The organism is Pseudomonas sp. FH4, assembly GCF_000510915.2.
GTDB classification, from domain to species: domain Bacteria; phylum Pseudomonadota; class Gammaproteobacteria; order Pseudomonadales; family Pseudomonadaceae; genus Aquipseudomonas; species Aquipseudomonas brenneri.
In genome coordinates, this window is sequence record NZ_AOHN01000013.1 from 338436 (window position 1) to 390331 (window position 51896).

Sequence of the window (51896 nt, forward strand, 5' to 3'; positions counted from 1 at the left end):
TCCGTTTTGGCCAGGTGGCGGCGGCCCTGTCGGTCACCCGTGCCGGGGCGCAACCGTCGATTCCTACATTGCATGACGTTCAAGGCTTTGTTCACCCATGAAAAAGACCCCATTGCTCAATATTGCCCTGTCGCGCGTGATCGCCTCCCTTGGTCATGGTGACATCCTGGTGATCGGTGATGCCGGCCTGCCGGTACCGCCGGGTGTGGAATTGATTGATCTGGCACTGACCCAGGGCATTCCCGATTTCATCAGTACCCTGCGCATCGTGCTTACAGAGATGCAGGTTGAAAGCCACGTATTGGCCGAGGAAATCCTGCACAAACAACCGCCGGCGCTGGCGGACCTCAACGCGCTGGCCCCGGGTGACCTGGGTGAGCGCCGCCTGCTCAGTCATGAGGAGTTCAAGCGGCTTACTCACAAGGCCCGCGCGGTGGTGCGTACTGGCGAGTGCCAGCCTTACTGTAATATCGCGCTGGTGTCTGGCGTGACTTTCTAGCATTTCCCACAATGACAAGGAGTGCGTCATGCAACGTAGAACCCCAACCCTGCGACACCTGTTTCGGAGTGTGCTGCTTTTGTCCGTGCTAACTGCTGCAAGCGCCCAGGCGGCGGAAAAAATCGACCTGATCATTGATACCGATCCGGGCGCCGACGACGTGGTCGCGTTGCTGTTTGCGATGGCCTCGCCGCAGGAGCTGAACATCCGTGCGTTGACTACCGTGGCCGGCAACGTGCGGCTGGACAAGACCTCGCGCAATGCGCGATTGGCGCGCGAGTGGGCAGGGCGTGAAGAGATTCCGGTGTATGCCGGTGCGCCGCAGCCGCTGCTGCGCACGCCGATCTATGCCGAGAATATCCATGGCAAGGAAGGCATTTCCGGTGTCACTGTGCATGAGCCGAAAAAAGGCCTGGCCGAAGGCAATGCGGTCGACTACCTGATCAAGACCCTGAGTACCGCCAAGCCCCATAGCATCACCATCGCCATGCTCGGCCCGCAGACCAACCTGGCGCTGGCGCTGACCCAGGCGCCGGAAATCACCCAGGGCATCAAGGAAGTGGTGGTCATGGGCGGCGCGCACTTCAATGGCGGCAACATTACGCCGGTGGCCGAGTTCAACCTGTTTGCCGACCCGGTGGCGGCTGAAATCGTGCTTAAAAGTGGCGTCAAACTGACCTACCTGCCGCTGGATGTAACGCACAAGATACTCACCAGCGAAGCGCGCCTGAAGAAGATCGCCGACCTGAACAACAACGCCAGCAAGGTGGTGGGCAATATTCTCAACGAATACGTCAAAGGCGATATGGAGCACTACGGCATGACGGGTGGACCGGTGCACGACGCCACCGTGATCGGCTATCTGCTCAAGCCCGAGCTGTTCACCGGGCGCCAGGCGAATATGGTGGTAGATAGCCGCGAAGGCCCGACGTTTGGCCAGACCATCGTCGATTGGTACGATGGCCTCAAGCACGACAAGAACGTGTTCTGGGTGGAAAATGGCAATGCCCAGGGCTTCTTTGACCTGCTCACCGAGCGCCTTGCACGCCTGAAGTAAGCTGCCTGCCGGTCGGCGCTCGCCGGCCGGTGACTATTCGCGCAGAGGGTCTTCGACTCCCATATGGTCGGCCGGGTATTTCTCGAATACCTGGCCGATAAAGGCTTGCGCGGCCTGGGTGCCCAACTCCTTGACCAGCAGGTCTATGCCGATGATTGCCAATTCTTCCGGGCTGCCTGGGCTGTAGGAACTTTGCCCTTGAGGCCACTTGGCTTTGATATCGGCATTGATGGTAACGATGGTCATCGGGTTCTCGCGGCTCGCTCGGGCAGGAATGGCCTGTTGAGTTAACCATTTTACGCGGTGTTTGGCACTGCTACTTAGGCATGAGGGTAGGGCTGTGCGACACTGGTGCCCTGTTTAATTGCCAGGACAAACCGTGTGCACATCGATTTGACCAACCCCAAGAGCCTCACAATGGCAGCCGTTCGCCAAATGATTGCCAGTGCCAGTGACGATCAGCACACGCAATTGCGGGTGACCAAGGCCGGTATTGCCTATATCTCTTCTTGCGTGGTGGGAGGGATGGAGGTCAACGGTCTGTTGTTCCGCCTGGAAACCTGGGCAGCAGGGTCTGGCTATGTCGGCAACGTGGCGGCCAGTGATGAGGTGTGGGTGACGCAGATTTATAACGCGCTGAAGCAGAACTGGCCGAATCCGCCGTTTGACTACATCGATATCTACTGACGCTCATTCATATCTGGTGACGATTGATTCATCAGGCCGTGCTGCTGAGTCAGGCAGACTCGCCTACGGCCAATTGTGACAACTCTGAAACCAATCGGCCAAATCACGGTCGCACGATCTCTGTCCATTTTTTATCAAAGGAGGCTTCATGCCTTGGAAGCTCGCATCATTCGGTACCTTGTTGGCGGCAGTCGTCCTGGCGGGTTGCAGCACTTCGGGTACCTCTGAGCCGGCCAAAGACACGGCCGTGGCTGAGCCTGCTCATACTCGTTGTGAGGCGAAGGCTGCGCAGTTCACCATCGGCCAGAAAGCCTCGCCGCAACTGCTGGAGCAGGCCCGTACCCGTGCGGGTGCGCAGAATGCACGCATTCTCAAGCCTAACGATATGATCACCCTTGAGTACCGTTCCGATCGGCTGAACCTCAATACCGATGACAACCTGGTGATTACGCGCGTCAACTGCGGCTGATAGCACCGCACTTTTGCATCGCCCATAAAAAACCCCGTCACATGGACGGGGTTTTTTTGATTGGCGTAGAGATTACTCTGCGCGAACCTGTGCAGCTTGCATACCCTTTTGGCCTTTCTCAGCCACGAAGGAAACGGTTTGGCCTTCTTTCAGGCTTTTGAAACCGTCGCTTTCGATAGCTTTGAAGTGTACGAACAGGTCGTCACCGCCACCTTGAGGAGTGATGAAGCCGAAGCCTTTTTCATCGTTGAACCATTTAACGGTGCCGGTTTGGCGATTAGACATGGTGTATCTCCAAGAAACATATATTTTCAGTAGTGCTGTGCTGCTCAGGCCAACTGGGCACACCGGGCTATCATAGTCGAAATGTTCGGCTTGGGAGCCCCCCCAAGGCACTGTTTGCTAATCAAACGCGTTTTCTTCAGTGCCTTGATTGGCTGAAAGCCACGGTTCACGGGGCTTTGCTGCGAAATATCAGCTGGTAAAAAAAGCCATAAAAGCTATGTAAATTGTGAGAAATAGCAGTTTTCAGCGAGTTTTCAGGCCGTTTTGGCGGTCTGATTTCTTGCTGGGCTTACTTTTTCTTCACGACCTTGCAGGACGAAATAGCCGCGACTGCCTTGTTTTTCAGCTCCGCACTGGCGTTCTGATTGGTCATCAATTCCTTGATTTCCGCCGTGCTCAATTCAGCGTTGATTTTGTCCGCGCCACATTCGCAATGGGCTTTGGCGGTTTTGGCATCAACGTTCTGGCTGGCAGCTGCGCTGCAGTCTGTTACGAAGCTGTCCCGCGCACCCGCGGGCCAGTTGGAGGGCGCGGCGGCGTGTGCGCCAATGGAGAACAGGGCCAGGGAAGCGGCAAGGGCGAAGATCGAGGTGCTGCGCATGGTGAGATGCTCCTTGGGTCGATAGGACGGACAGCGATTTTCAGTGTGTTTGAGGCCTGGCGTACAGCCCAAGTTCACTTTTGGCTGTAAAAGCCTGGAGTTTTTCGTTAGCCGACTGTAGGGCCACGCCATGACCGTTCATCTGTGCTAGCATCCACGACCTGGCTTTTTTCTTGCCAGGTTCCTTTATGTTTAACTCCAGTCACTCTGGTTCGATTATCGGTTGGCCGCAAGGCTCCTGCCGCTGTAAGGCAGGCGTTCATTACTGAACGGCCTGGTGTTGGATCTTGTACTGGCTCATCCCAACCCACGTGACCTTTGGTAGGGGTCACCACTAGGAGAGGAGGCGCCATGCCAACTATTACTCTTCCCGACGGCAGTCAACGTTCATTCGATCATCCGGTTTCCGTAGCCGAGGTCGCCGCATCCATTGGTGCAGGCCTGGCCAAGGCCACCGTGGCCGGCAAGGTCGACGGCAAGCTGGTTGACGCCAGCGACCTGATCATCTCCGATGCCAGCCTGCAAATCATCACGCCCAAGGATCAAGAGGGGCTGGAGATCATTCGCCACTCTTGCGCGCACCTGATTGGCCATGCGGTCAAGCAGCTGTACCCAACCGCGAAGATGGTGATCGGCCCGGTCATCGACGAAGGCTTCTATTACGATATCGCCTACGAGCGTCCTTTTACGCCGGACGACCTGGCGGCCATCGAACAGCGCATGCACGCACTGATCGAGAAAGATTACGACGTCATCAAGAAAGTCACCCCGCGTGCCGAAGTGATCGACGTGTTCACCGCCCGTGGCGAGGACTACAAGCTGCGTCTGGTGGAAGATATGCCGGACGAACAGGCCATGGGCCTGTATTACCACGAAGAATATGTCGACATGTGCCGTGGCCCGCACGTGCCGAACACGCGCTTCCTCAAGTCGTTCAAGCTGACCAAGCTGTCCGGTGCCTACTGGCGCGGCGACGCGAAGAACGAGCAACTGCAGCGGATCTACGGCACTGCCTGGGCTGACAAGAAGCAGCTGGCGGCCTACATCCAGCGCATTGAAGAAGCCGAAAAGCGTGATCACCGCAAGATCGGCAAGCGCCTGAACCTGTTCCACCTCCAGGAAGAAGCGCCGGGCATGGTGTTCTGGCACCCGAACGGCTGGACCCTGTACCAGGTGCTTGAGCAGTACATGCGCAAGGTTCAGCGCGACAACGGTTACCTGGAGATCAAGACTCCCCAGGTTGTTGACCGCAGCCTGTGGGAGAAATCCGGGCACTGGGCCAACTACGCCGACAACATGTTCACCACCCAGTCGGAAAACCGCGACTACGCCATCAAGCCAATGAACTGCCCGTGCCACGTACAGGTGTTCAACCAGGGCCTGAAGAGCTACCGCGAGCTGCCGATGCGCCTGGCCGAGTTCGGTGCCTGCCACCGTAACGAGCCATCGGGTGCGCTGCACGGCATCATGCGCGTGCGCGGCTTCACTCAGGACGACGCCCACATCTTCTGCACCGAAGAGCAGATGCAGGCCGAATCCGCCGCGTTCATCAAGCTGACCATGGACGTTTATCGCGATTTCGGCTTTACCGACGTCGAAATGAAACTGTCCACTCGTCCGGAAAAACGCGTTGGCTCCGATGAACTGTGGGATCGCGCCGAATCTGCACTGGCCGCAGCGCTGGACAGTGCGGGCCTTGCGTACGATCTGCAGCCAGGCGAGGGGGCTTTCTACGGTCCGAAGATCGAGTTCTCGCTGAAAGATTGCCTTGGCCGCGTCTGGCAGTGTGGTACCCTGCAGCTCGATTTTAACCTGCCGATCCGTCTGGGAGCCGAATACGTCTCCGAAGACAACAGCCGTAAACACCCGGTTATGCTGCACCGGGCGATCCTCGGCTCGTTCGAACGGTTCGTCGGGATCCTGATCGAGCACTACGAGGGCGCGTTCCCTGCGTGGTTGGCTCCGACCCAGGCAGTGATCATGAATATCACTGATAAACAGGCAGATTTCGCCGCTGAAGTTGAAAAAACACTCAACGAAAGCGGATTTCGTGCCAAGTCCGACTTGAGAAATGAAAAGATCGGCTTTAAAATCCGCGAGCATACTTTGCTCAAGGTTCCCTATCTTTTGGTTATCGGAGATCGGGAAGTCGAGATGCAGACTGTCGCTGTGCGTACTCGTGAAGGTGCTGACCTGGGCTCGATGCCCGTCGCCCAGTTCGCTGAGTTCCTCGCGCAAGCGGTTTCCCGGCGTGGTCGCCCAGATTCGGAGTAATTATTATTAAGCGTGAAATGAGACAAGATAAACGAGCTGCACCGAAAGCCCCGATCAACGAGAATATCTCGGCACGCGAGGTTCGGTTAATTGGGGCTGAGGGTGAGCAGCTTGGGATTGTGTCAATTGAAGACGCGCTTCTTAAGGCTGAAGAAGCCAAGCTCGATTTGGTGGAGATTTCCGCCGATGCTGTACCTCCTGTCTGCAAGCTGATGGACTACGGCAAATCGATCTTCGAAAAGAAGAAGCAGATTGCTGCAGCCAAGAAAAACCAGAAGCAGATCCAGGTTAAAGAAATCAAGTTTCGTCCAGGGACGGAGGAAGGGGATTACCAGGTAAAACTGCGCAACCTGGTACGTTTCCTGAGTGATGGGGACAGGGCCAAGGTATCCTTGCGATTCCGCGGCCGTGAGATGGCCCACCAGGAGCTGGGTATGGAACTTCTCAAGCGGGTTGAAGCTGACCTGCTGGAGTACGGTTCCGTCGAACAGCATCCTAAGATGGAAGGACGCCAGCTGATCATGGTCATCGCCCCGAAAAAGAAGAAGTAATCAATAGGGCACGGCAGGCCTTCTGATTATGTTTATCAACTGAATGCGGAGTATCCGAACATGCCAAAGATGAAGACTAAAAGTGGTGCTGCTAAGCGGTTTCTGAAAACTGCTAACGGTATCAAGCACAAGCACGCTTTCAAGAGCCACATCCTGACCAAAATGTCGACCAAGCGTAAGCGTCAATTGCGCGGTAGCAGCTTGCTGCATCCGTCTGACGTGGCAAAAGTCGAGCGCATGCTGCGCCTTCGTTAATTTTGGATCAAGAATAGAGGAAGTAACTCATGGCTCGTGTAAAGCGTGGCGTCATTGCCCGTAAGCGTCACAAAAAAATTCTGAAACTCGCTAAAGGCTACTACGGCGCGCGTTCACGCGTATTCCGTGTTGCCAAGCAAGCGGTAATCAAGGCAGGCCAATACGCCTACCGTGACCGTCGTCAGAAAAAACGTCAGTTCCGCGCTCTGTGGATCGCTCGTATCAACGCTGGTGCACGTGTTAACGGTCTGTCCTACAGCCGTTTCATCGCTGGCCTGAAAAAAGCGTCCATCGAAATCGACCGTAAGGTTCTGGCTGAACTGGCCGTGAACGAAAAAGCGGTGTTTGCTGCGATTGTCGAGAAAGCTAAAGCCACCTTGGCTTAAGTACCCCCGACAGTCACCCTGGGTTACTCCTGTAGCCCAAGGTGGTAAACGTCATAAATAGGGGAAGAGCCTTCAAGCTCTTCCCCTATTTTGTATCTGGAGTCTGTACATGGAAAACCTGGACGCGCTGGTCGCTCAAGCTCTTGAGGCTGTGCAAAGCGCTGAAGATATCAATGCCCTGGAGCAAATCCGGGTTCACTACCTTGGCAAGAAAGGTGAATTGACTCAGGTGATGAAGACCCTGGGCAATCTGCCGGCAGAAGAGCGCCCGCAAGTCGGCGCGCTGATCAACGTTGCCAAGGAGCGTGTCACAGAGGTTCTCAATGCGCGCAAGGCGTTGTTCGAGGAGGCCGATCTTGCGGCCAAGCTCGCCGCCGAGTCCATTGACGTGACCCTGCCTGGCCGCGGCCAGACCTCAGGCGGTCTGCATCCGGTTACCCGGACTCTGGAACGTATCGAGCAGTTCTTCACTCACATCGGCTACGGCATTGCCGAAGGCCCTGAGGTCGAAGACGACTATCACAACTTCGAGGCGCTCAACATCCCAGGCCATCACCCGGCCCGGTCGATGCACGACACCTTCTATTTCAATGCGAACATGCTGTTGCGCACCCATACCTCGCCGGTACAGGTCCGCACCATGGAATCGCAGCAGCCGCCGATCCGCATCGTCTGCCCAGGCCGTGTGTACCGTAGCGACTCCGATATCACCCACTCGCCGATGTTCCACCAGGTCGAAGGCCTGCTGGTTGATCGCGACATCAATTTCGCCGACCTCAAAGGCACTATCGAAGAGTTCCTGCGGGTGTTCTTCGAAAAAGAGCTGGCGGTACGTTTCCGCCCATCGTACTTCCCGTTCACCGAGCCTTCCGCTGAAGTCGACATGGAATGCGTGATGTGCAGCGGTAAAGGCTGCCGTGTCTGCAAGCAGACCGGCTGGCTGGAAGTCATGGGCTGCGGCATGGTTCACCCCAACGTGCTGCGCATGTCCGGGATCGACCCGGAAGAATTCTCGGGCTTTGCCTTCGGCATGGGCGTCGAGCGTCTGGCCATGCTGCGTTACGGCGTGAACGACTTGCGCCTGTTCTTCGACAACGACTTGCGGTTCCTCGCGCAATTTCGCTAGTCGTAACGAACCTTTAGGAGAGCAGGATGAAATTCAGTGAACAATGGCTGCGTGGCTGGGTAAGCCCGCAGGTAAATCGCGATGAGCTGGTTGCTCGTCTGTCGATGGCCGGTCTTGAGGTCGATAGCGTTACGCCGGCCGCCGGTGTTTTCAGTGGTGTGGTCGTGGGCGAGGTGCTGAGCACCGAGCAGCACCCGGACGCCGACAAGCTGCGTGTGTGCCAGGTCAGTAATGGCGCGCAAACCTTCCAGGTCGTATGCGGAGCGCCAAATGTGCGCCCGGGCCTGAAGATTCCGTTCGCGATGATCGGTGCCGAACTGCCCGGTGATTTCAAGATCAAGAAAGCCAAGCTGCGCGGTGTCGAGTCCAACGGCATGCTGTGCTCCCAGGCGGAGTTGCAGGTTGGTGAAGGCAATGATGGCTTGATGGAACTGCCGGCCGACGCTCCAGTGGGCCAGGACATTCGTGTCTACTTGGATCTGGAAGACGCCAGCATCGAAGTCGACCTGACCCCGAACCGTGGCGACTGCCTGTCCCTGGCAGGCCTGGCCCGTGAAGTGGGTGCGTTGTACAACGCCCCGGTCACGCGTCCAGTGGTTGCCGCTGTGCTTGCGGTGCACGATGAAGTGCGCTCCATCGAAGTGCTGGCGCCAAGCGCGTGCCCGCGCTACCTGGGGCGTGTGATCCGTAATGTCGACCTGTCCAAGCCGACCCCTCTGTGGATGGTCGAGCGCCTGCGTCGCGCCGACGTACGCAGCATCGATGCCGCCGTCGACATCACCAACTATGTGATGCTGGAGTTGGGTCAGCCGCTGCACGCCTTCGACCTTGCCGAGATCAACGGTGGGATTCGCGTGCGTATGGCCGAGGAAGGCGAAAAGCTGGTCTTGCTTGATGGCCAGGAAGTCACCCTGCGCAGCGATACCCTGGTGATCGCTGACCACTCCCGCGCCCTGGCCATTGCCGGTGTGATGGGCGGTGAGCACAGTGGCGTATCCGCGACGACCCGTGACGTATTCCTGGAAAGCGCTTTCTTCGACCAGATCGCCGTGGCAGGCAAGGCTCGTTCTTACGGCCTACACACCGATGCCTCGCACCGCTACGAGCGTGGCGTGGACTGGCAACTGGCCCGTGAAGCCATGGAGCGCGCCACTGGCCTGCTGCTGGAAATTACTGGCGGTGAAGCCGGCCCGATCACCGAGACCGTCAGCGAGCAGCACTTGCCGTCGATTGCACCGGTGACGCTGCGCGCCCAGCGCGTTGAGCAAATGCTAGGCCTGGTGATTGAAGAAGCGGAAATTGTTCGCCTGTTGACCGGGCTTGGCCTGGGCATCAGCGCTGATGGGGCAGGGCAGTGGCGTGTAGAAGTGCCAAGCCATCGCTTCGATATCAGCCTTGAAGTCGACCTGATCGAAGAGCTGGCACGCCTGTATGGCTACAACCGCCTGCCGGTTCGTTATCCGCAAGCGCGCCTGGCCCCTCAGCCAAAGACCGAGGCCCGTGCGCATCTGCCGGAGCTGCGTCGCCTGCTGGTCGCTCGTGGTTATCAGGAAGCGGTGACCTACAGCTTCATCGATCCCAAACAGTTCGAATTGTTCAACCCGGGCGTCGAGCCGTTGCTGTTGGCCAACCCGATCTCCAATGACATGGCGGCCATGCGTTCGTCCCTGTGGCCAGGTCTGGTGAAAGCGCTTTCCCACAACCTCAATCGCCAGCAGGACCGCGTACGCATGTTCGAAAGCGGCCTGCGCTTTGTTGGCCAACTGGACGGCCTGAAGCAAGAGCCGATGCTGGCCGGTGTGGTCTGCGGCAGCCGTCTGCCGGAAGGCTGGGCACAGGGCCGCGATCCAGTGGACTTCTTTGACGTCAAGGCCGACGTGGAAGCGGTGCTGGGCTTTGCCGGCGCGCTGGATGCCTTCGCGTTTGTTCCGGGTAGCCATCCGGCGCTGCATCCAGGCCAGACTGCGCGCATCGAGCGTGAAGGTCGCCTGGTCGGTTTTGTGGGTGCTATCCACCCTGAACTGTCGAAAACCCTCGGCCTTGATCGTCCGGTCTTCGTCTTTGAACTGGTATTGGCTGAAGTCGCTGCGGGCAAGATGCCTAAATTCAGCGAACTGTCGCGCTTTCCGGAAGTGCGTCGTGACCTGGCCCTGGTGGCGGATCGTGATGTAGCGGCCAGCGCTGTGCTGGAAGTAATCCGTGAAAATGCGGGCGAATGGCTGACAGACCTCAGGCTATTTGACGTTTATCAGGGTAAAGGCATTGATCCGCATAGAAAAAGCCTTGCAGTTGGCTTGACCTGGCAGCATCCATCGCGCACTCTTAATGACGATGAGGTGAATACCACGACGCAAAATATCCTCACCTCGCTCGAACAAAGGTTGAACGCCACGTTAAGGAAGTGACGTATGGGGGCTTTGACGAAAGCTGAGATGGCGGAACGTCTGTACGAAGAGTTGGGTCTGAACAAGCGCGAGGCCAAGGAATTGGTCGAGTTGTTTTTTGAAGAAATCAGGCACGCTCTGGAAGACAACGAACAGGTCAAATTGTCCGGTTTCGGCAATTTTGACCTGCGGGACAAACGCCAGCGGCCTGGCCGCAATCCGAAAACGGGAGAAGAAATCCCGATCACGGCTCGCCGTGTGGTCACCTTTCGTCCAGGGCAGAAGTTGAAGGCCCGAGTTGAGGCTTATGCTGGAACCAAGTCATAACGACGAGCTACCCGTCATCCCAGGCAAACGCTACTTCACCATTGGTGAAGTCAGCGAGCTGTGTGCGGTAAAACCGCACGTACTGCGCTATTGGGAGCAGGAGTTTCCTCAACTCAACCCCGTCAAACGCACCGGGAACCGTCGGTATTATCAGCGCCAGGATGTGCTGATGATCCGACAGATCCGCGCGTTGCTGTACGACCAGGGGTTCACCATCAGCGGCGCACGCCAGCGTATGTCCGGTGATGAAGCCAAAGACGACACCACCCAATACAAGCAACTGATCCGCCAGATGATCTGTGAACTGGAAGATGTACTGGTGGTTTTGAAGAAGTGAAACAAGCCTTTAAAATACTTCCACATTTCAAATGCTTGCGGTATATTCCTGATCGCTTCGTTACGAAGCGAACCCAGTTTCACGCCTAGTCGGGGCGTAGCGCAGTCCGGTAGCGCACTAGCATGGGGTGCTAGGGGTCGAGTGTTCGAATCACTCCGTCCCGACCATATTTTTCAATGACTTAGCCCAACTTTAGCGAGTTGGGCTTTTTCATGCGTAGGGACTTTTGCGGGGGTTCATCCCGTTTTCCTCCTCAAGATTGTCAGTGCCGGTCCGCGCGAATCAGTCGCTGACACTTTGTTTGCCTCCGTGATCAACTGCTCAAGCTCTGCGGTAGAATAGTGGCTGGTAACGCTTCCATTCTTGTGCCCCAAGAGCGCCTTCCGATCTTCCAGTGTCACCCCTGCTGCACGTAGCCTTCTCCCAAAGGTGTGCTTGAGGTCGTGAACCCGGATTGACCTGAACCCAGGGTGTGCCGGCGACTTATGCTCCAGCTCCCATTTCGCCGCGGCTCTCACCCTGGCCTTCTTCCATGCTGTGTCATTCATCCGATGCATCGGGGTAGGACCACGCTCGTCCGGCTGCCCATAGGGGAAGACGTACTTTGAGTTAAGGCCGCGCTGCCCATCAATGACCGACATCGCCACCTTGTTCAGCACCACCAGTCTCTCGTCGCCGTTCTTCACGCCTGACTTTTCATTTCTCCCGCCAAAATCAGCAGGGATCAGGAATACGCTCGCTCCCAATTCCGGAACCCTAATCTCCCAATCCCACTGAAGCTTGCAGACTTCCTGTTCCCTGCACCCGGTGTTCACCTTGTAGAGTGACATCCTCAACAGGTGATCCGGAATCTCCGAGAACAGCATCGACTGCTCCGCCCAGGACATCGGGTAGGGCTTCCTGCTCGACTTCGACTCCTCCAGCATTGAGATCATCGGCACGCTATCCAGCCACGGCCGCTTCTCTGCGTCTCGCCACTTCCTGTGGCACAGGTTCAAGATCCGAACAATACGCTGTAACGCGATGTTGACAGTCCGGTTCGATACTCCTGGCTTTACCTTCCCTGTTTCGCTTGTCGTCGACTTCTGCCGGTCTCGCTTGAATGCGGCCAGGGTTCCGTCATCTATGTGGGTGATTGGTAGATCCCCAATGTACGGGTCCAACTGCTCAATGTGCGAGGCGGACAGACCGATTGATGCCTGATCCTTGAACTCAACCAGGAACCTGGTGGCCGCCTCACGCCAGGTTCTCACCTGCCGCACTCCGTAAACCTTTTCCTGCCTGAGCTTTTCCAGTCTATGAATCAGGTACTGCTCGGCTTCTTCCCTCTCGCTTGCTCCAGTGCTTTCTTGAAGTCGGCAACCTCTGACGACTTTGTCGATGTGCCAAATCCCGTTCCTCTCGTAGAGGCCCGACATTGTTTTTCGCGCCATTGTTTTGCTCCTTGGCGCCCACTGCGGGGCGGATTGTTGTCCTGATCGGTCTGTTTTTCAATCGCCATGGCATCGACGTAGGCGTCTGCCCACTGGTCCAGTTCGTGACGGTCGAAGGCTACGCCCTGTTTCCCGATGGGGAATTCGCGGACATGAGGACGGACGGTGTTCTTAAATACCTCTCGGCACATGCCGAGATATGCGGGCGCTGCCGATGCGCGGATGAAGCGCGGTGCGGTCTCTAGGACCGGCGCCAGCTTTGTGTTGGCCATAGGAAATCCTCGCCACGCCGTTGCCGGGTGGATTGATTGAAGGGGGAGGGGTTACTTGGTGTTGAGGCGGGTTACTTCGTCGAGGCAGGCGTTCCACTCAATATCCAGATCGCTCAGATATGGATAGTTCGGACCAATCTCGCGGCGCTCAGGCAGCTCCACCTCAATGGCTGCGCGGGATGCCTGCCACGACATCCAGCCTGCAGAGATAACGCCGACCAAGTATTTCCTGGAAGTTTCGGCGCTGTATCCGGTCAAGCTGTAGGTGTCGCCCTCGCGCATTACTTTGATGAACTCTTGAGCTACCTTTCCCTGGAGCAGGACTGACGACGCCCAGGCCTCGTACGTATCGCGCATTTTCTCAGTGCTCATCATTCATCCTCCCCAGCTTTGGCGCGGGACTGGGCGCAGGCGATCCAGCCGCCCCATGCCGCCTGGTGATATGGCTGGCGATAACACCCGCCAGAGTCCCGATACAGATCTGGCTCTCCGAATCCAGCCTCTTCCGAATCTGTAATCATTGAGTCTTCAAACAGTTGACGCTCATTTGCCTCGTCGAAGATGGGCTGCGGCGCGGTGTTGGCGCGGGAGGCCTTCCAAGTAATCTCGAGCAATGACTTGAAGCTGGCCCAAACACTTGCAGCGGTCGACTCTCTGTGCTCAAAAAGGTAGGCCACTTGCTCGGAATGCCAAGCCTCAAACTCTTCTTTCGCCTTATCGCTCATCTCGCCACCTCCACAGCCTTGAATTGACCCGGCATCCAAAGCCGGCTTGGCTCGCCACGGTAGAAGCTGACGTAGCTCCCTGACTTGGCGGTTGACTTCGACACGCGGTGCCATCGGCCGGCGTTGTCTTTGATTCGGTGGGTGGTCATGGCTCCTCCCGGTTGATCATCGCCCACAGATCGCGGTCAAGGTCATGAACCGGCACCCAGTCATGGCCGATATTCATGTTCACGGCCACCACATCGTTGCTTGGTTGGTCGCACTTCTTGCGCAGCCAGGTGTACAGAACGTGCGTATCAGTTAGGGTTTTCACGTTCTCCTCGAGCATTCCATTTCGCCGAGAAAACTTATCGTTGGCTTCACGCAACGCCTCGTTCTCTGCGATCAACTCAAGAACTACATCCGGCGCCAAACTCATGTCAGAGAACCCCGACGCATGCTGCGCCATGAGCTTCAACTCTGCGTAATCCGTCATGCCTTCCTCCCAGCTTCACGCTGTGCTTTGTTCCAGCCGGCTGCCCAGCGATGCTTAGAGACGGGTGATTTATCCCCGTCGAATGGGTTGTCTTTGGGGCCTAAGCCTTTGATGAAGGCCAGGAAGCCCTGCTCGAATGGGTTGATCTTCTGGCCGTGCAGCTCAGCAATGGCCATGGCGTACTACCTCGATCACCTGGCGCATTCCCTTGGCGTAATCAACGGGCCGAACCTGAGATGCCACCTCAAGGTTGCGCACCATCGTCTCAACCGGCCCGCAACCATCAAACATGCACTTGGGTAGGTGGGATGCCTGCTCAATCATCTGCGCGGCGAACCGTTGTCCTTCCCATATTTCGATCTGAGACATAGGGGGTGTCCTTGCCGCGCTGGGCGGCAGAAGGTGGGGGAGAGTTATGCGATCGGCACGTAAGCTTCGCCGCGGCGTTCAGCCGAAGCCTTCCGGTAAGTCTCGTTGGTGTATGGAGCATCAGGCTCGCGACGGATAAAGGTCATCTGGTAGTGGGAGCCTTTGGCGCGATGCGTTCCGGCGCAGTACTTCTCAATCAGGTACTGGGCGTCGTGCTTGTCGCCTTTCTCCGCGCGGCTGCCGGTACCGATGGTCCCGCCTTTCCACGACCCCTTTTCTGGGCCTGTCTCGCCATCAAAGGCGATATCCAGCTCAACGAAAGTTCGCGTAGGGCGCAGCGCACCGAAGTACTTTTTCACCCAGCCGGTACCGATGCGGTACACGCGCTTCTCCATATGGCAATAGGCTCGTATTTCCTGGCCGTCATAGTCCTTAAGCAAAAACACATAGCGGGGCATTGTGTCTTTGATGGCCTGAGCTTCCTTGTAGCCAAGGCGAACACCTTTGCTCTTCTCGATATGCTCAACGCCGTTTGCGTCACACAGCGCATTCAGGACCAGATCGAATTCGCGCCAAGGGAATGAGAAGTACCGAGACTTTTCGGATTGCGAGTCCATTGTGCTAGGCCCGAAATTCGTGTGGATTCCTCGTGTTTGCAGGCGGAACCCGTACTTGCGAGCGTGATACTCGAAGTAGTCGAGATGCCCGAACTGTTCAAGTCGTCGCGCTGTAGCTTCCGGGCTCAATGTAGTGAATGTTTGCTTCTGCGCCCAAGGCTTGATGATGTTGGGAATTTTGATCCAGGCTGAATACTTCCAGACATGGATGATCAGCTTGTTTCCTGGGTAGTCGCCGTTGTCGCCGGAGTCGATGGCGATTCCGAATATGCTGTCACGCTGGCCCTTGTAGTAGAGGTCGATGAAATTGAGGATCACGAACTTGTCTTGCCATGGATTGGCCCTGAAAACATTGCGGGAAAACCAGGCTTTGATTATTTCGAACATGCAGGAATACCTCGCCCGCCGCTCACCGGCAGGCATGTAGGGGGATTGGGGTTACAGCGCCATTTCTGCCTGGGTTTCTCGCTGCCAGATCGGGGAACTGTTGTGCGACTCGATGCGGTCGGCGATGACGTTGGCGCGTTGGCCGGCAGTTGGTGGGGCATACATGCCGAACCGGCTGATACTCCCGCCGTTCACCGCGGCGTTGGTGCTGTCGGCTGAAGCGAAGGGCAGACTTTGAAATATTGCAGGGTCTAGCATCCGAAGGCCGTGGAGGCGGCATGCTGGTCGGCCTTGGTCGTCGCAGATTGCATCCATCGCTGAACCCATCCGCTTCCACCAGGCCGCTGTCCCCGGATGTGCCCATTGTCCAGAACTGCCGATAGCCACTGTCGGCCAACCGGCGGCGAGGCGCTGCAGCCTCTCCAGCGACTCGTGCAGGTGCCAGACCGGCACTCCGCGTAACTCTCTGGGCCAGGCCTCCAGAAGCGCGTCGTTGGCCGCCTCGTCGCCATCAATGACATCCGGAATCAGTGCCCAGTCGAAGCCAGGATGCCTGTGCCATTGCTGAACCCAGGCGGTGTAGCCATCAACATCCAGATTGCCGCCTTTCTTCCAGACCGAAAACGCGCCGTTGTCGAACACGAACGACTGGCAGACATCGGCAACAATGCCCATGTCGTCCTGGCGCGGGAACGGCACCAAAGCATGCCGGCCGGCAAGGAACCGGGCGCCATCCTGGCGAGTGCCACCGACTGGTGTGCCGTGGTAAGCAATCATCCGCTCAGCCTCACTGTTTCGATTTCAACACCCTGGTGCGTGGCGATGATGGTTTGATCGCCGCCCAAAGATTCCGCCAGGCTGTCGGCAATCTGTTCATGCCAGCCTTTGGTGATCAGCGCTGTCGTCGCCTTGATGTGCTCGACGCGAATCATGGCGCATGAGCGCAATTCCAGCCGGTAGAGGATCGTTTCGCCGTCGGAAGGGCAGACGGCTGCGAAGGTGTGTCTATAGGTATTCATTGCTAGGGCCCCTTAGTAGATGAAGACGTAGGCGAACCAGAGGGGGGCGATCATGGCGTCACCTCTTGCTTTCCGTCTTCCGCCCGCATGAATGCCGCCATGTCGCCCATCTGCTCGACAATGGCGCGCTCTTCAGTCGCGGCCGATTCAATGATTTGCGCTTTCACGGCTTGGCAGCGGCGGCAATCCACCTTCTCCCACATTTCAGAAAGCCCTGAGCTCTCACCTAGCCAAGTACCGCACGGCGCCCGCTCGATATCGTCTCCCCCGGGCCCTGCAAAGAAGTGTGTTTTCATGGATTCAAATTTCCATCAGTTGTGCCAGTGCCAGCAGGCACCAGCAGTAGGCGGGGAGTTGGGTCATTGATTGGCCTCAAGCTTCTCGGGGTCGTAACGCCGTCGAAGAGCAGCGGCTATAGCCGGATTCGTTTGTGCTGATGCAAGCTCCTCTGCAAGCCTGCACTTGTATTCCCAGTAGGCTTTGTGAGCGCTTTCAAGGCTATCGAACATGCCCAAGTGGACTGAGCCACGGCCAAGGCTCTTGCAGCGCGCCTGGTATCTGTCTGAGTTTTTGTATCGCCTCACGCCTATTGGCCGCTCGCTCTTATGGGATTGGCGCTCAGTCATAAACATGTTCACTTGCCGACTGACAAAGACACATGTTGCCGGGCTGTACAATTTATTCCCCAGTAAGATCAGGTCTTTGTCGAGCTGTCGACCCTCCCATTCCTGAGCTTCCATCCATGCCTTGAAGGTTGATAGCCTCAACCATTCCTCGCAGACCGATGCATCCCTATACGTGGGGTAATCCGACTTCAGGCTCTCGCTGTAGCAGCGCCTAAGCATGTCGCACCAAGCTGCGTAGAAAGGGCACATCCAAACAGTCTTTTGCTTTTGCTTCCCATCAACGTAGCCAACTGTTTGCTTAACGCGAACCGTATAGTCGGCATCATTGATGGCCACGCCGAACAGGAGCTTTCTCACTCTGGCTTCTCCTGTGCTGGCTTGAGTGCGGCGCGCATTCGGGCGCGTAACCTCAGAACAGCGTCTAAGTCCAGCGGCTCACGCCCTACAGCATCCAGCACCTCGCCGACCAACCCCTCCAGCACATCTGCCCGCTCATCCGCTGCGGTCAGGCGCCGTTGCAGGGCTTGCTCGCGGGCGAGCGAGTTGTTCAGCTGCAACTGAAGGTCAGCCACTTGCTCGGCAGTCATGCTGCCGCAGAGCTTTAGGTAATCATGATTCTCTCTGGCGTATCGCTGCTGCAGGGTTTCGTCTTGATGGGTAGGCATGGGGAGTCCTTGCCGGGCCATGCCCGGGCGGTGGAGTGGGGGATTTCAAAACAGCGAGACCACACCACGGTCTTGAATGCGTGCCGCACGATGGATCCCTACTTGCCAAAAGCTGGGGTTCCACATGAAACAACTCATTGCAGACCTGATGTACCAAGTCCTGATCGAACTGATTTTTCGCTGCCTCAGCTGGTTGGCCTATTGGGTCTCGGCCATTCCGCTGGGGTGAATTACGCTGCTCGGGCTTGACGGTCTTCGGCGCGCCAAGGATCGTTGGCCCGTGCCAGCGCTGCCATCGGCGGTGGGCTTACGCTGTTACCGCACATGTGCACCTGCTGGGTTTTGGTGAACGGCTTGCCGTCGGCGCCGTGGCTGATGATGTAGTCGGCGGGGAAGCCCTGGGCCTTGTACAGCTCGGCCGGCTTCAGCATCCGCAGGCAGATGTCGACGATCACATAGGGCGTGCCTTTTACCATCACGGTGACCATGGCGAGACGGTCCTTGGTGGTTATCGTCGGCGCCGGCGAGTCGCATGCGCTGATGTTCTCGGTACCGTAGTAGCTGATCAGGAATGCGGCAACCCGTAGGGCGCCCGCTTCATGCTCTGGCGATAGGGTGAGCGACACCAACGAGCTCTTACCACCGCCACCGGCGGTGATGGTCGGCGCCGGCTCTTCCAGGCCCTGGCCCACGCTGCCACCGAATGCCCGCTCCATGAATGCGCTGGCCAGCCCGTGGTGCTGGCCGCCAGCGCTGATGGTGTGAAGTGGGTCGTTCACGTCGCGCGCATCGCAGTTGCCCCGCAGGTGCACCAGGTTCGCCGCCACCAGCTGTTGCTGGCTGCCGGTGTTGGTCACCGTGGTCATTGGGTCTTCGATGCTCTTGGCGTCGGTGGTATTGAAGCCGCCATTCATCTGGGCCATAAACACCGTTGAAATGCCAATGGCGTGAGCTGCGCCGGCCGGGCGTTGGTAGTTGCCGCCGCTGGTGATTGTCGGCAGTGGCTCGTCCAGCGCCTTGCCTGCGTCGTTGAATCGAAACTTCACCAGGTGTGCTGATGCGATCGAGTGCCCTCCGCTTGCTGTGACGGTGCCCAACGGGTCAGCAGAGGATTTACAACCGTCTCCCCAGCGCTGAACACCCCCCGGCTTCCCTTCGCCATGGGCAGCGGTAACCATCACAGGGCTGATCAGTTCTTCGCGGTTCGCGCAGGTCACCGTCGGCAGCGGGTCGAGCGGGTCATTGATTCGGTCGCTGCCCTGGTGGGTAGCTGGGGCAATCACAGGGCTGACCACCGAAAAGGCGCCGCCCTTTGGATAGGCGGTGACGGTGCGCAGGGGCTCGTCGGCAGACTGCACCGTTTCGCCTGACCAATTGGCGATCGGCACAATGAATGGCGTCGCGCTGTCGATGACAAACTTTTTCATACCCTTGGCAACGCGCCGCAGGGTGGCCGGGGCCAGATCCTTCTTGCGACCGAAAATGCTTTTGCCCAGGTCGCTGAAGTCGATGCAGTCAGCGGCGGTTTTCCACTTCTGCTGGCCTTTGGATGGGTTCTTGGCGTGGGTCGGCTCCGGCCAGACGATCGGCTGCCCATCGCACCGGGCAATCATGAACAGGCGTTCCCGGCTGGTGGGCGCGCCGAAGTCGCAGGCCCTGATCACCTTCCACTCAACTACGTAGCCCATGCCTTCCAGCAGGGCTACGAAACGGCGCCAGGTGCGTCCGCGCTGCTTCGGGTCAGGAATCAGGAACTGCTGGCCCACCGGCACAACTTCACCAGGTGCAGCAACGTCGCCGCCGAGTTTCACCACGCGGCCGGTTGCCTTGTCGCGCTTGGCGATCAGTCGACCCCATTGCAGGATCTGCTTAACGTTCTCCAGGCTAATTACTCGTGGCCGCTTCATGCCCGCCCACTTGAGGCCGATCCACGACAGGTTGCGGATCTCGCGCTTGCGCGGCTGGCCGCCGGCTGCCTGGGAGTGGTGCGTGCAGTCGGGCGACATATGGAACCAGCCCACCGCCTTGCCGCCGCACTCAGTATCGGGATCACCCTCGAACACGTCGGTGGTGAAATGCTGGGCGCCGGGGTGATTCATGGTGTGCATGCTGATCGCTTGCGGGCTGTGGTTCTTCGCCACGTTCACCGTACGGCCTAGGCCCATTTCCAGGCCAGTCCCGGCACCGCCGCCACCGCAGAAGAAGTCGACAACGATCTCATCGTCCTGAGGGTTGAAGCCGAGTCCGTATTGGGTTTTGAAATCGAAGGGGTGTTTCTTCTGTTGTGCGGACATGGGAAATCCTCGCGGTGGGCGATATTCGATAAAAAGGGATGTGGTTATTTCTTCTGGTAGGTCTTGGTCAGCGCCGCGTTGACGCTGTTGCCGCGCTTCAGCACGACGCGGGCGAGTGCGACTCTTTCCAGGTGATGCCCTTGATCACCGCCCAAACAGTTCGTTGCGATACGCCAAGCTCTTTCGCGATGGCGCAACTGCTGTTGATTCGGCAGTAAGGCTTGTAGCGATTTCTAATCAACGAAACCTGCGCCTCTGTAAGCTTTGCCAGCGAATGCATTTCGCCTGACGGCCGATTGCAACGCTTCCTGTCCGACATCTCCTTCATGTTCTCCGCGTGGGTTCCTGGAGATAAGTGGGATGGTTCAATGCAGGACGGCGTATCGCAGGAGTGGAGCAGTTCAAGGCCTTCAGGTATCGGGCCGACATTCATCTCGTACGAAACTCGATGAGTCGCCCGATTTTTCCCTTCGTGCCATACGTAGCCATAGCCGCCAGGGTTCAGACCTCCGCGCCAGATCAGGCATTCACCAACACGCTCGGATCTGGCTTTCAGCGATTCACGTGTCGCCATGGATTTATGCCTCGATCAGAACGCTGCGGACGGGGCGGACACGGAGCTCGAGGACCTTGACGTGGTAGCCCTGACGGCCATCAACGAAGCCCATGAGGAATGCGACGTAGGCTGAGCGCTGCGAGGATGACCAGTACCAGGTGTCACGGAACGCTTCAGTGCTGCCTTCCTGGAACGCGGCGTGGATGGTCTGCACCGGGTCTTCTTCGCTGTACAGCAGGCCTACAGGCTCGCTGTTTGGGTTGTCGCCATTGCGCGAGCCCGCCCAGTTCTCTTCGGTGGTCGGCTTGAAGTGGCGGTACTGCAGCTCCTGCACATCGCGCGCCGGGATCGCCCAATCGTTGTAACCGCCAATACCCAGGGCCAGCACCTCCGCTGCAAGCTCGCTGCCCGCCGCCGCCATGGCCTGGGTGTTGGCCAGGCTGTCGGTTAAGCTGTCGGCACCTTCGATCTTAACGCCGTACTCGCCCCACTTGCCGACCAGTTCATGTTCGGCGCCGGCGGTGATGTGAAGAGAGCGCTTGCCGGTGGCCGGGTCGCGGGTAACGCCGGTGACGAAGCCGCCGCCGTAGGCCTGGCCGATTGCCGGGATGGTTACTGCTGGTGCTGCTTTCTCAACTGCGGACATGGTGCTTCCTCTTTTCGAAGGCAACAAAAAAGGCGCTGTGCGCCCTGGTGTGCCGGATCAAGAACGAATGGATGAAGGATTAAATAAAGAATCTGCGGACGGGGCGGACACGGAGCTCGCCGTCCTTGACGTCGTAGCCCTGATCGCCACCATCGAAGTCCATGTCGAATGCGTTGTAGGCTGAGCGCTGCGAACTCGACCAGTAGGCACCCTTGGCGATCAAGTCGTGTGCCCAAGCCTGATGCAGCTGGGTGGCTGCTGGCAGGTCGAAGTCAGAATGACCGTCAGCGCTGTGCGCCCGCGCCGCTTCGGCCGCTGGGTGACCACCTGCAGTGATCAGCGCGTCAGTGTTGGTCTTGCCGTCCCACTTGCTGGTGGCTGCCGATTCTTCTTGATAGCGACCCCACTTGAATTCGCCGAGGTCTTTGTCGCCGAAGATCAGGTAGTGGGCAGGAATATCGCCACGGGCAGCGACGTAGCCGGCGTTGATGCCGCCTTGGCCGGGCCAGTACTCGCCGACAGCAGGTGCCACGGTCGATACGAGAGGCTGAACATTCGCCGCCGGCGGCAGCACCTGAGCGAAAACGCTGGCCATGGCCAGTTTTGCCAGAGAGGAAGCGGGCATCTTGATAGACGCGTCACCGTGCTTCAGGGTGATCATTTCGGTTTTCATGCGGTTACCTCAGATAAGCGCCGCCCTCCGGATGCCGGATGCAGCGAGTAGGGTGGGTTATGCGGCGTATCGTTCGCCGCCTGGCTTTGACATTGGGTAGTCAATCGCGTGATTTTTGAGAACTCGGGCCAGGGTCTTCGTGTTGATCCCAAGCTTCCCGCAGACCCTGCGGCGGCTGATACCTATTTCCATGAACGCCTTGATTCGATCTGCCAGTTTGGCGTCTCGATCCGCAAGGGCTTTCATGTGTTCAGGATTGCCATGCCTGCCGCGAGGTGACGTTTTGAACTTGAACTTGAATTCGAGCGACATATTCAGAAGCGCTCGGCGACCTATCCCGGTCATCTTGGATACTTCGCCCTGGGTGTGGTGAGTGGCCAACTCCATCACCTTTGCCACGCGTTGTTTGCGTGCCTCGATCTTTTCTTCAAGCTTGGTATTGGTGGGCTCCGTCATCGATACAGGCTCAACCCGGCGCCGAACAAACGGCTTGGGCGCCGGCGGCATCTGGTTGCTGTAGGTGATCGGCTTGGGGATGTAGCCGCTGGCCGGGCCTTCCTCAATCCGCCCGCCGGCCGCCACAAACTCAGCGACCTGGGCGGCAAGTTCTTCCTGGGCAGGGCGCAGGCGCTCTACTTCGTTATGGAGGATGCTGATCATGCTGCTATCCCCAAGACCCGATTCATCCGGTCGTCCAAGAGTTCGTAGAATGTGCTGACACGCTCCGACAGCTTGCGGATCAGCGCCTCATCCCGGTAGGCGCGCTTGATGAACAGCGGCATGCCTGGCCAGTAGCAAACGAAGTCGATCCATTCGCGCTCTGACAGCCACAGGCCGCCCTGGCATTGGGCAAAGTGTTCCTTGGGGATATCGCCGGACAGGATCACTTCGACCTGGAATTTAGGGAGCTTGGTTTTGATCTCGGTCAGACCATTGGGGCCCACCAGTGAGTCAGGCGAGTAGCCGGCGCCGTGGTTGAGGATGATCGCGACCTGCTTGGTTTCGACTTCCTCACGCTGCTCGTACAGCTTGCGGGCCACGCCTTCCAGCTCATGCCCGCGCTCGGTGTGGCGGTTGCCCTGGAATGGGTCGGCAGCTTCACCGGTAATTCGCTCGCCGATCAGGGTGTTCATGTACGTGAATGCCCCGGCGCCGAAACCTGACTCGCCTTTGCCGTTGACCAGCAGACAGTCAAGCTCGGAACAGGTGACGATGCCCAGGCGAAGGGCCAGCCACTCAGGTGAGCCCTGTTCAACCTCAGTGATTATCTGCATCAGTATTCTCCTGAGAGGCGGCATGCTGTGACGCCGACTTGGTGAGCATGCCCAGCACCTGATCAAACACTGCTTTCTCCACGGATGCTGGGGCGCAATGGATCTTCTTGAATGCCTCCTTGGCCTTGTCGCTGCACTTTTCAAGTAGTGTCGCCAGCTGTGTAGCCTGAGCCGAAGTAACTCGAGGTGTGATCTGCGCCGCCGGTCCGTTGCCGTCATCATCCTCGCCAGTGGTGGTGATGTTCAGCAGCAGTCCGGCGGTGTAGCGCTTGCCGTAGCTGACACTAGATGCCACGGCCTGCACGCCGTTTTTGCTGCCAGTGGCATCTACAGGCAGGACTATTGAGGTCACTTCACGGTGACCGGCGCGGTGACTGAGAACACCCTCAACCTCGATGCCTCGCTCGTTGCGCGGCGTGCGAAAGGTGATGGCGAACCCGTGTTTCGCCATCACCGGCTTGATCATCTCGTTTACGTCCTCCCAGAGTGCATAGGTGCTCTGGATGCGTCCGTTTTTATCCTTGATCCCGCCTCGCTCGCCGATTACGGGCATTTCTTCCTGCATCTGTGCCAATGCTTCGTCGTACAGCTGCTTTGCACTGTGCGCCTGCATGCGCTCATGCATTTCCATAAGGCGTTCAAGCTTGTTGATGTCGCAGGTCGGATCGGCGGCAGCACGGCTGATGACGGCCATGATGCTGTTGTCCGTGGATATCGGTGCCACAGCCTGGCGCCGCTGTTCGGGAACGATGATTTGGCCGCTCATGCTGGCTACCTCAGAAGTGGATGGTGATGTTGGGGACTTCGCGGCGTGCGATCTTCAGGACAATGGCCTTGGACAGTTCCTCGGTGATGTTCATCGACATCAGCGCCTCTTTGGCGGCGCCCATGATCTTCACCTTGTGAGCCTGGTCTGCTTCGCGGGCCTTCTGCTGGCGCTGCGCTTCTTCAGCCTCCGCCGCTTGCCGGGCAATCTCCGCCAGTCGTGCCTGTTCTACAGCTTCTTCCTGGCGGCGCACCGCGGCGATGCGTTCTTGTTCGGTGCGCTGCTCAGCGGCGATTCGGTTGGTTTCGGCTTGTGCCGCTGCTGCGCGGGACTGTTCGGCCTGCAGCTCGAGTTGTAGGCGCTGGCGTTCGGCGGCTGCTTCTGCGTCCAGTGCTGCTTGTGCAGCGGCCCGCTGATTGGCGGCGGCCTGGTCCAGCAGTTCCTGTTCGCGCCGTGCGGCAGCTTCGCGCTCGGCCTGGGCCTGCTGCTCTGCCTGAAGTCGGGCTTGTTCGGTGGCTACCCGTGCAATCTCTGCATCGCGGTCGCGCTGGGCCTGAGCCTCTGCCTCTGCACGCAGGCGCACCAGTTCAGCTTGCTCGACTTCATACTGGGTGCGCTCGGCAAGCAGGGCGCGCAGCCTAACCAGCGCCTGATCCTTTACCTGGGCAGCTTCGGCCAGAAACTCTTCCCAGCTATCATCGATTGCAATGGCTTCAAGGTCAGTAATCACGCGGGCAACCACGGACGCAGGCGGCACCTCGCCGAACAGAGCCATATCTTTGATCTGCTGGATGCCATCATTGTGCTTGGCTACTCGCGCATCTTCAGCAGCCTGCCAGTCGTCCAGGGGCTTTCGAACTTCCTTCTGCCACAACTCCAGCGTGTCCCATACGCGCTTCCGCTCGGCGTCGATCAGCTTGGGGATTTCCTTTTGCTTGGCTGAAATCTCTTTTCCTACTGCCTCAAGCGCGGTTTTCGATTTAGCGATCTGGTGCGCCATCGAGGCATAAGCCTCACGACCCTTGCGGGTTGTCAGGTCTGGCAGCACCTTGTTGAATTCATCGACCTTTGCCCGGACCTGCTGAAGCCATGGGTCAAGTCCATTGGCGGTGCTGAATACGGTCAGCGCGGTTTCTTTCGGAGGTACTACTGCCAAATCGGTTTCTGCGGACATGGGGATTCCTTGCCGCGATGCTCGCAGCGATTGAAGGTTTGGGGGTTATTCGGTTATCAGGCCGCCGATAGCGGGGCCCAGGAACAGGACGGCGTAGAAGATCAGGCCGGTGATGAAGAAGGCACAGCGGATGGCTCGGCGCCTGTGCTGCTGGCGGGTAGTCATGCTAGAACTCCAAATCAACGAGGAATTCATGCTTGCAAAGAGGGCATGCTGCTTCGTACCCGCGAGCGCGATCCAACGGGTTTATTCCGCTCTCTCTGAAATCATCAGACTCTACGAGGTCAAAGTTTGTTTTGCGGTTTGGGCACTCAACGTCGAGGCTGATTGACCAGAAGGCCACGTTAACCTGATCGGTCATGGCGCCACCTTGCAAGTCCAGCGGCCCGCACACTTGCAAGGCTGCTCGATCCATTTCACGTCTACTAGAAACAAGAAACCCTGATTTCTCAGGGCCTCGGCGATACCTTTGAATGACCCGGCGATGATGGTCATAGTGCGCGCCCATATTGGAGTTCGTAGTCTGCAAGCCGCTTGGCCGCGCTCTGTTGCTGTAGTTCCCGGCGCCGAGCTGATACGGCGTTGACCAGAAGCTGCATCAGCTCCACCGATTCCTCGGTACTGATGTGGCCTTGTCCGACATTCGCCTGGATCATGCCTTCGCAGAAGTCTTCATCGGGTCGGCATGACTTGCAGATCTGCGTGATCTGCTGCTGGATCATTTCAATGGCGCGCTGGTGATAGCTTTTCATGCTGCCAACCTCCCTTTCCTGAGCCTGCGGGCGTCAATCTCGAACCACAGCTCCTTCTCGATCATCGGGACGTACTCCTTGCTCTCGGCAATCACGGCCAATTCCATCTGGCATACGTCCATCGGAATGCGGTCGGCGTCGTACATGGTCCCTGACAACACGTTGAACGTCAGTTCCCGGCTGCCATTCCGGTACTCGGACGGCAGAGCTTCCTCGCAAGACGTCACCTCCACCTGGAGGACGTACCCTTCAACTATTACTTCGTAAGTCATGGTCGCCTCCAGGCGGCGTTATTCGGTGGGCGGCGCGGGGAGTGGCTGCCAGTGCGAGACTTGTTTCGGGATTTCAAATCGTCCGTTGTAGAACGACGACTCGGTCATGTAGTGCAGGTTCGGGAAGCTGATTGATGGCTGGTGGTAATACACCAAGCAGTCCTGATGCTCGTCCGGTAGCCTGTCTTCGACCTTGATCCAATCGCTCATGGCGACCTCCAGTGTTTGGGGTTAGGCGGCTTTCGGATATCGAGCGCCGCGATATTCGGGCTTCGACTGGTAGTCAGGCTTGCGGATCACTGCGGCGATAAGCTGCTTCCAAGTTGCGGCATTGTTCGGAAGGCAGTCGCCAAATTCTTTGGTGTCGTACTCGACCTCGCGCGCCAAGCGCTGGACCAGTGCTAGCGGGACGGCGATGTTTGAGCAGCCACTGTTGTAGTAGCCAAGATGCTCAAGCACTTGCGGCTCTTCGTATCGACCCGCTCTGTCGAGGGTCCAGCAGTAGCCCTTGTCATCTGGCCTCCAAAGGGTGATTGCTTTGTGCCGCCGATGGGTGTGCTTGAGGCTGATCACGACGTACTGCTCACTCATGACTCTCTCCATTCGTTGGTTCACCCGGTTAGGCGGGCGTAAAAAAGCCCGAACATTGCCCGGGCTTTCGGTGCGACACATAGACCTCCCTACGTGGCGCGGGGTATCTACTTCACTGAGCTATTTCATGGCTGTATCCCCCGTTGTTCGCTCACTGGGAAGGCAGTGGCCACCTATTGAATTAATCCGCATGTGCGGGCTGCTGCTACCTTTCGGCTCCCTCCCGGCGGGATGTGCAGTTGGCCCCGGGGTTGATGCAGAGGCCGGAGCTGATCCCGGCACGACTATTAGCGGCCTTAGTGACACCGGGGTTTCACCGGGGCGAAGGTTTCAGCCGCTTATTCTTGGACTCGCCGTGGCCATCTGGGCGCTTACTCACTCTACCGGCCACGATTCCCGCGATCCCTCAGGTCTTACACTTGCCCGTCAGCCCGGGCATTCATCTGCTTGTTGCGGTGATGCAGGTGGGCGGTTATAGGCCGCATTTTCGTCCGCATCGGAGTGGTCTCAGGCTTTCGGTGAAGGTTCTTTAACGATCTAAAGCCTGTCGTGAAAGGTGGAGACCACTCCGATGCGCTCTCATAGAGAGGATCGGGCAGTTATCGTCAGGCTGACGTGGCGCTGGTTGGTCAGGTCGGGGTAAAAACATCCCACCAGACAGGCATTTCCCCAGAAGCTTCGAGCGCTGCAATGGCTTTCTGCGCCTCTTCTGCGTTTTCGTACACATCGTCCGAGTAGCGAACAACGCCATCGGCGCCGGTAAACAAAATGTCGTGAACACCTTCGTTCTCGCCTTCCGGGTCGATCTTATGAAGGTCGCGCACTTGGAATTTCGAATCGCTCATCGTCTTGCCCTCGGTTGATTTCCCGTCAGGCCCTCTTGCGAAGGCCTGCCAGTGAAATCTGTTGTCTCCACCACGCAACACTTCCGAGTCGTCTCTCACCGGCGTCGCACATTTCGTGTTCGATGCTGTTCCGGTTTGGAAGCGTGGTTTCGCGTACTCACATGAGGGAGTACGGCAGCTACCAGAGGCTGCATGGACGACGGTTTAGCTTTCTCACCACCGGGGTTGCCGGTACGTCGTTGGGTCACGTCAGGTTGTGTAAAGAGCGTTCGGCGTCTGCCTGGCATCGCTGCCTGTGTTGCGGCGGGCCTTGGTAGGCCCTGGCGAGTTGCCGTGGCGTCTCGATGGGGTAAATATAGGCGAACACATATTTAATGTCTATGGGTAAACACATAATTTTTTATGATTCTGGAAAATGGCCTGGATACGGCTGGTTAAAGGCAATAAAAAACCCGGCGCGATGGCCGGGTCTTGGGGGATTTGTGGCTGTTTAGCTCATGCCGCCGCCGCGCCATATAACGCGACCGACTATAGGCATTTCGTGCACGGAATCCTCGGTCGCTATTTCATCCGGGTAGTTCCGCTTGTCATCGTTATCGCTGCGAACCAGCCAGTTGCCAGCCATCTGGCGGATCATCCGTTTAATGCTTATTCCGCCATCTGGGCGCCTGATAGCGTAAACGCTTCTATCCTTCGGCTCCGTAGATGAGTGATCTACCAGGACCACGTCCCCCTCAAATATGTAGGGCTCCATGCTCGCGCCTTCGGCATAGATAATATAGAGGTTCTGTGGCTTGGCTCCCATGCGCGAAAGCCAGTCGCGCTTGAAGGCTAGGCCTCCACTGACTTCAACATGATCATTTAAGTGACCATTCCCGCCTTCACCGATAGCGGTTAGCTGAGGGATCAAGGCGTAATCAATCGTGCTTGGAGACCCGTTTTCATCGGTTCCCGATCCATCGAGCATTTCCCCTTCATCTTTCTCTAACCAAATCGCCGACACTCCGCATACCTGGGCAATGCTTGCATTGTAGGAGGATCTTTGTGAGCGCCCACGCTCAAGGTCTGAAATCGACGCCTGGTCGATCCCAACCTGAGCGGCTAGCTCTGCTTGCGTGAGGCGAGCGTGCTTGCGCGCTGCCTTGACTCGGTCTTTATATTCCATCTCCAAATTATTACTGGTGTGCCCATGTTGTTGCAAAGTGGTATGCCCATGATCTACGATATGGGTATTCACATATGGAGGGGCAGCATGAACACTATTTTCAAGGACCTCGTTGCCTTCTTCGGAACGCAAGAAATCACCGCCGAAAAGCTGGAAGTTGATCAGAGCACTGTCTCTGGTTGGGTTCGTGGAAAGCACGGTATGTCTCCTGTCGTCGCCAAGCGCGCCGAGCGCCTGACTGGTGGAAAGTTCAAGAAGGAGTCGCTATGTCCGGCCTTCCCTTGGGCTGAGATGGCGGCCTGATCATGTCGACCAATCAATTAAGCCAAGAACAGACCGTAAGGGCCCGCAAGAACTACGCCGTTCTCATGCAGCACCTTGCATCTGTCGGCAATGCGCCTGTGGCTCTTGCAGTCGGTTGCGACGAGGCAACGATCAGTCGGATGAAGCCAGAGAAGTTCGAGCAGTTCTGCCAGATCCTGGCGGTGCTTGATTTGAAGTTGGTTCCGAAGGAAATGCAGTGCTTCGACAAGCGGGACATTGCGACCCTTCTGCATCAAGCCAAGCGCTACATGGAACTGATCCAGCACGTTGATCAGTTGCAGGAAGAATGATCATGGCCAGCAGATCGGCGCATCCAGCGGAAAGCGTGAACAAGGTCATTGACCGGGTTTTGTTGACCCTGGGCGAGTCAGGCCCGGTGCTGGCAGGAACCAAAGAATTCCATATGCAGGAAGCAATGCAGGCCGCGACTTTGATTCGTGGCCTTTACAGCGACGTAGCCAAGAAAAAAGCCCGCAAAGACTGTGTGAGTCATTTGCGGGCTTCTTTGTCTCGTCCGGCGGCAACCGGGCCGAGTGATATGTATTTCAGGACGGATTCAGTATGAGCAATGTCATCCCACTTCGCAATACCGGGGGATTTACCCGGATGGACAACGACCTGTATGAAGCCCTGATTGGGGCTGACCTATCTGGCCGAGAGCTGCGTGTCGCTCTGGCTATTCATCGTCAAACTGCCGGCTACAACCTTGAGAACGCCCGCATTGCTGCCTCCTACATCGCTCAGATGTCCGGCATCCATCGTGAAGACGTTTCCCGCGCCATCTGTGAGCTTATCCGTCAGCGTGTCATATACCGCGTTGGAGGAAGTCGTAGCCCTATCGGTTTTGCACCGATCAATGAGTGGGCAATCGACAAGAAAAACACCCATCAGAACAAACAGAAAGTAGTGCCACAGTGTGGCGTTTCCACCACGTCCAATGTGGCGTTCTTACCACACAATAAAGACATAAATACAAATCTTACTGCTGACGCAGTTGTCGCCGCTGTCGCTTCGACCGCCGAGGATTTGGAATCTGGAGCGGAACAGCAGGGCACCCCAGAACCTGATCAACAAGAACCGGCCAAAGCGGAACGCATCCCATACGGCAAGATCGTCGAGATCTACAACACCGTGTGTGGAGATCTGCTGCCCAAGTGCCTGACCCTGTCACCCAAGCGCAAGAATCTGATCAAGGGCTGCTGGAACCTGAAGATCAACGGTGTCCAGCCGTTCCGCAACGGCGAGTTCTGGACTGCCTACTTCACCGACTGCCTGAACAACAAGCACTGGATCGGCGAGAACGACCGTGGCTGGACTGCTGACATCGAGTTTCTGACCCGCCAGGACAAGGTCCTGAAAGTGTTGGAGGCCCTATGATCACTGACCGCCCACTGGTTGCGATGGAAGCGGAGTATGGCGTTGTCGGTTCGCTGTTCATCAAGCCGGACCTGATCGAGGCCGTAGGCGCCATCGTCAGCCCGACCGACTTCTACGATCAAGACGTTGCCGAGATTTACACGCTGATCCTTGCTGCTCGCTCCGCAGGTCGTCCAGCAGATCCCGTCTCAATTGCCGACATTCGCCATGAGCTCTCCAGCGGCGAGCTGACCATGATCCGGGCATCCGAGATCTACAACGGCGTGCCAAGCGCAGCTAACGGCCTTGAATACGCCCGCATCGTGGTCGAGCGCTCCAAGGCCCGCCAGGTTGCAGCCATTGGGCAATCAATTATCGACATGGCGAGTCATGCCCGCCCGCTGGCCGGGATCATCGCTGACGCCCAGGAAGCCGTTCTAGCGCTGAACAGCGAAGACGACGAGCCGGACGTTATCAGCCTGCGCGAAGCGTTGGGCCCGGTCGTTGACGAAATGGACGCTCGTTTCAATGGTGAGGGCATCAACGGCCACGCCACTGGACTGAAGGATCTGGACGATCTGGTCCAAGGGCTGCGCGGTTCGCACGTAATCATCATCGCGGGGCGGCCTGGTACCGGCAAAACCACGCTTGGGCTTGGAATTGCCGAGCAGTTGACCATCCGCGACGGAAAGTCCGCCCTGGTGTTCTCGCTCGAAATGTCGGCCAAGGAGCTTTCCAAGCGCAGCCTTGCTTCATCGTCGGCGGTAACGCTTGGCAGCATTGACACCGGCCAGGCCATGGGCAATGGCGAGTCGATCACGCGCATCACTGGCGCCGTGAGCCGTATGCACTCTGCCGATCTGCGTATCTGCCAGAAGGGCGGCCTGCCACTGAGCCGGATTCGCAACATCGCCCGTTTTCAGCACCGCGCAAAGCCGCTTGAACTGATCGTCATCGACTACATCGGCCTGATTGCGCCTGAGGCTGGATCCCGCCAGCAGAATCGAAACCTGGAGTTGGGCGCCATAAGCCGTGGCATCAAGGCAATGGCCAAGGAACTGAACATCCCGATCATCGTCCTGGCCCAGCTGAACCGCAGCATTGAAACCCGATCGACCAAGAAGCCGCAAATGTCCGACCTGCGCGACTCCGGCGAGATTGAGCAAGACGCCGACATCATCATGATTGCCCACCGTGACGCTGATTCCGACCTTGGGCGCAGCGGTGTTACCGAAATCGACGTGGTGAAACACCGCCACGCATCGGTAGGCCACTGCCTTCTCCAGCACCAGGGCGAGTTTGCACGCTTCGTCAACTACGCCGGGCAGCGCGAACAGCAGCAGGAAGCTTCAGCGCCACCGCCGCGCAAATCCTCCAAATCCTTTTTGAACGAATTCAACCCGCGAGGTGGCTTCTGATGGCCGATATTGCAGATTTTGCCGGTGAAGTAATCGAGCAGACCGTAGAGCACGCCCTTGCCCAGATCCCTAGCTACACCGGAATCAGCGCCACAGAGTGCGTGGAGTGCTGCGAGGGGATACCGGAGGGTCGTCGTGTGGCTATCCCGGGGGTGACGCTTTGCACGCCTTGTGCTGAGCGTGAGGCGCTGGCTAAGAAGGGAGTGCGGCGGCTATGAGCGATAACAACGATTTGAAGCGGCTGGCCGAGGCTTTCCCTGTCGATCTGGATTGGGACAGCAACACCGAACCGTTCTTCAATGGCCCATCAGGCGAATCGCTTGGCGGCGGCCCTACCGGCTTCTACTGCGTATACGGGCCAGCCTTCGAAATTGATGACGAACAATACGACGGGCCCACGTATGTCGAGTCATGCAAGGTGGACTTTGCGAAATTCATGGTGGCGGCGCGCGATGGTGTGCTGGCCCTGATCGCCGAGAACGAGCGGCTGAAGACGTTGCGGAGCAGCACTGAACGTGATCTTTCGCAAGAGCTCGAGGTTTGGAAGCACGGGCCGTCCTGCTGGAGCTGCGGCGACACCGGTGACGTGCATGACATCGTTGGCGAATGGCGCGGCCAATGCGACTGCAATGCAGCCAAGTTGATTAACGCTGCCAGCGAGCTCGACCAGCTCAAGGCCGAGAACGAGGCTCTGCGCAAGGATTCCGAACGCCTGCAGAGCGCTACCGCTTTCGTGCAGAAGCTTTGTGATGCCGCTGTAAAGCAGCCAAGTGTGGCGACAGGGTATCTGCACGACATCCTGTCGGCGATGGGCAAGGAAGAGCAGTCATGACAGCCGAAATTCATCAGTTCCCAGCCTCGCGCAGCCTTCACAACAGGCGTGTCGCTGGAGAGCAGGCAAAACGCAACGAGATCGCCGAGTACCTGCGCACCGTTGCAAAGTGGATTCAGGCCGACGACGTGAAGAGTGAGCCCACCGCGGTGCTATTGGTTCTTTCTGGGAAGGACGGTGACGAAGTCGTTTGGAAGGGCTACCAAGACAACGCCGACGTGAGCCTGCGCGACGCGGGGCGAGCTGCTGATTCGCAGGTGAGCACGCAGTTCAAGCGTCGTGGTGGCAACTTTCACGACCGGAGGAAGCCATGACCAGTCTCCAGATCCGCAACGAATCAGACCGCAACAAGGCCATGGGCTACATCGCCGGCCTGGACCTTGCCAGGCCCAAGAAGCTGGCCATCACCGAAGTTGACCGCAGCGGGGAGCAGAACAAGGCCCTGCACGCGGCGCTGGCCGATATCGCCGCCCAGGTAGAGCACGCCGGTAAGAAGTGGGATGTCCTGATCTGGAAACGCCTGCTAACGGCCGCCTGGCTGCGTGAGTCGGGTGATCAGCCCCAGATGATACCGGCGGTAGACGGCAACGGCTTCGACGTCATCTACGAGCGCACCAGCAAGCTCACCGTGAAACAGTGCGGCGAGTTGATCGAATGGGTTCACGCCTTCGGCGCTGAGCACCAGGTGCGCTGGACACAAAAGGACAATTGGGGAGGGCGTTATTGATGAGTCACGACAACGGACACGGAAAGCCTTGCCCTGACTGCGGCGAGCCAATGACCAACCTACCAAGCCTGAACATGCGCCAGTGCGCTACAGGTTGCAAAGAGAAGTTCGACTGGACGCTGGCCGAGGGGCAGGCGCCATTGTTCGGCAACAACCGGCAGAAAGCCAAGGAGGCGGTATGAGCGAGATTAATTGGTTTGTCTGGTGGGTAGTTGGATGCGGTCTGGCTTTCAACGGGTGGTTGATTTGGAACCTGGCAAAAGTGTGCGGATACCTGATCTACACCGCTATCGCCGCGGCGTCCTTCACCCGGTTCTGCTGGGCGTGCGGGAAAGTTCACGGGTTTAAGGGTCGTAAATTCCCATCTTGGGTGTATGCGCCCCAGGTCTGGTTCGGATTCTTCACCGTTTCGCTCGGCGCCGCCCCAGGTTCGATCAATCACATGGGCGGCTCAGGCGTATGGAATGGGATCGGCAAATGGACTGTGTACCCCGCCAAGGAGGCCGAATAATGCTTGCCACCAAACAACCCAAGCCCAAGACCTGCAAGAACCCAGCATGCAAGGCCTCATTCGCGCCTCAGCGCCTCGGGCAGGCCGTGTGCAGTCCTAAGTGTGCGCTGGCAACCGTAGAGGTGCAGAAGGCTAAGGAGAAGAAGTCGCTGGCCCAGGCCGGTCGCCGGGACATCAAGGTGCGCAAGGAGGCGCTGAAGACCCGGGCGGACCACGTGAAGGACGCAGAGAAGGCTGTGCGCGATTACCGGCGCACCTACGAACTGAGTATCGGTAGCGGGTGCATCAGCTGCGGGGAGTCACAGGAATCAATCCTCCACGCCCAGGGTTGGAAGACTGGAGGGGTGTTCGATGCGGGGCACTTCCTCGGCAAGGGCGCTCGGCCAGAGTTAAGGCTGGTGCCCAGCAATATTTGGTTGCAGTGCAAGAGCTGTAATGCCGGTTCGTCCAAGTACGCCCGAAAGGGCCAAACGGTTTCGCAGGCGTTCCGGGAAGGGCTGATCGGCCGCATCGGCCTGGAGGCTGTCGAGTCGCTGGAAGCCGACCACACCCCGCGCAAGGAAACCATAGAGCAACTGAAAGCCATCACCGCCGAATACCGGGCAAAGACCAGAGAACTCAAGAGGGCTGCTGCATGACACCTGAAGAAGCTCTGATCATCTTGGCGCTGTCTGTTGCCGCCGTTTCTTTAATAATCCTCGTTGCTACCAATGGGCGCCGCAACCGAAGCTTCCAAGAATTCATGTCGCGCAAAAACAAGCGTCGTGGGGGTGATAAATGATCTATCGAGACGTTATTTCCGCAGTTATCCGTGCGTTGGCGTCCGAGACGATCAACAGCGCCGGCGGCTGTGATTACACGCCAAAGGTCCAGGCCAACAAACTCAAGGGGGAGATCGTAGGCAAGGAAGCGGCATTCCTTACAGATTGCTGGGTGTTTGGCCGGCTGCACTCTTGCCTTGCGCCGAAACACTGGATGGCCTTGAACGCCTGCTACTCGACGCACATGGCCTCAAAGGTTGGCGCTATAGGCCGGATCGTGTCGCATGTTTCGTCGCCGGCACCACGCCTGTTCCTGACCAAGGCGGTTACGGCGTGGGCCTATCCGCAGTTGGGCGGGGCCGAGCGCGCGCCTGCTGGAAAGGTGAAGCTTGAGGTTGATGATGATGCCCCGGCCTGGAGGAAGGCGGCGGTGGCAAAAGCCCAGAAGGCGATCAATGCCAAGCTCAAGCAGCGCCAGGAAGCGCCGTGCGAAGGCGTAATCATCCTGCCAGCCCATAACTACGACATGAACACCTGGGACTTGGATGGTACGCCTGAGCGCACCAGGCGGGACTGGCGCCGCAAGATATTCAAGGGCCTCGATAAGCTGGTCAATGAGGCGCTTCTTGAAGCTGCCGAGATCCTTACCAAGGAGGGCGTTTTCTTCGATGATCAGGATGCAGCTTAGAGGGCCTTGACAGGGCCTGCCGGTTCGCCGATTATGTGCCCATCCTGTCGTACTTGCGCATGTAGGTGATGCAAGAGACAAACAAACCCGGCCACCGCGTCGGGTTTTTTATTGCCCAAAGAAACCCACCACAAGGAATGCCGAATGATGAAGCGAATGTCCGCTTACCTGGGCCTGGTGCTCGCCGCCTGCCTGTCCTGTTTCTCCCTGTCGGCATTCGCCGAGCCTGCAGCCTACGCTTATCGATCCGTGGTGATGCTGGCCGAACTGCCAAGCGTCGGCGTGAAGCGCCTGGAGCTGACCCTGGCCATGTGGCGAACGGGTGGCCAGACCACTGATGAAAGTTTGGCATCCAACCTGCGCGCATCCAGCAACCACTTCGTGATGGCCTCGGCCAAGCCTGCGCCTGACGGTGTCGGCCTGACTCCCTGCTGAATACGCCTGGAAGCAATAGAAAAAGCCCGGACATATGCGCCGGGCTTTTTTGTACCTCCGAGGAAAGCCGCTACCCAAGTGGATGCTTTCCCGGACGTATCAAGTCCCAATCTTTCGGCTCCACCACGCCCATTGCTCCGAGCTGGGAGTGCTGCTGGGGCCGATTCAATTCCCAAACATGCCCCACGGAGTAGAGCGCATGGAGTATCTACAGCGCCTGCTCGACAAGATCGACAGGTTCGAATTGTTGATTGCGGGCCTGATTGGGGCCGTTGTTGCAAGCTGGTGGCACAAGGATGACTTGTCCGACTGGCGAGCTTGGATGGTGTTCTTGATCACCGGTGTGGCCTGCTCACTGTATTTGACGAGCATGGTGAGCACTTACCTGAATGTCACTGAGCCGAAGATCGTCGCCGGCATTGGCTTTCTCCTGGGCACGTTCGGCGGTTCGCTCCTTGCAGCAATCAACCGAGCCATCAAAGCCGCTGACCTCTGGGCGCTTATCCGCCAGCGGTTCGGGGGAGGCAATCCACCATGAACCTTGAATTGATCAACTCCATAGCTTGCGGCCTGATCGCACTGTGGGCGACCTGGTGCGTACTGAGCGGGAAGGTGAGAGACGGAATCCTCGGGAAGCTGATCTACTCGACCATCGCCATTACCGGTTTCGTCGTGATGGTGCGCAGCCAGAACATCTTCTTTGGCCCGACAACCGCAGGTCTGACGCTTCATGTGTCCCTGGCCCTGGCCGGTGCCCGCCACATCTTCATGGTCACCTACTGGCAGACGGTCAAGGCCTGGCTGTGTAGGACACTTAACTGCGAACAGTGCATGGGCTGCCCTAAGGCGTCTGAAGGCATTGATCGAAGAGATCAGTAATCCGCGCCACGTTTTCGAATGCGCCAAATCGTGGCGCGACATTGGAGGAGTTGTGGATAGACCGTACCCTCCGGCGTCACTACTTGAGCTTTCCGAGCTTTCCGACTTCGGCATTCGCTTAACTCCGGCGCCTGAGGTATGGGAGTGGCTCCAGACCGAGCTCCTTTCCGACACCGGCAGCATTCACAACGAAGACCATGCCCACTTGCTGGATGCAGACATTCGGATCATGTGGGCGTCCTCGAGCTTCGCCAAGCAGGGCCGCACGGTGCTGGGCCAAGCCGAACAAGTGGCGTTCCGCGCCGGCGGTTGGCAGAAAGCCCGGATGGAGCAACAGATGCGTGATTGGTTCGGCGATGTGCCGGCCTACATCATCACTCTGGCCGCTGACTACTGCGTCCAGTGCAGCGACACCGACTTTTGTGCGCTGGTAGAGCACGAGCTTTATCACATCGCACACGCCACGGATAAGTACGGTCAACCAGCCTTCACCAAGGACGGCGCACCCAAGCTGGAGATGCGCGGCCACGACGTAGAAGAGTTCGTCGGTGTCGTCCGCCGCTACGGTGCAAGCCCTGACGTTCAAGCGTTGGTGGAAGCTGCAAACAGTCCTGCTGAGGTGGGGAAATTGAACATATCGAGGGCTTGCGGAACCTGTCTGCTCAAGCTGGCCTGATTCTAGACAGGCTCTAGACGGATGAGACCCTATGGCAACCCTGAAAAATGAGGTGAAGAGCTTCATCGTTCAGGCTCTGGCGTGCTTTGACACACCTTCTCAGGTTGTGGAGGCCGTCAAGAACGAGTTTGGGGTTGTGGTTACCCGGCAGCAGGTAGAGACGCACAACCCGACCAAGGCGGCAGGAAAGGGGCTTGCCATCAAGTGGCATACCCTATTCCACGATACCCGCAAGCGTTTCCGCGAGGACACAGCAGAGATCCCGATCGCCAACCGGGCGTACCGGCTTCGTGGCCTGGGACGAATGGCTGAGAAGGCCGAGAACATGCGTAACCTGGCGCTGACCGCTCAGTTGTACGAGCAGGCCGCCAAGGAGACTGGTGACGTCTACGTCAATCGTCGCGTAGAGCCTGACAAGTCGCTTGATGAAGAAATCAAAATGCTTGAGATCGAGAAGCGTAAGGCCGAACTCAAACTGATAGAGAAGGGTGGAGGCAATTCCAACGCCCAGCTACTGGCTGATCTGATCGCGAGGCTTCCGTCATGATCGCGAACACCGGCAACCTGATGCTTGATCGTCAGTTGTCACGTTGGTATCCGCTCAAAGATCACCCTGTACAGCTCGCCCTGGTTGCTGCTGTAGCGGAAGGCATTCGCTTCCCCTTGGTTCCTGCTGGACGCCGTAGCGGCAAGACCGAGCGGTTCAAGCGTTTCGTCGTTAAGCAGGCATCGGCTTATGCCGGCATGTACTTCGCTGCGGCACCAACGCACGCCCAGGCCAAGAAGATCTTCTGGGATGACCTGAAAGCTTTCACGCTCTGCTGCATGCACAGCCGGCGGCCTTCCGAATCGGACCTGATCATCTACCTGGACAACGGTAGCGAGATTCACGTCATCGGCCTGGACAAGCCGCAGCGGATTGAGGGTATCCCGTGGACGGGTGGCGGCATTGATGAGTTCGCCGACATCAAACCAGATGCATGGGAGGCAAACATTCTCCCGGCGCTGAACACCGTCAACCCGACCATGCCGGATTACAGGGCCTGGTGCTGGCTGCTAGGCGTGCCGGACGGCCTGAACCATTACTACGACTTGTGCATGCAGGCCGAGAGCGGAGAAGACCCCAACTTTCGCGTCTTCCACTGGAAGTCTGCCGAGATCCTGCCTGCTGACGTAATGGACGCTATGAAGCGGGCTATGTCTGCCAAGCAGTTCAAGCAGGAGTTCGAGGCATCGTTTGAAACGGCTTCTGGCCGGATCTACGAGGACTACAGCAAGGCGAACACCACGAACGCAGTCATCGAGCCGCATGAGCAGCTGATGTGGATGCACGACCAGAACTTCACTCCCTTGTCGTCAGCGGTGGGCGTCAGGCGAAATAACGGAAAAGACCTGTACCTGCTGGACGAGATTGTCCTGATCAGCGCTGTATCCAAGCAGGCCGCCATCGAGTTCGTCGACAAGTTCAAGGATCACCAGAACAAGCATGTGCTGATCTACGGTGATCCGGCGGGCAAGGCTGGCGAGAAGCATGGCCACGCATCTGACTACACCGACATTGAGGGCGTACTGAAGGCAAATGGCTGGCGGTACACCCGAAAGGTCAAGGCTGCGCACCCGGCTATCAAGGATCGGCAGAACGCGGTAAGGGCCAAGATCATGACTGCATCTGGTGATGTGAGCCTATTCGTTAACCCCGCCAAGGCGCCCTGGTGCCACAAGGGACTTAGCACCGTCCAGCTTCAAACAGGATCCTCCTTCCAAGAGGACCAGAAGAACGACTACCAACACATCACAACCGCGATCGGCTATTGCGTCGACGTCGAATGGCCAGCTAAAGGCCGATTCTCTTATGCAGGTGTCTCCTAATGGGCGTAGTTCGCTACCTGAGTGACAAACTGGTCAACCTGGTGGCGAACCTGGGGACCGAGCGGGACAAGTCGTCCAGTTCGACCTATGCGCCCGTTCTGTTGACCGATGAGCAATTGATCAAAGCCTACCGAGGGGCCTGGTTGCCACGGAAGATTGTCGACATACCAGCGCTTGATGCAACGAGGCGCTGGAGAGGCTGGCAGGCGGATAAGCCGCAGATCGAGAAGATCGAGGCCGAGGAAATGCGCCTAGGGCTTCGTGCGAAGGTACGCCAGGCCATGACCAGGGCGCGCCTTTTCGGGGGTGCAGCCATCTTCATCGGTACAGGGGAGCGGAATACCGCTACTCCTCTCAGATCAGAAGTGGTGTCCTCTGGGGGTATCAAGTACCTGGCGGTGATGAATCGTCGGCAGCTGTCTCCTACGGAGATCGAGCAAGATCCGCAGCAAGAGCTGTTCGGTAAGCCCAAGGCATATCGCCTGGCCGGCAGCCAACTGGACATTCACCCGTCGCGGTTGGTGATCTTCTCTGGCGCTGAGCATCCAGACCCAGAAGTAGCAAGCGGCAATGAGTTCGGCTGGGGTGACTCGGTACTGCAAGCCCTGTTCGAGTCGATCAAACAGTCGGACGCCACCATGGCAAACGTTGCCAGCATGGTTTTCGAAGCCAAGGTCGATGTGATCAAGATTCCCGACTTCATGGAGCGGGTCCAGGACCCAGAGTTTCGCGCACAGGTGCTCGAGCGTACGCAGCTCGCGGCCACCGCCAAGGGGATCAACGGAACTCTTCTGCTCGACAAGGAGGAGGAGTACGAGACCAAGTCAGCCAACTTCAGCACTTTGCCCGACATCATCGACAGATTCCTTCAGGCGGTGTCCGGAGCGGCGGATATTCCGGCAACTCGGCTCCTTGGACAATCCCCGTCCGGTCTCAACTCTACCGGTGAGGCTGACCTTCGCAACTACTACGACCGCATCCAGGCTGCGCAAGAGCTTGATATGTCTCCAGCATTGCGATTGCTGGATGACTGCCTGATTCGATCAGCGCTTGGCTCCCGGCCTGCTCAGATCCACTACGTTTGGAACCCGCTGTGGCAGCCAACAGCTAACGAGCGATCCGAGATCAATAAGCGTACTGCAGAGACGATCAAGATCCTCGGCGAAACCAAGCTATGGCCTGAAGAGGCCTTGAGCAAGGCATCCACCACGTTGCTGGTTGAGCAAAGCGTAATGCCTGGGCTGGAGGCGGCCATCGAGGAGTTCGGCAGCGAGCTACCAGACGAAGAGGGTGGAGCGGGTGATGGCGATCTTCCGGTAAGTGAAGACGATCCGGTAAGGGGCAAGAAAGCCCTGTCCGATGCCGAGCCGCGCACGCTGTACGTGTCCCGCAAGGTAACCAATGGTGCCGACATCGTCGCTTGGGCCAAGGCGCAAGGGTTCGACTCGACTCTGCCAGCGGAAGAACTGCACGTCACCGTAGCCTACAGCCGCAACCTGGTCGATTGGATGAAGGTCGGCGAATCATGGTCGGGTGATGGCAAGGGCGAGCTCAAGATCGCACCTGGTGGCGCACGGCTGGTCGACAAGTTCGGCGAAGGCGCGGTGGTGCTGCTGTTCAACAGTTCCGAGCTGGCCTGGCGACACGTCACCATTGTTGAGGCTGGCGCGTCTTGGGATTGGCCGGAGTACCAGCCCCACATCACCTTCACCTACGAACCCGGCACCGTCGATATCGACAAGGTCGAGCCCTACCGTGGCGCGATTGAGCTGGGCCCTGAGATCTTCGAGGAGCTCGCCCCATGATCTTCACCGACTCCGTGCCAGTCACGGGCGTACGGCGCACCGAGGACGGTTACCTGGTGGCCGAGGCAAGGGTCGCGCGCACCGGTATCCAGGACTACCTGGGCACCGAGATTGACCCGGACAACGAACACGGCCTGCGCGACAAGCCAATCGTGCGCGTCTACCGGCCCGAAAGCGCGGTATTCCACGCTGACGCCATGCACTCGTACGCATACCGGCCAATGACCAACGGCCACCCGGGCGGTGATGGCGTCAACTCCAAGAACTGGAAGGACGTCGCGATCGGCCAGACCGGTGGTGAAGTGGTTCGCGACGGGCAGTTCGTCAAGGTGCCTCTGGTGCTGATGGATGCCAAGGCCATTGCTGATTACGAGTCGGGCAAGCGTGAGCTCTCCATGGGATACGGCGCCGAAGTCGTCTTCCAGGATGGCGTTACAGGCGATGGCGAGCAGTACGACTGCTATCTCGGCCCGATGAAGATGAATCACCTCAGCCTTGAGCATCGCGCTCGAGGCGGCATCGATCTTCGCATCGGTGACCACAACCCAAACACCCCCAAAGGAGGCCATGACATGGCTGATGCACTGCGAAAACTCCTTGTCGATGGCATCTCCATTGATGTCACCGAGCAAGGCGCACAGGCCATCGAGAAGCTGAGCACCAAGCTTGCCGATGCCGCTACTGCCACCAAGAACCTGACCGATGCGCACGCTACCGCAATTGCGCTGAAGGACGGCGAGCTGGCCCAAAAGGACGCCGAGATCGACGCCCTGAAAGGCAAGCAACTGAGCGATGCCGACATCGACAAGCGCGTAACTGCCCGTGCCGACCTGATCAGTAAGGCCAAGTCGATCGCCGATGCCGACTACACCGGCAAGACCGATGCCGAGATCCGCAAGGCCGTGGTCATCGCCAAGCTGGGTGATGCAGCCGTAACGGGTAAGGCCGACGCCTACATCGATGCGCGCTTCGAGATTCTGGTCGAAGACGCCGCCAAAGATCCTGTCCGTCAACACTTCCAGGCTCAAGACGGCAAGCAAAAGAACCCGAACGACAACGGCCAGTCGGCCTATGAAGCTCGCCTCAACGATGCCTGGAAAGGGGAGACCAAGTAATGGCCGTTCAAACTAGCTATACCGCGAACATCCGCGCCGGCTTGCCGGGCATGATCGTTGACATGATCCCGAAGACGCTTATCTCGCGCACCGTGCAAGCGGCTGGCGGCCTGGCATTCGGTATCCCAGTTATCCAAGGCACAGCAGACAAGGCCGGTCGCGCCTCTACCACTGGTGACACTGCTGCGAAGTTCGTTGGTATCAGTGTTCGTGACCGATCCGTCAAGGCCGAGGCTAACGCCTACAGCCAGTACGAGTCGGCACGCGTCATGACTAAGGGCGCCATCTGGGTAACTGCTTCGGTGCAAGTGGCCGCAGGCGACCCTGTCTACTTTGTGCCGGCCACTGGCGTGTGGACGAACGTGGCTACCGACAACGTACTGGTTGCTGGCGCTCGATTCGATACCAGCACCACCGGTACCAACCAAATCGCTCAAGTCCGCCTGGGCTAAGGAGAAAACATGCGCCATCTTCAACTCCTCGACGCCCAAGCAGCACTGGGTTTCGTTGTTTCCCAGACCTCGTTCATCGAGCGCCAGGTAAACGAAATCGTCTACGCGGACATCCAGTACCCTGGGCTGATCCCGGTCGACACCTCCGCTCCTGAATGGATCAAGAGTGTCACCTACTACTCGTCCGACAAGGTGGGTAAGGCTGACTGGATCAACGGTAATGCCGACGATATCCCCTTGGCCAGCACTGAGCGAACCAAGTTCGAGACCTCCGTGCATATGGCAGGTATCGGCTACGGCTACGGCCTGGAAGAAATCAGCCAGGCCCAAATGCTTGGTCTGAGCCTGACTGCTGATGATGCTAGTGCCGCGCGTCGTGCCTATGAAGAAATGGTCGATCGCGTTGCGCTGGCAGGTGATGCGTCGAAAGGCTTCTCTGGCCTGTTCAACTTCCCAGGCGTTACTGCCGGCACCGCTGTCACCGGTAACTGGGGCCCTGCGACCGCCGACCAGATCCTGGCTGACGTCAACACATCTCTGACCGTGCAAGCGGCCGGGACGATGTTCACCGCGTTCTCCGACACTCTGTTGCTGCCGTACAGCAAGTTCCTGCTGCTCGCCACTCGCAAAGTGAATGACCAAGGCCTTGAGTCGATCCTGACCTACCTGCAGAAGAACAACGTTTACACCGCCACCACCGGCCGGCCGCTGCTGCTCAAAGGCCTGAACGGCCTGGACACCGCGGGCGCAGGTGGTACCGCGCGAATGATCAGCTATCGCCGTGATCCAAGTGTGCTGAAAATGCACATCCCTATGCCGCATCGCTTCCTGCCTGTTTATCAGGCTGGCCCGATTCGTTGGGAAGTGCCCGGCATCTTCCGCCTGGGCGGTGTGGACATTCGCCGTCCTGCCGAAGTCCGCTACACAGACGGAATCTAAGGGGGTCACATGGCTCTGGTAAAGAATACCCATAGCAAGACCCCTATAGGCCTTCCTGATGGCTCGGTAGTCCCTCCACGCGGTGAACTGGATGTTCCTCAGTGGGCTGACTATCGAGATCGCCAGAACCTGGCGTTCTACGTCGAGACCGGCGTCTTGTTGGTAGAGGGTGATGATGATTCGCCCCTTATGAGCAAGGAGCAGGTTTTGGCCCGCCTGAAAGAGCTGGGCATTGTCGCCGCTGGCAACACCAAGATCGATACGTTGCGAGCAAAACTGGCTGCTGCGGAAAAGGTTGTTGCTGAACAGAAGCAAGCCGTAATTGGCGAGCTGACCACGCTGAATGTTGAGTTCGACAAGGAAGCGAGCCTGGAAGACCTCCAGGCAGCGCTGGCTACCGCCAAGGCGTAATACCTCGCAAAACCCGGAGCGCATGCCGCTCCACCTATTCGAGAATGATGATGGCTGACTACTACGGTACCGTGGCGGGCGCTGACGCTTACCACTCGGCCCGTGGCAATGCCGCTTGGGCGGCTGCCACAGAGCAGGCCAAAGAAGAAGCCCTGGCGCGAGCATCAGCCTACATCGATGGCATTGGCACTCAGTTGCCTACGACTGGGTGCGTGCTGTCATTCCCTGGCCGTAAGGCTGGTGGTAGGGCGCAAGCCCTGCAATGGCCGCGTACAGGCGCAGTAGATCGGTCTGGCGACCCTATCCCCGATGGCGAGGTGCCGCGCGAGATTGAGCAGGCTACCTATGAGGGGGCGCTGCGTGAGCTGGTCAAGCCTGGGAGCCTGAATCCTGACTACATCGCGTCCATGGCCATCAAGCGCGCTAAGGTTGGTCCGCTGGAAACCGAGTTCTTCGGGCCGGAAGATGGAGACGACCAGCCAAACAAGCCGGTGATCGGCATGATCAACAGCATCCTTGGCCCGATCATGATCCTTCGTTGCCCATTGCCTTTCGTGGTGACCGTGTGAATCAGACAGACATCCTGCGCCAGATCGAGGGTATGGAGCCCAAGATGCAGCGGGCTTACCTTGAGCAGGTGCGCGGTGTAGTCGATGCGGCGGTGATAGCGGAAATCGAGCGATACATCGAGTCGAATAATCAGAGCGCCCTGGATGATGCTCTGACTCTTGGTGTGTTTGGGCTTCTGTTTGAGCTGATCCGGTCGGGATACATGGCCGGCGGCGCTTACGAAACCAAGCAGGTGCCAAAGGCGGCCGGCAAGTCGGAGTTCGATGTGCGGGCGCCAGCCGCCGAGTCATGGCTGGGCGATCACATCGCTTCGCTCAAAGCTCAGATGGATCGTGACCTGGTTGACTCGGTGCGAGTAACGGTTTCGGCTGGATTACAGGCTGGTAGGTCGCCCAGGCAGATCGCGCTGGACTTGGCTGGCAGAGTTAGCAAGCAGACGGGCAAGCGGACTGGTGGCTCTGTAGGGCTCCCAGGAAACTTCGCTCAGTACGTCGCCGATGCGCGCACCCAGTTATTGAGCGGTGATCGCGAGCAGTTGAAGAAGTACCTGACTCGCACGCGCCGTGACCGCCGATTCGACTCGATGGTTCTTCGGGCGCTAAAGGCAGGGAAGGCCGTCAACAATGTCGATGTGGAGCGCATTGCTGGCCGCTACTCCGACCGCCTACTTCAAACCCATGCGGAAATGATCGCCAGGACTGAGGCGCTCGAGTCGTTCAGTGCCGGACGTGACCGTGTCTATCAGCAGTTGGTGGAGCGCGGTCTACCTATAGAGGCCATAACCAAGGACTGGGACACGCGTCGTGACGAGAAGGTCAGGCACAGTCACTCAGGCATGCAAGGGCAAAAGCGCCAACTTGGCGAGCCCTTTGTGAGTAGCGCCGGAGCTCTATTGAATTATCCAGGTGACCGTTCGCTGGGCGCGGGATACGACGAAACCGCTAACTGCCGCTGCCAGGCCAGATATTCCATAAGGGCTAACTATGCGCGACGAGATGCAGGAAATCTTCGGGGCGTTATTCGATAGCGTATTCGCTGAGTCCGTGACCTCCTTTACCGGTGAGTATATGGGTCCAGGTGTTCGCGATCCGATAACCGAAGAAACTACCGCCGTGCCCGTGATCTATAGCGGGCGCGGCGTGTTTCATGAGTACGCATCCGAGCGTATTGATCAGTTGAACATCCTGGTTGGCGACATCCAGTTGATTGCACTGGTCAACGAGGTGCCAGAGAGGCCCAAGGTTGGTCACCTGATTAAAACGACCGCCACCGTCCCAATACTTGGCTCGCCAATGACTGGCTACCGGGTTGTACGAGCAGCAAGTGATCCGGCAGGCGTTCACCATGACCTGCAGCTGAGGAAGGCTTGATGGCCAGGCAGCGTGGGGGTAGGGCGTGGAGTACGCCGCCATCCTTGTTTGCTGGTGTGATTGCCGAGGCCGTGGTCGAGAGGCAGCGAGCGATAGTACTGGCGATAATGGGCGAGATAGTTTTGCGCGCCCCTGTAGATACTGGTCGATTCCTGGCCAACAACATCGTCAGCATTGGTTCACCGGTCTACTACTCGCTCGACGAGTACGACAAGACGGGGCAGACGACAATAGCTCGGGCAGAAAGCGCCCTGTCTGGACTTCAGCCGTTCACGGTCACTTACATCCAGAACAACCTTGTGTACGCCGGTCCTCTTGAGGATGGGCATTCCCGCCAGGCACCAGCCGGCATCTACGGCATCGCCTTCTATGGCGTTACACAGGCCTATACCAAATGACCTTTGAACAGATTCGCGCCATCGTAATGGCCCGCATGGAGCAGTGGGCCGGTATTCCTGCTGAGGATGTCGATGATCCAAACAATCCCGATGGGCCATTTGAGCCTGAAGGGCGGGCGATCTGGGCCAGGCTCGCAGATGTTCCAGGCCTATCCAGTACCCCAGAGGTCGGCATAGGGCCTTGCGTACGACGAACCGGGATCATCGTCATTCAGCTATTCGTTCCTACGTACAAGGGAACGCTTGCCATCACGCGAGCCGCGGACACGCTTGTGCAGCACTTCGAGTACTACAGCGATCCATCCGGTCCTTTTGATTGTTTCGCCGCCTCTGCTCAGGTTGTAGACGACGACGGCCTGGGCTGGTATCAGGTCAACGTTCGAATTCCATACAGGGCGTACTAAGCCCAGACCACTCACCGCCACATGGCGGTTTTTTTACGCCTATTGATAGGAGAAACACCCCATGTCCAGTGGTGCCAAGGTCTCAACCGCGTACAAGCGCGAGATCACCCCCGGAATCACCCCTCCCGGCGACTGGAATGTCCTGACCCGGGTTAGCTTCGGCTTGCTGCCGACTTACAACTCGGAAGAGAACAACGAAATCGGCGTTGATCGCATGGCCCAGGGCACCGCCCAGACCACGGTTGACGTTGGTGGCGACGTGGAGACCAAGCTGCGCTTTGGTGCGCTGGATGAATTCCTCGCATCATGCTTCGGCAAGGATTGGGCCGGCAACGTCCTAACCATGGGCAACGACCGGATCTCGTTCTCGATCGGCTCCTACGCCAGCGACGTGGGTATTGCGGCGATTGCCCGCGGTGCCCAAGTGGCGACGATGAATTTCGAGATCCCGAATGACAACGAGATCAACGTCACCACCACCTTTGCCGCGATTGCCTGGGACGACAAGGCCGACAACACGTCGTTCATCGTCAACCCTGTCGCTGAGACCAACCAGCGCCGCTACGGTTTCAAGGACGTAACCGGCCTGAAGATCAACGGTGTGCAGTTGGGTGAAGACAACGCCTGTGTTGACAGCTTCAACCTGCAGTTCGACAACGCGGTCCAGACTCAGCGCTGCATCGGTAACGGCAACCCGTTCCCGGGCAACATCATCCCGACCACGTTCACTCCGTCCGGCTCGATCACCATGAGCTGGTCGAAAGCGGCCTACACCTACTGGAAGGCCCAGCAGACCGGTGATGCACTGAGCTTCGAGTTCACTCTGAACAACGCCGATGGCGGCTACACCTTCTTCCTGCCAGAAATGGAAGTCAGTGGTGATTGGCCGGACGGCGGTTCGACCGACATCATCCAAGTCGAACTGAGCTACACCGGCCGCCGCGTGCCACCGACCATCACCCGACTGCCAGCGCCAATCGTTATTGCCGCCGTAGCCGTAACCCCGGCCACCGCCAGTGTTGCCGTGGGCGCCACTGTCGACCTGGAAGCGGCTGTAACCCCGGTAGGCGCAAGCCAGCTTGTGACCTGGACCACTTCCGATGCCACCAAGGCCAGCGTCAGCGCTACCGGCCTGGTCAAAGGCGTGGCCGTTGGTACCGCGACCATCACGGCTACCAGCAAATCGGATGTCACCAAAACCGACACCGCTGAAATCACCATCACCGCTTAAACCCTTTGCCTGGCGCGCCCTGCGGTGCGTGCCGGGCCTTTTACCGCAGAGGAATACCCATGGGCATCACGATCAACAAGAAGCCAGAACTGGATATCGACGGCAGCCGCTGGGTGGAGATCGCCAAGGGCGCGAAGATTCTGGTCGGCTCCATCGCTAGCCCGATGTACAAATCGCACCAGGCCCTGATCAAGCGCCACTTGGCGGCTATCGACCAGCAGACGCAAGTCGGCACCAAGGCATTCAACCTTGCCGATATCCCGAATGCTGAGTTTGAAGCTGACGATGATCTGTTCATTGATCTGGCTGCGCGTCACCTGATCCTTGATTGGGAAGGGGTCGATGTGGCTGAGAAGCCCGGCGTTCCGGCGAAATACAGCCCAGAGCTGTGCGTGCAGTTGATTCGTCAAATGCCGCAGGTCTACTTCATTGCCGTGCAGACCGGTCTCGATGTAGCTGTGCGCGCCGAAGAAAAGGCCAAAGAAACAGCGGGAAAGCCCTCGCCGCGTACCGCTGGGGCCGCGAGTGGGCGGGCGCGGCAAACGAAAAAAAGCGCTGGAAGCATGAGCGCCTAAGCGGAACGGTTCCAGAAGCCCCGGAGATTGACGGCGTAACCGCTGAAATCCTTGAGGCATACGGGCCGATCAGCAGGACCAGGCAGTACGTCGGCATGGTCGGCGCCCCGGCCCCAATCTCGCCTGGCGCTATCACTGAATACTTGTCCCGCAACCCAACCGCCATATGCCGCGATGAGTTCGATGCAGCCATCTTCGCCCTGGATGACGACTTCCGCGCCTACTGGGAAGAGCAGCAGGAGAAGGACAAGCCAAGACCTCCGAAGAAACCATAGCCCGCCCAGCGGGTTTTTTTACGCCTGGAGAAAGCTATGGCGCAGGAATCACGCCTTGGAATCACGATTGACTCCCGTGGCGCCGAGCAAAATGCAAACCGGATGGCTGACTCCCTCGACCGGATGGAGAAAAGCGGTGATGCCGCTGCTGCCTCGGCTGATGGCGTGTCGTCCAGTGCTGCGCAGCAGAAGAAAGAGCTCGCTCAACTGCTTGGGCAGATCAACCCGACGGTAGCAGCCCTGGGCCGCCTGGACGACATGCAGGACAAGCTGGCCAAGTTCAAAAAGGCCGGCATCGTCGAGGGCGATACGTTTGTCGAATATCAGACCAAGATCAATCAGGCTCGTACTGAACTAACTCGGTTTGACGACTCCCTAACTCGCACAGGCAATACAGCCAAGCAAAATGCTGCGGCTTTGCGTGGTGTTCCTGCTCAGTTCACGGACATCTTCACGTCTATTGCCGCTGGACAGCCAATCACCATGGTTGCCCTTCAGCAGGGCGGACAGCTAAAGGATATGTTTGGCGGCATTGCGCCCGCTGCTCGAGCCTTGGGCGGATATGTCGCCGGACTGGTTAACCCATTCACCTTGGCAGCCGCCGCTGCTGCAGCGCTCACGGTTGCCTATTACCAAGGCTCCGAGGAGTCGGAGCGCTTCGGCCGGATCCTCATCGAGAACGGAAACGCCGCCGGCACCAGCGCGAACCAACTTTCCGACCTGGCGAACCAAGTAGCCAGTACCGGCACCACTGTAGGCGCCGCTGCTGAAGTGCTTACCAAGCTGGCCGCCGCCGGTAACCCGCTGACCTCCATGTACGCCGAGATCACCCAGGCATCCCTGGCATGGTCGAAGCAGACAGGGCGAGACGTTACCGAGGTGGTGCAGTCGTTCAATGACATTGCCAAGAGTCCGGTCGAGGCAATCAAGAAGCTCGATGCTGAGCTGAACATCCTCACGGCCTCGCAATACGCGAACATCCTTTCCCTGCAAGAGCAGGGCGACACAATGGGTGCTGCAAAGCTGGCCGCCGGCATTTACGCCGAGGAAATCAGCACGCGTTCCGGTGAGATCGAACGGAACCTTGGATCGCTTGAGGGGGCGTGGAAGTCGGTCGCCTCGTTCGCCAAAGGCGCCTGGGACGCGATGCTTGATATCGGGCGCGATAAATCGCTTGAGCAGCAGTTGGCCGATGTTGAGAACAAGATCGCCGAGGCTGGTAAGGGCATCAAGCAAGGTGGGCGCGCTGCGTTTGGCCTTGGCCTCAATATCCAGAACGTAGACCAGCTCAAGAAGCAGGCCGCCGAACTCCAAGCGGCTATCGCCGAGGTAGGGCGCAAGTCTGCCGAGGACGCAGCTAGCAAGGCCATTCAGGACGCTGGCAAGAAGGGCGTCGACACCATCAATGCGACCTTCAAGGCCTCTCAAACTCAGACTGAAAAGCTCAACAAGCAGCTGATCGACTTGGACAAGGCCCGCTCCTCAGCCCAGAAAGCAGGCGGTTTTACCGCCGAAGAGGAAACCAAGTTCGCTGTAGCGCGCAAGAACATCGAGCAGCAGATCGCCGATATCAAAACGCGCGAGGCCAAGAAGAACAAGCCGAAGGCCGTAAAGGGCCTGAATCGTGGTGTTCCTGAGGCCGAAAACACCTTCGCCAAGCTCTACAACCAGTACGACCCGGCCGCTCAGGCTGCGCGGGCACTGACCAAGGAGCAGGCCCAGCTCGATCTGGTGCTGAGCAAAGGAAAGATCAACCAGGAGGAATACGGCAAAGCACTGGCCCAGGCCTCGACGAACTACGCCGCAGCCATCAAGGGCGCCCAAGGTCTTACCCAGGCCGAGCAATACCGGGCGCAGCTTGAGAAGCAGCTCAGCACCCAGCGCACGCAGTACAGCCTGGAAGCTGCCGGCGTCGGCATGGGCGATCAGCAGTCCGCCCGACTTCAGCAACGCGTGCAGCTTGAGCAGCAAACGAACGACCGAATCCTTGAGCTTCGAACCGAACTGGCGAACGCCACGACTGAGAAACAGCGCCAAGACCTGCAGGCCCAGATTGACCTGACCAACGAATACCTTCCTCTCCAGATTGAGGCGGTGCAAGCCGGCTGGGCTCAGATGGACCAGGCCATGCTCAACCCTATCAACGGGTGGACGGCGGCCATGCAGAACTTTGGCACGCAGGCCATGAACATCGCAGGCCAGACTCAATCAATCTTCTCTGGGGCGTTCAGCGGAATCTCGACAAGCATCACAAGTGCGCTGATGAGCGGGTCGCTCTCCCTGAGTACGCTTGGGGATATCGGTCGCACGGTTGTCAGCGAGATGCTTTCCGGCTTCATTCGGATGGGCGTGCAGATCGGCATCAACTCTGCTATCAGCGCTGCCTTTTCTGCCAAGGAAATCGCCCAGACCACTACAGAGACCGCCGTGAAGGTTGGCGGGGCCGCAACCGTCGCCACTGCAAAGGTTGCAGCTGACGGTATTGCTACCGCCTCAAGCTTGGCTGCTACCGCAACTGTGCAGACGGCACAGGTAGCGGCGGCGGGCACAACCCTTAGCGCCTGGCTGCCTGCAGCTCTGGTTGCGTCCATCGGTTCATTCGGAGCCGCGGCGGTGGTTGGCGGCACGGCGCTTCTTGCCGCGTTCGCTTTGACTCGGGGCTTCAGTACTGGCGGGCACGTTTCTGGTCCAGGTACCGGGACATCTGACAGCATCCCTGCGCGCCTGAGTGATGGCGAGTTCGTTGTGAACGCTGCTGCCACAAAGCGTAACCGTGGCTTGCTGGAGGCGATCAACTCAAACGAGCGGGTTTCCGTATCAGGTGGCAGCGGAGGCGGCGGGGTTTCACTCACGCAGTCCGCCGGGGTCGTGGTGAACATTCATGAGGATGCATCGCGTGGTGGTCAGGTTCAAAGCCGAAACGAAGGTGGTCGGGATATCGTGGATATCTGGGTTGCCAGCGTTATGAGCGACGGCCCGGCACACCAAGCCATGGCTGAAAAATATGGTTTAAGCACGGTGGGCTCATGATCAAGTACCCG

77 protein-coding genes and 1 tRNA gene (2 of these 78 cut by a window edge) are annotated in these 51896 nt (G+C 58.2%); 48 read left to right on the forward strand and 30 right to left on the reverse strand.

Annotated features, from left to right (window positions below):
• The 3 genes in view from rbsK to H097_RS10250 are tightly spaced (at most 28 nt apart) and all read left to right on the forward strand, a layout consistent with a single transcriptional unit that may run on beyond the window.
• Window positions 1-101: the final stretch of a ribokinase gene (gene rbsK / locus H097_RS10240; RefSeq protein ID WP_032859523.1), read on the forward strand. Its footprint begins 817 nt before the window's first position; the window shows 101 of its 918 coding nt (coding positions 818-918); its start codon lies beyond the left edge, outside the window; it ends in the stop codon at window positions 99-101.
• Window positions 98-499, forward strand: coding sequence for a D-ribose pyranase (gene rbsD / locus H097_RS10245; protein WP_032859524.1), 402 nt, complete (start codon window positions 98-100; stop codon window positions 497-499). The genes rbsK and rbsD overlap by 4 nt, the downstream gene beginning before the upstream one ends.
• Before the next feature lie 28 nt (window positions 500-527).
• Window positions 528-1556, forward strand: a complete 1029-nt coding sequence (locus tag H097_RS10250) for a nucleoside hydrolase (RefSeq protein WP_032859526.1) — start codon at window positions 528-530, stop codon at window positions 1554-1556.
• Between the two features lie 33 nt (window positions 1557-1589).
• On the opposite strand, the gene H097_RS10255 is transcribed toward H097_RS10250, so the two are convergent.
• A complete protein-coding gene (locus H097_RS10255) occupies window positions 1590-1802 on the reverse strand; it encodes a hypothetical protein (RefSeq protein ID WP_032859528.1) in 213 nt (70 codons plus the stop codon).
• A 135-nt stretch (window positions 1803-1937) separates the two neighbouring features.
• Between H097_RS10255 and H097_RS10260 the strand changes: the two genes are divergently transcribed.
• A complete protein-coding gene (locus tag H097_RS10260; RefSeq protein ID WP_032859530.1) occupies window positions 1938-2243 on the forward strand; it encodes a hypothetical protein in 306 nt (101 codons plus the stop codon).
• Window positions 2244-2391: 148 nt separating this feature from the next.
• On the forward strand, window positions 2392-2712 hold the full coding sequence (locus tag H097_RS10265; protein WP_032859531.1) for an I78 family peptidase inhibitor: 321 nt from the start codon (window positions 2392-2394) through the stop codon (window positions 2710-2712).
• Window positions 2713-2784: 72 nt separating this feature from the next.
• Here the strand turns inward: H097_RS10265 and H097_RS10270 are convergent, their stop codons facing one another.
• Both H097_RS10270 and H097_RS10275 read right to left on the reverse strand, forming a co-directional pair.
• On the reverse strand, window positions 2785-2997 hold the full coding sequence (locus H097_RS10270; RefSeq protein WP_007905882.1) for a cold-shock protein: 213 nt from the start codon (window positions 2995-2997) through the stop codon (window positions 2785-2787).
• A gap of 289 nt (window positions 2998-3286) precedes the next feature.
• Complete coding sequence (locus H097_RS10275; RefSeq protein ID WP_032859534.1) at window positions 3287-3598, reverse strand: hypothetical protein; 312 nt, start codon at window positions 3596-3598, stop codon at window positions 3287-3289.
• Between the two features lie 351 nt (window positions 3599-3949).
• Here H097_RS10275 and thrS point away from each other — a divergent pair, with 351 nt between their 5' ends.
• The 9 genes from thrS to H097_RS10320 all read left to right on the forward strand — a co-directional run bounded on the left by thrS (window position 3950) and on the right by H097_RS10320 (window position 11405).
• On the forward strand, window positions 3950-5872 hold the full coding sequence (gene thrS / locus H097_RS10280) for a threonine--tRNA ligase (RefSeq protein WP_032859536.1): 1923 nt from the start codon (window positions 3950-3952) through the stop codon (window positions 5870-5872).
• On the forward strand, window positions 5872-6423 hold the full coding sequence (gene infC, locus H097_RS10285; protein ID WP_169851780.1) for a translation initiation factor IF-3: 552 nt from the start codon (window positions 5872-5874) through the stop codon (window positions 6421-6423). Before thrS ends, infC begins: the two co-directional genes overlap by 1 nt.
• Before the next feature lie 60 nt (window positions 6424-6483).
• Window positions 6484-6678 (forward strand): 50S ribosomal protein L35, encoded by a 195-nt coding sequence (gene rpmI, locus H097_RS10290; RefSeq protein ID WP_002553160.1) that lies wholly within the window; start codon window positions 6484-6486, stop codon window positions 6676-6678.
• Between the two features lie 29 nt (window positions 6679-6707).
• The gene (gene rplT / locus H097_RS10295) at window positions 6708-7064 is read left to right on the forward strand and encodes a 50S ribosomal protein L20 (protein ID WP_003174975.1); all 357 of its coding nucleotides are present in this window, start codon (window positions 6708-6710) and stop codon (window positions 7062-7064) included.
• 109 nt (window positions 7065-7173) lie between these two features.
• Window positions 7174-8190 carry a phenylalanine--tRNA ligase subunit alpha gene (pheS, locus tag H097_RS10300; protein WP_003203624.1) on the forward strand — a complete coding sequence of 339 codons (1017 nt, stop codon included), beginning with the start codon at window positions 7174-7176 and terminating at the stop codon, window positions 8188-8190.
• 26 nt (window positions 8191-8216) lie between these two features.
• Window positions 8217-10595 (forward strand): phenylalanine--tRNA ligase subunit beta, encoded by a 2379-nt coding sequence (gene pheT / locus H097_RS10305; RefSeq protein WP_032859538.1) that lies wholly within the window; start codon window positions 8217-8219, stop codon window positions 10593-10595.
• Between the two features lie 3 nt (window positions 10596-10598).
• Complete coding sequence (gene ihfA, locus H097_RS10310) at window positions 10599-10901, forward strand: integration host factor subunit alpha (RefSeq protein ID WP_002553164.1); 303 nt, start codon at window positions 10599-10601, stop codon at window positions 10899-10901.
• On the forward strand, window positions 10882-11238 hold the full coding sequence (locus H097_RS10315; RefSeq protein ID WP_032859540.1) for a MerR family transcriptional regulator: 357 nt from the start codon (window positions 10882-10884) through the stop codon (window positions 11236-11238). Before ihfA ends, H097_RS10315 begins: the two co-directional genes overlap by 20 nt.
• Window positions 11239-11328: 90 nt before the next feature.
• Window positions 11329-11405: transfer RNA gene (locus tag H097_RS10320), tRNA-Pro, on the forward strand.
• Between the two features lie 69 nt (window positions 11406-11474).
• Here H097_RS10320 and H097_RS10325 read toward each other — a convergent pair.
• The 27 genes from H097_RS10325 to H097_RS10450 form a co-directional block, all read right to left on the reverse strand.
• Window positions 11475-12656, reverse strand: coding sequence for a tyrosine-type recombinase/integrase (locus tag H097_RS10325; RefSeq protein WP_241495420.1), 1182 nt, complete (start codon window positions 12654-12656; stop codon window positions 11475-11477).
• Complete coding sequence (locus H097_RS28700; protein WP_241495421.1) at window positions 12542-12943, reverse strand: hypothetical protein; 402 nt, start codon at window positions 12941-12943, stop codon at window positions 12542-12544. The genes H097_RS10325 and H097_RS28700 overlap by 115 nt, the downstream gene beginning before the upstream one ends.
• Window positions 12944-12994: 51 nt before the next feature.
• Window positions 12995-13315, reverse strand: coding sequence for a hypothetical protein (locus tag H097_RS10335; protein WP_032859544.1), 321 nt, complete (start codon window positions 13313-13315; stop codon window positions 12995-12997).
• Window positions 13315-13668, reverse strand: coding sequence for a hypothetical protein (locus tag H097_RS10340; RefSeq protein ID WP_032859545.1), 354 nt, complete (start codon window positions 13666-13668; stop codon window positions 13315-13317). Before H097_RS10340 ends, H097_RS10335 begins: the two co-directional genes overlap by 1 nt.
• Before the next feature lie 145 nt (window positions 13669-13813).
• Entirely contained in the window at window positions 13814-14143 is a 330-nt protein-coding gene (locus H097_RS10345; protein WP_032859546.1) for a hypothetical protein, read from the reverse strand.
• Window positions 14140-14319 carry a hypothetical protein gene (locus H097_RS10350; protein WP_032859548.1) on the reverse strand — a complete coding sequence of 60 codons (180 nt, stop codon included), beginning with the start codon at window positions 14317-14319 and terminating at the stop codon, window positions 14140-14142. The genes H097_RS10345 and H097_RS10350 overlap by 4 nt, the downstream gene beginning before the upstream one ends.
• The gene (locus H097_RS10355) at window positions 14306-14512 is read right to left on the reverse strand and encodes a hypothetical protein (RefSeq protein ID WP_032859550.1); all 207 of its coding nucleotides are present in this window, start codon (window positions 14510-14512) and stop codon (window positions 14306-14308) included. Before H097_RS10355 ends, H097_RS10350 begins: the two co-directional genes overlap by 14 nt.
• A gap of 44 nt (window positions 14513-14556) precedes the next feature.
• Window positions 14557-15516, reverse strand: a complete 960-nt coding sequence (locus H097_RS10360; protein ID WP_050593327.1) for a hypothetical protein — start codon at window positions 15514-15516, stop codon at window positions 14557-14559.
• A 51-nt stretch (window positions 15517-15567) separates the two neighbouring features.
• Window positions 15568-16293 (reverse strand): hypothetical protein, encoded by a 726-nt coding sequence (locus H097_RS10365; protein WP_032859552.1) that lies wholly within the window; start codon window positions 16291-16293, stop codon window positions 15568-15570.
• Entirely contained in the window at window positions 16290-16535 is a 246-nt protein-coding gene (locus H097_RS10370) for a hypothetical protein (RefSeq protein WP_032859553.1), read from the reverse strand. Before H097_RS10370 ends, H097_RS10365 begins: the two co-directional genes overlap by 4 nt.
• A gap of 50 nt (window positions 16536-16585) precedes the next feature.
• Window positions 16586-16831: a hypothetical protein gene (locus H097_RS10375; protein ID WP_032859554.1), complete on the reverse strand. Its 246-nt coding sequence runs from the start codon at window positions 16829-16831 to the stop codon at window positions 16586-16588.
• Window positions 16832-16894: 63 nt separating this feature from the next.
• Entirely contained in the window at window positions 16895-17518 is a 624-nt protein-coding gene (locus H097_RS10380; protein ID WP_050593328.1) for an AP2 domain-containing protein, read from the reverse strand.
• Window positions 17515-17826: a hypothetical protein gene (locus tag H097_RS10385; RefSeq protein WP_032859556.1), complete on the reverse strand. Its 312-nt coding sequence runs from the start codon at window positions 17824-17826 to the stop codon at window positions 17515-17517. The genes H097_RS10380 and H097_RS10385 overlap by 4 nt, the downstream gene beginning before the upstream one ends.
• A gap of 230 nt (window positions 17827-18056) precedes the next feature.
• Entirely contained in the window at window positions 18057-20120 is a 2064-nt protein-coding gene (locus tag H097_RS10390; RefSeq protein ID WP_032859557.1) for a DNA cytosine methyltransferase, read from the reverse strand.
• A 97-nt stretch (window positions 20121-20217) separates the two neighbouring features.
• A complete protein-coding gene (locus tag H097_RS28405; RefSeq protein ID WP_082445555.1) occupies window positions 20218-20694 on the reverse strand; it encodes an HNH endonuclease signature motif containing protein in 477 nt (158 codons plus the stop codon).
• Between the two features lie 4 nt (window positions 20695-20698).
• The gene (locus H097_RS10395; protein ID WP_032859558.1) at window positions 20699-21322 is read right to left on the reverse strand and encodes a DUF1566 domain-containing protein; all 624 of its coding nucleotides are present in this window, start codon (window positions 21320-21322) and stop codon (window positions 20699-20701) included.
• Window positions 21323-21401: 79 nt separating this feature from the next.
• The gene (locus tag H097_RS10400) at window positions 21402-21995 is read right to left on the reverse strand and encodes a DUF1566 domain-containing protein (RefSeq protein WP_032859560.1); all 594 of its coding nucleotides are present in this window, start codon (window positions 21993-21995) and stop codon (window positions 21402-21404) included.
• Between the two features lie 57 nt (window positions 21996-22052).
• Complete coding sequence (locus H097_RS10405; RefSeq protein ID WP_032859562.1) at window positions 22053-22655, reverse strand: hypothetical protein; 603 nt, start codon at window positions 22653-22655, stop codon at window positions 22053-22055.
• Window positions 22652-23269, reverse strand: coding sequence for a lambda exonuclease family protein (locus tag H097_RS10410; protein WP_032859563.1), 618 nt, complete (start codon window positions 23267-23269; stop codon window positions 22652-22654). The genes H097_RS10405 and H097_RS10410 overlap by 4 nt, the downstream gene beginning before the upstream one ends.
• Complete coding sequence (locus H097_RS10415) at window positions 23253-24035, reverse strand: ERF family protein (protein ID WP_032859565.1); 783 nt, start codon at window positions 24033-24035, stop codon at window positions 23253-23255. The genes H097_RS10410 and H097_RS10415 overlap by 17 nt, the downstream gene beginning before the upstream one ends.
• A 10-nt stretch (window positions 24036-24045) precedes the next feature.
• Entirely contained in the window at window positions 24046-25209 is a 1164-nt protein-coding gene (locus tag H097_RS10420; RefSeq protein ID WP_032859567.1) for a hypothetical protein, read from the reverse strand.
• A 491-nt stretch (window positions 25210-25700) separates the two neighbouring features.
• Window positions 25701-25961 (reverse strand): hypothetical protein, encoded by a 261-nt coding sequence (locus H097_RS10425; protein WP_032859569.1) that lies wholly within the window; start codon window positions 25959-25961, stop codon window positions 25701-25703.
• Complete coding sequence (locus H097_RS10430) at window positions 25958-26233, reverse strand: hypothetical protein (RefSeq protein WP_032859570.1); 276 nt, start codon at window positions 26231-26233, stop codon at window positions 25958-25960. The genes H097_RS10425 and H097_RS10430 overlap by 4 nt, the downstream gene beginning before the upstream one ends.
• Before the next feature lie 18 nt (window positions 26234-26251).
• A complete protein-coding gene (locus H097_RS10435; protein ID WP_032859572.1) occupies window positions 26252-26443 on the reverse strand; it encodes a DUF551 domain-containing protein in 192 nt (63 codons plus the stop codon).
• A gap of 21 nt (window positions 26444-26464) precedes the next feature.
• The gene (locus H097_RS10440; protein WP_032859575.1) at window positions 26465-26824 is read right to left on the reverse strand and encodes a hypothetical protein; all 360 of its coding nucleotides are present in this window, start codon (window positions 26822-26824) and stop codon (window positions 26465-26467) included.
• A 629-nt stretch (window positions 26825-27453) separates the two neighbouring features.
• Complete coding sequence (locus H097_RS10445; RefSeq protein WP_032859576.1) at window positions 27454-27669, reverse strand: hypothetical protein; 216 nt, start codon at window positions 27667-27669, stop codon at window positions 27454-27456.
• Window positions 27670-28159: 490 nt separating this feature from the next.
• The gene (locus H097_RS10450; RefSeq protein WP_032859578.1) at window positions 28160-28834 is read right to left on the reverse strand and encodes a S24 family peptidase; all 675 of its coding nucleotides are present in this window, start codon (window positions 28832-28834) and stop codon (window positions 28160-28162) included.
• Window positions 28835-28921: 87 nt separating this feature from the next.
• Here H097_RS10450 and H097_RS10455 point away from each other — a divergent pair, with 87 nt between their 5' ends.
• From H097_RS10455 to H097_RS10615, 34 genes are all read left to right on the forward strand, one after another.
• A complete protein-coding gene (locus H097_RS10455; protein ID WP_032859696.1) occupies window positions 28922-29137 on the forward strand; it encodes a YdaS family helix-turn-helix protein in 216 nt (71 codons plus the stop codon).
• 2 nt (window positions 29138-29139) lie between these two features.
• A complete protein-coding gene (locus H097_RS10460) occupies window positions 29140-29448 on the forward strand; it encodes a CII family transcriptional regulator (protein ID WP_032859580.1) in 309 nt (102 codons plus the stop codon).
• 2 nt (window positions 29449-29450) lie between these two features.
• The gene (locus H097_RS10465) at window positions 29451-29723 is read left to right on the forward strand and encodes a hypothetical protein (protein ID WP_050593329.1); all 273 of its coding nucleotides are present in this window, start codon (window positions 29451-29453) and stop codon (window positions 29721-29723) included.
• A complete protein-coding gene (locus H097_RS10470) occupies window positions 29720-30535 on the forward strand; it encodes a replication protein (protein ID WP_032859582.1) in 816 nt (271 codons plus the stop codon). The genes H097_RS10465 and H097_RS10470 overlap by 4 nt, the downstream gene beginning before the upstream one ends.
• Window positions 30532-31932: a DnaB-like helicase C-terminal domain-containing protein gene (locus tag H097_RS10475; protein ID WP_032859583.1), complete on the forward strand. Its 1401-nt coding sequence runs from the start codon at window positions 30532-30534 to the stop codon at window positions 31930-31932. Before H097_RS10470 ends, H097_RS10475 begins: the two co-directional genes overlap by 4 nt.
• Window positions 31932-32150, forward strand: a complete 219-nt coding sequence (locus H097_RS10480; RefSeq protein ID WP_032859584.1) for a TraR/DksA C4-type zinc finger protein — start codon at window positions 31932-31934, stop codon at window positions 32148-32150. The genes H097_RS10475 and H097_RS10480 overlap by 1 nt, the downstream gene beginning before the upstream one ends.
• Window positions 32147-32764, forward strand: a complete 618-nt coding sequence (locus H097_RS10485; protein WP_032859586.1) for a hypothetical protein — start codon at window positions 32147-32149, stop codon at window positions 32762-32764. The genes H097_RS10480 and H097_RS10485 overlap by 4 nt, the downstream gene beginning before the upstream one ends.
• Window positions 32761-33078 (forward strand): hypothetical protein, encoded by a 318-nt coding sequence (locus H097_RS10490; RefSeq protein WP_032859588.1) that lies wholly within the window; start codon window positions 32761-32763, stop codon window positions 33076-33078. The genes H097_RS10485 and H097_RS10490 overlap by 4 nt, the downstream gene beginning before the upstream one ends.
• Window positions 33075-33491, forward strand: a complete 417-nt coding sequence (locus H097_RS10495; protein ID WP_032859589.1) for a recombination protein NinB — start codon at window positions 33075-33077, stop codon at window positions 33489-33491. Before H097_RS10490 ends, H097_RS10495 begins: the two co-directional genes overlap by 4 nt.
• A 50-nt stretch (window positions 33492-33541) precedes the next feature.
• Window positions 33542-33673, forward strand: a complete 132-nt coding sequence (locus H097_RS29010) for a hypothetical protein (RefSeq protein WP_277620663.1) — start codon at window positions 33542-33544, stop codon at window positions 33671-33673.
• Window positions 33670-34002, forward strand: a complete 333-nt coding sequence (locus H097_RS10500; RefSeq protein ID WP_032859590.1) for a hypothetical protein — start codon at window positions 33670-33672, stop codon at window positions 34000-34002. Before H097_RS29010 ends, H097_RS10500 begins: the two co-directional genes overlap by 4 nt.
• Window positions 33999-34640 carry a recombination protein NinG gene (locus H097_RS10505; RefSeq protein ID WP_032859701.1) on the forward strand — a complete coding sequence of 214 codons (642 nt, stop codon included), beginning with the start codon at window positions 33999-34001 and terminating at the stop codon, window positions 34638-34640. The genes H097_RS10500 and H097_RS10505 overlap by 4 nt, the downstream gene beginning before the upstream one ends.
• Window positions 34637-34783, forward strand: coding sequence for a hypothetical protein (locus H097_RS28165; protein WP_156356787.1), 147 nt, complete (start codon window positions 34637-34639; stop codon window positions 34781-34783). The genes H097_RS10505 and H097_RS28165 overlap by 4 nt, the downstream gene beginning before the upstream one ends.
• Window positions 34780-35451 (forward strand): hypothetical protein, encoded by a 672-nt coding sequence (locus H097_RS10510; protein WP_032859591.1) that lies wholly within the window; start codon window positions 34780-34782, stop codon window positions 35449-35451. The genes H097_RS28165 and H097_RS10510 overlap by 4 nt, the downstream gene beginning before the upstream one ends.
• A gap of 144 nt (window positions 35452-35595) precedes the next feature.
• The gene (locus H097_RS10515; protein WP_032859592.1) at window positions 35596-35886 is read left to right on the forward strand and encodes a hypothetical protein; all 291 of its coding nucleotides are present in this window, start codon (window positions 35596-35598) and stop codon (window positions 35884-35886) included.
• Between the two features lie 199 nt (window positions 35887-36085).
• Window positions 36086-36424, forward strand: a complete 339-nt coding sequence (locus H097_RS10520) for a hypothetical protein (RefSeq protein WP_032859704.1) — start codon at window positions 36086-36088, stop codon at window positions 36422-36424.
• Window positions 36421-36765 carry a hypothetical protein gene (locus H097_RS10525; RefSeq protein WP_032859595.1) on the forward strand — a complete coding sequence of 115 codons (345 nt, stop codon included), beginning with the start codon at window positions 36421-36423 and terminating at the stop codon, window positions 36763-36765. Before H097_RS10520 ends, H097_RS10525 begins: the two co-directional genes overlap by 4 nt.
• 52 nt (window positions 36766-36817) lie before the next feature.
• A complete protein-coding gene (locus H097_RS10530) occupies window positions 36818-37441 on the forward strand; it encodes a putative metallopeptidase (RefSeq protein WP_032859596.1) in 624 nt (207 codons plus the stop codon).
• A gap of 31 nt (window positions 37442-37472) precedes the next feature.
• Complete coding sequence (locus H097_RS10535) at window positions 37473-37988, forward strand: DUF2280 domain-containing protein (protein ID WP_082445556.1); 516 nt, start codon at window positions 37473-37475, stop codon at window positions 37986-37988.
• Window positions 37985-39310 (forward strand): hypothetical protein, encoded by a 1326-nt coding sequence (locus H097_RS10540; protein ID WP_050593331.1) that lies wholly within the window; start codon window positions 37985-37987, stop codon window positions 39308-39310. Before H097_RS10535 ends, H097_RS10540 begins: the two co-directional genes overlap by 4 nt.
• Window positions 39310-41115, forward strand: a complete 1806-nt coding sequence (locus H097_RS10545; RefSeq protein WP_032859597.1) for a phage portal protein — start codon at window positions 39310-39312, stop codon at window positions 41113-41115. The genes H097_RS10540 and H097_RS10545 overlap by 1 nt, the downstream gene beginning before the upstream one ends.
• Window positions 41112-42230 (forward strand): DUF2213 domain-containing protein, encoded by a 1119-nt coding sequence (locus H097_RS10550; RefSeq protein ID WP_032859598.1) that lies wholly within the window; start codon window positions 41112-41114, stop codon window positions 42228-42230. The genes H097_RS10545 and H097_RS10550 overlap by 4 nt, the downstream gene beginning before the upstream one ends.
• On the forward strand, window positions 42230-42682 hold the full coding sequence (locus H097_RS10555; RefSeq protein ID WP_032859600.1) for a DUF2190 family protein: 453 nt from the start codon (window positions 42230-42232) through the stop codon (window positions 42680-42682). The genes H097_RS10550 and H097_RS10555 overlap by 1 nt, the downstream gene beginning before the upstream one ends.
• Window positions 42683-42691: 9 nt before the next feature.
• Window positions 42692-43621, forward strand: coding sequence for a major capsid family protein (locus H097_RS10560; protein ID WP_032859602.1), 930 nt, complete (start codon window positions 42692-42694; stop codon window positions 43619-43621).
• A gap of 9 nt (window positions 43622-43630) precedes the next feature.
• Window positions 43631-44032, forward strand: coding sequence for a hypothetical protein (locus H097_RS10565; RefSeq protein ID WP_032859603.1), 402 nt, complete (start codon window positions 43631-43633; stop codon window positions 44030-44032).
• Window positions 44033-44082: 50 nt separating this feature from the next.
• Complete coding sequence (locus tag H097_RS10570; protein WP_032859709.1) at window positions 44083-44601, forward strand: DnaT-like ssDNA-binding protein; 519 nt, start codon at window positions 44083-44085, stop codon at window positions 44599-44601.
• Window positions 44598-45629 (forward strand): phage minor head protein, encoded by a 1032-nt coding sequence (locus H097_RS10575; RefSeq protein WP_082445557.1) that lies wholly within the window; start codon window positions 44598-44600, stop codon window positions 45627-45629. The genes H097_RS10570 and H097_RS10575 overlap by 4 nt, the downstream gene beginning before the upstream one ends.
• Complete coding sequence (locus tag H097_RS10580) at window positions 45586-45972, forward strand: hypothetical protein (protein ID WP_032859605.1); 387 nt, start codon at window positions 45586-45588, stop codon at window positions 45970-45972. The genes H097_RS10575 and H097_RS10580 overlap by 44 nt, the downstream gene beginning before the upstream one ends.
• On the forward strand, window positions 45972-46370 hold the full coding sequence (locus tag H097_RS10585) for a hypothetical protein (RefSeq protein WP_032859608.1): 399 nt from the start codon (window positions 45972-45974) through the stop codon (window positions 46368-46370). Before H097_RS10580 ends, H097_RS10585 begins: the two co-directional genes overlap by 1 nt.
• Complete coding sequence (locus H097_RS10590) at window positions 46367-46774, forward strand: phage tail terminator-like protein (RefSeq protein ID WP_032859611.1); 408 nt, start codon at window positions 46367-46369, stop codon at window positions 46772-46774. The genes H097_RS10585 and H097_RS10590 overlap by 4 nt, the downstream gene beginning before the upstream one ends.
• A 61-nt stretch (window positions 46775-46835) precedes the next feature.
• Complete coding sequence (locus H097_RS10595; RefSeq protein WP_032859613.1) at window positions 46836-48005, forward strand: phage tail tube protein; 1170 nt, start codon at window positions 46836-46838, stop codon at window positions 48003-48005.
• A gap of 59 nt (window positions 48006-48064) precedes the next feature.
• Window positions 48065-48580, forward strand: a complete 516-nt coding sequence (locus tag H097_RS10600; RefSeq protein ID WP_241495422.1) for a hypothetical protein — start codon at window positions 48065-48067, stop codon at window positions 48578-48580.
• Between the two features lie 311 nt (window positions 48581-48891).
• A complete protein-coding gene (locus tag H097_RS10610; protein ID WP_050593332.1) occupies window positions 48892-51885 on the forward strand; it encodes a phage tail length tape measure family protein in 2994 nt (997 codons plus the stop codon).
• Window positions 51882-51896: the start of a hypothetical protein gene (locus tag H097_RS10615; RefSeq protein ID WP_032859617.1), read on the forward strand. 438 nt of this gene lie beyond the right edge of the window; 15 of the gene's 453 nt are visible here — the first part of the coding sequence; it begins with the start codon at window positions 51882-51884; its stop codon lies beyond the right edge, outside the window. The genes H097_RS10610 and H097_RS10615 overlap by 4 nt, the downstream gene beginning before the upstream one ends.

What these genes read in the sequence shown, in the direction of transcription:
- rbsD (WP_032859524.1), top strand. Translation starts at nt 98, where the DNA reads ATGAAAAAGACCCCATTGCTCAATATTGCCCTGTCGCGCGTGATCGCC.
- H097_RS10250 (WP_032859526.1), top strand. Translation starts at nt 528, where the DNA reads ATGCAACGTAGAACCCCAACCCTGCGACACCTGTTTCGGAGTGTGCTG.
- H097_RS10255 (WP_032859528.1), bottom strand. Translation starts at nt 1,802, where the DNA reads ATGACCATCGTTACCATCAATGCCGATATCAAAGCCAAGTGGCCTCAA.
- H097_RS10265 (WP_032859531.1), top strand. Translation starts at nt 2,392, where the DNA reads ATGCCTTGGAAGCTCGCATCATTCGGTACCTTGTTGGCGGCAGTCGTC.
- H097_RS10270 (WP_007905882.1), bottom strand. Translation starts at nt 2,997, where the DNA reads ATGTCTAATCGCCAAACCGGCACCGTTAAATGGTTCAACGATGAAAAA.
- H097_RS10275 (WP_032859534.1), bottom strand. Translation starts at nt 3,598, where the DNA reads ATGCGCAGCACCTCGATCTTCGCCCTTGCCGCTTCCCTGGCCCTGTTC.
- thrS (WP_032859536.1), top strand. Translation starts at nt 3,950, where the DNA reads ATGCCAACTATTACTCTTCCCGACGGCAGTCAACGTTCATTCGATCAT.
- rpmI (WP_002553160.1), top strand. Translation starts at nt 6,484, where the DNA reads ATGCCAAAGATGAAGACTAAAAGTGGTGCTGCTAAGCGGTTTCTGAAA.
- rplT (WP_003174975.1), top strand. Translation starts at nt 6,708, where the DNA reads ATGGCTCGTGTAAAGCGTGGCGTCATTGCCCGTAAGCGTCACAAAAAA.
- pheS (WP_003203624.1), top strand. Translation starts at nt 7,174, where the DNA reads ATGGAAAACCTGGACGCGCTGGTCGCTCAAGCTCTTGAGGCTGTGCAA.
- pheT (WP_032859538.1), top strand. Translation starts at nt 8,217, where the DNA reads ATGAAATTCAGTGAACAATGGCTGCGTGGCTGGGTAAGCCCGCAGGTA.
- ihfA (WP_002553164.1), top strand. Translation starts at nt 10,599, where the DNA reads ATGGGGGCTTTGACGAAAGCTGAGATGGCGGAACGTCTGTACGAAGAG.
- H097_RS10315 (WP_032859540.1), top strand. Translation starts at nt 10,882, where the DNA reads ATGCTGGAACCAAGTCATAACGACGAGCTACCCGTCATCCCAGGCAAA.
- H097_RS10325 (WP_241495420.1), bottom strand. Translation starts at nt 12,656, where the DNA reads ATGTCGGGCCTCTACGAGAGGAACGGGATTTGGCACATCGACAAAGTC.
- H097_RS28700 (WP_241495421.1), bottom strand. Translation starts at nt 12,943, where the DNA reads ATGGCCAACACAAAGCTGGCGCCGGTCCTAGAGACCGCACCGCGCTTC.
- H097_RS10335 (WP_032859544.1), bottom strand. Translation starts at nt 13,315, where the DNA reads ATGAGCACTGAGAAAATGCGCGATACGTACGAGGCCTGGGCGTCGTCA.
- H097_RS10340 (WP_032859545.1), bottom strand. Translation starts at nt 13,668, where the DNA reads ATGAGCGATAAGGCGAAAGAAGAGTTTGAGGCTTGGCATTCCGAGCAA.
- H097_RS10345 (WP_032859546.1), bottom strand. Translation starts at nt 14,143, where the DNA reads ATGACGGATTACGCAGAGTTGAAGCTCATGGCGCAGCATGCGTCGGGG.
- H097_RS10350 (WP_032859548.1), bottom strand. Translation starts at nt 14,319, where the DNA reads ATGGCCATTGCTGAGCTGCACGGCCAGAAGATCAACCCATTCGAGCAG.
- H097_RS10355 (WP_032859550.1), bottom strand. Translation starts at nt 14,512, where the DNA reads ATGTCTCAGATCGAAATATGGGAAGGACAACGGTTCGCCGCGCAGATG.
- H097_RS10360 (WP_050593327.1), bottom strand. Translation starts at nt 15,516, where the DNA reads ATGTTCGAAATAATCAAAGCCTGGTTTTCCCGCAATGTTTTCAGGGCC.
- H097_RS10365 (WP_032859552.1), bottom strand. Translation starts at nt 16,293, where the DNA reads ATGATTGCTTACCACGGCACACCAGTCGGTGGCACTCGCCAGGATGGC.
- H097_RS10370 (WP_032859553.1), bottom strand. Translation starts at nt 16,535, where the DNA reads ATGAATACCTATAGACACACCTTCGCAGCCGTCTGCCCTTCCGACGGC.
- H097_RS10375 (WP_032859554.1), bottom strand. Translation starts at nt 16,831, where the DNA reads ATGAAAACACACTTCTTTGCAGGGCCCGGGGGAGACGATATCGAGCGG.
- H097_RS10385 (WP_032859556.1), bottom strand. Translation starts at nt 17,826, where the DNA reads ATGCCTACCCATCAAGACGAAACCCTGCAGCAGCGATACGCCAGAGAG.
- H097_RS10390 (WP_032859557.1), bottom strand. Translation starts at nt 20,120, where the DNA reads ATGTCCGCACAACAGAAGAAACACCCCTTCGATTTCAAAACCCAATAC.
- H097_RS28405 (WP_082445555.1), bottom strand. Translation starts at nt 20,694, where the DNA reads ATGGCGACACGTGAATCGCTGAAAGCCAGATCCGAGCGTGTTGGTGAA.
- H097_RS10395 (WP_032859558.1), bottom strand. Translation starts at nt 21,322, where the DNA reads ATGTCCGCAGTTGAGAAAGCAGCACCAGCAGTAACCATCCCGGCAATC.
- H097_RS10400 (WP_032859560.1), bottom strand. Translation starts at nt 21,995, where the DNA reads ATGAAAACCGAAATGATCACCCTGAAGCACGGTGACGCGTCTATCAAG.
- H097_RS10405 (WP_032859562.1), bottom strand. Translation starts at nt 22,655, where the DNA reads ATGATCAGCATCCTCCATAACGAAGTAGAGCGCCTGCGCCCTGCCCAG.
- H097_RS10410 (WP_032859563.1), bottom strand. Translation starts at nt 23,269, where the DNA reads ATGCAGATAATCACTGAGGTTGAACAGGGCTCACCTGAGTGGCTGGCC.
- H097_RS10415 (WP_032859565.1), bottom strand. Translation starts at nt 24,035, where the DNA reads ATGAGCGGCCAAATCATCGTTCCCGAACAGCGGCGCCAGGCTGTGGCA.
- H097_RS10420 (WP_032859567.1), bottom strand. Translation starts at nt 25,209, where the DNA reads ATGTCCGCAGAAACCGATTTGGCAGTAGTACCTCCGAAAGAAACCGCG.
- H097_RS10425 (WP_032859569.1), bottom strand. Translation starts at nt 25,961, where the DNA reads ATGAAAAGCTATCACCAGCGCGCCATTGAAATGATCCAGCAGCAGATC.
- H097_RS10430 (WP_032859570.1), bottom strand. Translation starts at nt 26,233, where the DNA reads ATGACTTACGAAGTAATAGTTGAAGGGTACGTCCTCCAGGTGGAGGTG.
- H097_RS10435 (WP_032859572.1), bottom strand. Translation starts at nt 26,443, where the DNA reads ATGAGCGATTGGATCAAGGTCGAAGACAGGCTACCGGACGAGCATCAG.
- H097_RS10440 (WP_032859575.1), bottom strand. Translation starts at nt 26,824, where the DNA reads ATGAGTGAGCAGTACGTCGTGATCAGCCTCAAGCACACCCATCGGCGG.
- H097_RS10445 (WP_032859576.1), bottom strand. Translation starts at nt 27,669, where the DNA reads ATGAGCGATTCGAAATTCCAAGTGCGCGACCTTCATAAGATCGACCCG.
- H097_RS10450 (WP_032859578.1), bottom strand. Translation starts at nt 28,834, where the DNA reads ATGGAATATAAAGACCGAGTCAAGGCAGCGCGCAAGCACGCTCGCCTC.
- H097_RS10455 (WP_032859696.1), top strand. Translation starts at nt 28,922, where the DNA reads ATGAACACTATTTTCAAGGACCTCGTTGCCTTCTTCGGAACGCAAGAA.
- H097_RS10460 (WP_032859580.1), top strand. Translation starts at nt 29,140, where the DNA reads ATGTCGACCAATCAATTAAGCCAAGAACAGACCGTAAGGGCCCGCAAG.
- H097_RS10465 (WP_050593329.1), top strand. Translation starts at nt 29,451, where the DNA reads ATGGCCAGCAGATCGGCGCATCCAGCGGAAAGCGTGAACAAGGTCATT.
- H097_RS10470 (WP_032859582.1), top strand. Translation starts at nt 29,720, where the DNA reads ATGAGCAATGTCATCCCACTTCGCAATACCGGGGGATTTACCCGGATG.
- H097_RS10475 (WP_032859583.1), top strand. Translation starts at nt 30,532, where the DNA reads ATGATCACTGACCGCCCACTGGTTGCGATGGAAGCGGAGTATGGCGTT.
- H097_RS10480 (WP_032859584.1), top strand. Translation starts at nt 31,932, where the DNA reads ATGGCCGATATTGCAGATTTTGCCGGTGAAGTAATCGAGCAGACCGTA.
- H097_RS10485 (WP_032859586.1), top strand. Translation starts at nt 32,147, where the DNA reads ATGAGCGATAACAACGATTTGAAGCGGCTGGCCGAGGCTTTCCCTGTC.
- H097_RS10490 (WP_032859588.1), top strand. Translation starts at nt 32,761, where the DNA reads ATGACAGCCGAAATTCATCAGTTCCCAGCCTCGCGCAGCCTTCACAAC.
- H097_RS10495 (WP_032859589.1), top strand. Translation starts at nt 33,075, where the DNA reads ATGACCAGTCTCCAGATCCGCAACGAATCAGACCGCAACAAGGCCATG.
- H097_RS29010 (WP_277620663.1), top strand. Translation starts at nt 33,542, where the DNA reads ATGACCAACCTACCAAGCCTGAACATGCGCCAGTGCGCTACAGGTTGC.
- H097_RS10500 (WP_032859590.1), top strand. Translation starts at nt 33,670, where the DNA reads ATGAGCGAGATTAATTGGTTTGTCTGGTGGGTAGTTGGATGCGGTCTG.
- H097_RS28165 (WP_156356787.1), top strand. Translation starts at nt 34,637, where the DNA reads ATGACACCTGAAGAAGCTCTGATCATCTTGGCGCTGTCTGTTGCCGCC.
- H097_RS10510 (WP_032859591.1), top strand. Translation starts at nt 34,780, where the DNA reads ATGATCTATCGAGACGTTATTTCCGCAGTTATCCGTGCGTTGGCGTCC.
- H097_RS10515 (WP_032859592.1), top strand. Translation starts at nt 35,596, where the DNA reads ATGATGAAGCGAATGTCCGCTTACCTGGGCCTGGTGCTCGCCGCCTGC.
- H097_RS10520 (WP_032859704.1), top strand. Translation starts at nt 36,086, where the DNA reads ATGGAGTATCTACAGCGCCTGCTCGACAAGATCGACAGGTTCGAATTG.
- H097_RS10525 (WP_032859595.1), top strand. Translation starts at nt 36,421, where the DNA reads ATGAACCTTGAATTGATCAACTCCATAGCTTGCGGCCTGATCGCACTG.
- H097_RS10535 (WP_082445556.1), top strand. Translation starts at nt 37,473, where the DNA reads ATGGCAACCCTGAAAAATGAGGTGAAGAGCTTCATCGTTCAGGCTCTG.
- H097_RS10540 (WP_050593331.1), top strand. Translation starts at nt 37,985, where the DNA reads ATGATCGCGAACACCGGCAACCTGATGCTTGATCGTCAGTTGTCACGT.
- H097_RS10545 (WP_032859597.1), top strand. Translation starts at nt 39,310, where the DNA reads ATGGGCGTAGTTCGCTACCTGAGTGACAAACTGGTCAACCTGGTGGCG.
- H097_RS10550 (WP_032859598.1), top strand. Translation starts at nt 41,112, where the DNA reads ATGATCTTCACCGACTCCGTGCCAGTCACGGGCGTACGGCGCACCGAG.
- H097_RS10555 (WP_032859600.1), top strand. Translation starts at nt 42,230, where the DNA reads ATGGCCGTTCAAACTAGCTATACCGCGAACATCCGCGCCGGCTTGCCG.
- H097_RS10560 (WP_032859602.1), top strand. Translation starts at nt 42,692, where the DNA reads ATGCGCCATCTTCAACTCCTCGACGCCCAAGCAGCACTGGGTTTCGTT.
- H097_RS10565 (WP_032859603.1), top strand. Translation starts at nt 43,631, where the DNA reads ATGGCTCTGGTAAAGAATACCCATAGCAAGACCCCTATAGGCCTTCCT.
- H097_RS10570 (WP_032859709.1), top strand. Translation starts at nt 44,083, where the DNA reads ATGGCTGACTACTACGGTACCGTGGCGGGCGCTGACGCTTACCACTCG.
- H097_RS10580 (WP_032859605.1), top strand. Translation starts at nt 45,586, where the DNA reads ATGCGCGACGAGATGCAGGAAATCTTCGGGGCGTTATTCGATAGCGTA.
- H097_RS10585 (WP_032859608.1), top strand. Translation starts at nt 45,972, where the DNA reads ATGGCCAGGCAGCGTGGGGGTAGGGCGTGGAGTACGCCGCCATCCTTG.
- H097_RS10590 (WP_032859611.1), top strand. Translation starts at nt 46,367, where the DNA reads ATGACCTTTGAACAGATTCGCGCCATCGTAATGGCCCGCATGGAGCAG.
- H097_RS10595 (WP_032859613.1), top strand. Translation starts at nt 46,836, where the DNA reads ATGTCCAGTGGTGCCAAGGTCTCAACCGCGTACAAGCGCGAGATCACC.
- H097_RS10600 (WP_241495422.1), top strand. Translation starts at nt 48,065, where the DNA reads ATGGGCATCACGATCAACAAGAAGCCAGAACTGGATATCGACGGCAGC.
- H097_RS10610 (WP_050593332.1), top strand. Translation starts at nt 48,892, where the DNA reads ATGGCGCAGGAATCACGCCTTGGAATCACGATTGACTCCCGTGGCGCC.